At 65.1% G+C, this 40,852-nt stretch carries 42 protein-coding genes (1 of these 42 running past the window's edge); 22 read left to right on the top strand and 20 right to left on the bottom strand.

From position 1 onward, the window contains the following. From CH294_RS23265 to CH294_RS23255, 3 genes are all read left to right on the top strand, one after another. The coding region (locus CH294_RS23265; RefSeq protein WP_094739153.1) for an MBL fold metallo-hydrolase at nt 1-619 on the top strand (619 nt) is incomplete at its 5' end. Between the two features lie 111 nt (nt 620-730). Next, nucleotides 731-1,438, top strand: a complete 708-nt coding sequence (locus CH294_RS23260; RefSeq protein ID WP_094739152.1) for a DUF5642 family protein — start codon at nt 731-733, stop codon at nt 1,436-1,438. Nucleotides 1,439-1,587: 149 nt separating this feature from the next. After that, nucleotides 1,588-2,697: a DUF4192 domain-containing protein gene (locus tag CH294_RS23255; protein ID WP_094739151.1), complete on the top strand. Its 1,110-nt coding sequence runs from the start codon at nt 1,588-1,590 to the stop codon at nt 2,695-2,697. Between the two features lie 16 nt (nt 2,698-2,713). On the opposite strand, the gene galE is transcribed toward CH294_RS23255, so the two are convergent. Then, the gene (galE, locus tag CH294_RS23250; RefSeq protein WP_032403287.1) at nt 2,714-3,694 is read right to left on the bottom strand and encodes a UDP-glucose 4-epimerase GalE; all 981 of its coding nucleotides are present in this window, start codon (nt 3,692-3,694) and stop codon (nt 2,714-2,716) included. Between the two features lie 45 nt (nt 3,695-3,739). Next, nucleotides 3,740-4,426 carry a metal-dependent transcriptional regulator gene (locus CH294_RS23245; protein ID WP_032403288.1) on the bottom strand — a complete coding sequence of 229 codons (687 nt, stop codon included), beginning with the start codon at nt 4,424-4,426 and terminating at the stop codon, nt 3,740-3,742. A gap of 185 nt (nt 4,427-4,611) precedes the next feature. Between CH294_RS23245 and CH294_RS23240 the strand changes: the two genes are divergently transcribed. Together CH294_RS23240 and CH294_RS23235 are read left to right on the top strand one after the other, a co-directional pair. Then, a complete protein-coding gene (locus CH294_RS23240; RefSeq protein ID WP_052058623.1) occupies nt 4,612-5,880 on the top strand; it encodes an acetoin utilization protein AcuC in 1,269 nt (422 codons plus the stop codon). 67 nt (nt 5,881-5,947) lie between these two features. Continuing rightward, a complete protein-coding gene (locus CH294_RS23235; RefSeq protein ID WP_094739199.1) occupies nt 5,948-8,605 on the top strand; it encodes a bifunctional GNAT family N-acetyltransferase/acetate--CoA ligase family protein in 2,658 nt (885 codons plus the stop codon). A 127-nt stretch (nt 8,606-8,732) separates the two neighbouring features. On the opposite strand, the gene CH294_RS23230 is transcribed toward CH294_RS23235, so the two are convergent. From CH294_RS23230 to CH294_RS23220, 3 genes are all read right to left on the bottom strand, one after another. Then, on the bottom strand, nt 8,733-9,704 hold the full coding sequence (locus CH294_RS23230) for a sigma-70 family RNA polymerase sigma factor (protein ID WP_032377730.1): 972 nt from the start codon (nt 9,702-9,704) through the stop codon (nt 8,733-8,735). A gap of 180 nt (nt 9,705-9,884) precedes the next feature. Then, nucleotides 9,885-11,378, bottom strand: a complete 1,494-nt coding sequence (locus tag CH294_RS23225; protein WP_094739150.1) for a methyltransferase — start codon at nt 11,376-11,378, stop codon at nt 9,885-9,887. A gap of 34 nt (nt 11,379-11,412) precedes the next feature. Further along, on the bottom strand, nt 11,413-11,781 hold the full coding sequence (locus tag CH294_RS23220; protein WP_032377732.1) for a DUF3099 domain-containing protein: 369 nt from the start codon (nt 11,779-11,781) through the stop codon (nt 11,413-11,415). Between the two features lie 93 nt (nt 11,782-11,874). Here CH294_RS23220 and CH294_RS23215 point away from each other — a divergent pair, with 93 nt between their 5' ends. After that, entirely contained in the window at nt 11,875-12,111 is a 237-nt protein-coding gene (locus tag CH294_RS23215) for a DUF3039 domain-containing protein (protein WP_032378432.1), read from the top strand. Nucleotides 12,112-12,115: 4 nt separating this feature from the next. Here CH294_RS23215 and CH294_RS23210 read toward each other — a convergent pair whose 3' ends face one another. Continuing rightward, entirely contained in the window at nt 12,116-13,183 is a 1,068-nt protein-coding gene (locus CH294_RS23210; protein ID WP_052058624.1) for a YihY/virulence factor BrkB family protein, read from the bottom strand. Between the two features lie 189 nt (nt 13,184-13,372). Between CH294_RS23210 and CH294_RS23205 the strand changes: the two genes are divergently transcribed. After that, nucleotides 13,373-15,109, top strand: a complete 1,737-nt coding sequence (locus tag CH294_RS23205; RefSeq protein WP_032403290.1) for a DEAD/DEAH box helicase — start codon at nt 13,373-13,375, stop codon at nt 15,107-15,109. 94 nt (nt 15,110-15,203) lie between these two features. Here the strand turns inward: CH294_RS23205 and CH294_RS23200 are convergent, their stop codons facing one another. Continuing rightward, a complete protein-coding gene (locus CH294_RS23200) occupies nt 15,204-15,398 on the bottom strand; it encodes a hypothetical protein (protein WP_032377734.1) in 195 nt (64 codons plus the stop codon). A 233-nt stretch (nt 15,399-15,631) separates the two neighbouring features. Between CH294_RS23200 and CH294_RS23195 the strand changes: the two genes are divergently transcribed. Both CH294_RS23195 and CH294_RS23190 read left to right on the top strand, forming a co-directional pair. Continuing rightward, entirely contained in the window at nt 15,632-16,561 is a 930-nt protein-coding gene (locus CH294_RS23195) for an EamA family transporter (RefSeq protein WP_052058625.1), read from the top strand. 28 nt (nt 16,562-16,589) lie between these two features. Then, nucleotides 16,590-16,949, top strand: coding sequence for a DUF952 domain-containing protein (locus tag CH294_RS23190; protein ID WP_094739149.1), 360 nt, complete (start codon nt 16,590-16,592; stop codon nt 16,947-16,949). A gap of 73 nt (nt 16,950-17,022) precedes the next feature. On the opposite strand, the gene CH294_RS23185 is transcribed toward CH294_RS23190, so the two are convergent. Further along, nucleotides 17,023-18,354, bottom strand: a complete 1,332-nt coding sequence (locus tag CH294_RS23185) for an RNA polymerase sigma factor (RefSeq protein WP_032403291.1) — start codon at nt 18,352-18,354, stop codon at nt 17,023-17,025. Nucleotides 18,355-18,515: 161 nt separating this feature from the next. Then, the gene (ppgK, locus tag CH294_RS23180; protein ID WP_032403292.1) at nt 18,516-19,337 is read right to left on the bottom strand and encodes a polyphosphate--glucose phosphotransferase; all 822 of its coding nucleotides are present in this window, start codon (nt 19,335-19,337) and stop codon (nt 18,516-18,518) included. A 257-nt stretch (nt 19,338-19,594) separates the two neighbouring features. On the opposite strand from ppgK, the gene CH294_RS23175 reads away from it, so the two are divergent. Further along, complete coding sequence (locus tag CH294_RS23175) at nt 19,595-20,437, top strand: inositol monophosphatase family protein (protein ID WP_080737277.1); 843 nt, start codon at nt 19,595-19,597, stop codon at nt 20,435-20,437. 15 nt (nt 20,438-20,452) lie between these two features. Here CH294_RS23175 and cei read toward each other — a convergent pair whose 3' ends face one another. Beyond that, the gene (gene cei, locus CH294_RS23170; RefSeq protein ID WP_032403293.1) at nt 20,453-21,133 is read right to left on the bottom strand and encodes an envelope integrity protein Cei; all 681 of its coding nucleotides are present in this window, start codon (nt 21,131-21,133) and stop codon (nt 20,453-20,455) included. A 545-nt stretch (nt 21,134-21,678) separates the two neighbouring features. On the opposite strand from cei, the gene CH294_RS23165 reads away from it, so the two are divergent. After that, nucleotides 21,679-21,981: a DUF4193 domain-containing protein gene (locus CH294_RS23165; protein WP_027496891.1), complete on the top strand. Its 303-nt coding sequence runs from the start codon at nt 21,679-21,681 to the stop codon at nt 21,979-21,981. Between the two features lie 72 nt (nt 21,982-22,053). Here the strand turns inward: CH294_RS23165 and CH294_RS23160 are convergent, their stop codons facing one another. Next, the gene (locus tag CH294_RS23160; RefSeq protein ID WP_037153252.1) at nt 22,054-22,524 is read right to left on the bottom strand and encodes a DUF3093 domain-containing protein; all 471 of its coding nucleotides are present in this window, start codon (nt 22,522-22,524) and stop codon (nt 22,054-22,056) included. Between the two features lie 163 nt (nt 22,525-22,687). Here CH294_RS23160 and dut point away from each other — a divergent pair, with 163 nt between their 5' ends. Then, complete coding sequence (gene dut, locus CH294_RS23155) at nt 22,688-23,191, top strand: dUTP diphosphatase (protein ID WP_094705284.1); 504 nt, start codon at nt 22,688-22,690, stop codon at nt 23,189-23,191. Between the two features lie 64 nt (nt 23,192-23,255). Then, a complete protein-coding gene (locus CH294_RS23150) occupies nt 23,256-24,083 on the top strand; it encodes a DUF3710 domain-containing protein (RefSeq protein ID WP_094739148.1) in 828 nt (275 codons plus the stop codon). On the opposite strand, the gene CH294_RS23145 is transcribed toward CH294_RS23150, so the two are convergent. After that, entirely contained in the window at nt 24,065-24,787 is a 723-nt protein-coding gene (locus CH294_RS23145) for an alpha/beta fold hydrolase (RefSeq protein ID WP_249305459.1), read from the bottom strand. The two genes, CH294_RS23150 and CH294_RS23145, sit on opposite strands and share 19 nt — an antisense overlap. A 167-nt stretch (nt 24,788-24,954) precedes the next feature. Between CH294_RS23145 and CH294_RS23140 the strand changes: the two genes are divergently transcribed. Together CH294_RS23140 and CH294_RS23135 are read left to right on the top strand one after the other, a co-directional pair. Beyond that, nucleotides 24,955-25,332, top strand: a complete 378-nt coding sequence (locus CH294_RS23140) for an OB-fold nucleic acid binding domain-containing protein (RefSeq protein ID WP_032378440.1) — start codon at nt 24,955-24,957, stop codon at nt 25,330-25,332. 112 nt (nt 25,333-25,444) lie between these two features. Continuing rightward, a complete protein-coding gene (locus tag CH294_RS23135; RefSeq protein WP_052058637.1) occupies nt 25,445-26,098 on the top strand; it encodes a DUF3159 domain-containing protein in 654 nt (217 codons plus the stop codon). Here CH294_RS23135 and CH294_RS23130 read toward each other — a convergent pair. After that, nucleotides 26,072-26,731, bottom strand: coding sequence for a TrkA family potassium uptake protein (locus CH294_RS23130; protein WP_032377739.1), 660 nt, complete (start codon nt 26,729-26,731; stop codon nt 26,072-26,074). The genes CH294_RS23135 and CH294_RS23130 overlap by 27 nt on opposite strands. Before the next feature lie 49 nt (nt 26,732-26,780). Further along, on the bottom strand, nt 26,781-27,446 hold the full coding sequence (locus CH294_RS23125; protein ID WP_032403642.1) for a TrkA family potassium uptake protein: 666 nt from the start codon (nt 27,444-27,446) through the stop codon (nt 26,781-26,783). A 176-nt stretch (nt 27,447-27,622) separates the two neighbouring features. On the opposite strand from CH294_RS23125, the gene CH294_RS23120 reads away from it, so the two are divergent. From CH294_RS23120 to CH294_RS23110, 3 genes are read left to right on the top strand one after another with little or no spacing between them, the layout of a single operon-like run. Then, on the top strand, nt 27,623-29,620 hold the full coding sequence (locus tag CH294_RS23120; protein ID WP_032403643.1) for an APC family permease: 1,998 nt from the start codon (nt 27,623-27,625) through the stop codon (nt 29,618-29,620). Then, nucleotides 29,617-30,888 carry a TRAM domain-containing protein gene (locus tag CH294_RS23115; RefSeq protein WP_094610473.1) on the top strand — a complete coding sequence of 424 codons (1,272 nt, stop codon included), beginning with the start codon at nt 29,617-29,619 and terminating at the stop codon, nt 30,886-30,888. The genes CH294_RS23120 and CH294_RS23115 overlap by 4 nt, the downstream gene beginning before the upstream one ends. A 44-nt stretch (nt 30,889-30,932) precedes the next feature. Further along, a complete protein-coding gene (locus CH294_RS23110) occupies nt 30,933-31,928 on the top strand; it encodes an iron-siderophore ABC transporter substrate-binding protein (protein ID WP_037153129.1) in 996 nt (331 codons plus the stop codon). A gap of 4 nt (nt 31,929-31,932) precedes the next feature. Here CH294_RS23110 and CH294_RS27585 read toward each other — a convergent pair whose 3' ends face one another. After that, nucleotides 31,933-32,085 (bottom strand): hypothetical protein, encoded by a 153-nt coding sequence (locus tag CH294_RS27585; protein ID WP_165430216.1) that lies wholly within the window; start codon nt 32,083-32,085, stop codon nt 31,933-31,935. A 25-nt stretch (nt 32,086-32,110) separates the two neighbouring features. Here CH294_RS27585 and CH294_RS23105 point away from each other — a divergent pair, with 25 nt between their 5' ends. Next, complete coding sequence (locus tag CH294_RS23105; RefSeq protein WP_037153131.1) at nt 32,111-32,632, top strand: CGNR zinc finger domain-containing protein; 522 nt, start codon at nt 32,111-32,113, stop codon at nt 32,630-32,632. A 56-nt stretch (nt 32,633-32,688) separates the two neighbouring features. Here CH294_RS23105 and CH294_RS23100 read toward each other — a convergent pair whose 3' ends face one another. Together CH294_RS23100 and CH294_RS23095 are read right to left on the bottom strand one after the other, a co-directional pair. Beyond that, entirely contained in the window at nt 32,689-33,528 is an 840-nt protein-coding gene (locus CH294_RS23100) for an ABC transporter permease (protein ID WP_037153133.1), read from the bottom strand. Next, complete coding sequence (locus tag CH294_RS23095) at nt 33,525-34,514, bottom strand: daunorubicin resistance protein DrrA family ABC transporter ATP-binding protein (RefSeq protein WP_032403644.1); 990 nt, start codon at nt 34,512-34,514, stop codon at nt 33,525-33,527. The genes CH294_RS23100 and CH294_RS23095 overlap by 4 nt, the downstream gene beginning before the upstream one ends. Nucleotides 34,515-34,696: 182 nt before the next feature. Between CH294_RS23095 and CH294_RS23090 the strand changes: the two genes are divergently transcribed. After that, nucleotides 34,697-35,440, top strand: a complete 744-nt coding sequence (locus CH294_RS23090) for a sigma-70 family RNA polymerase sigma factor (protein WP_032403299.1) — start codon at nt 34,697-34,699, stop codon at nt 35,438-35,440. Continuing rightward, nucleotides 35,437-36,195: an anti-sigma factor gene (locus tag CH294_RS23085; protein ID WP_094704964.1), complete on the top strand. Its 759-nt coding sequence runs from the start codon at nt 35,437-35,439 to the stop codon at nt 36,193-36,195. Before CH294_RS23090 ends, CH294_RS23085 begins: the two co-directional genes overlap by 4 nt. Before the next feature lie 38 nt (nt 36,196-36,233). Here CH294_RS23085 and glsA read toward each other — a convergent pair whose 3' ends face one another. Further along, a complete protein-coding gene (gene glsA / locus CH294_RS23080; RefSeq protein WP_094739147.1) occupies nt 36,234-38,060 on the bottom strand; it encodes a glutaminase A in 1,827 nt (608 codons plus the stop codon). Nucleotides 38,061-38,239: 179 nt separating this feature from the next. Between glsA and dxs the strand changes: the two genes are divergently transcribed. After that, the gene (gene dxs, locus CH294_RS23075; RefSeq protein ID WP_094739197.1) at nt 38,240-40,120 is read left to right on the top strand and encodes a 1-deoxy-D-xylulose-5-phosphate synthase; all 1,881 of its coding nucleotides are present in this window, start codon (nt 38,240-38,242) and stop codon (nt 40,118-40,120) included. 14 nt (nt 40,121-40,134) lie between these two features. On the opposite strand, the gene CH294_RS23070 is transcribed toward dxs, so the two are convergent. Next, nucleotides 40,135-40,404 carry a YciI family protein gene (locus CH294_RS23070; RefSeq protein WP_032377748.1) on the bottom strand — a complete coding sequence of 90 codons (270 nt, stop codon included), beginning with the start codon at nt 40,402-40,404 and terminating at the stop codon, nt 40,135-40,137. A 1-nt stretch (nt 40,405) separates the two neighbouring features. Continuing rightward, nucleotides 40,406-40,852, bottom strand: the 3' portion of a protein-coding gene (locus CH294_RS23065) for a sugar porter family MFS transporter (protein ID WP_037153145.1). The gene runs 951 nt beyond the window's last position; only the last 447 of its 1,398 coding nucleotides appear in the window; the start codon falls outside the window, past its right edge; the stop codon is at nt 40,406-40,408.

The raw sequence follows: 40,852 nt of genomic DNA, 5'->3' as shown, positions 1-40,852 counted from the left end.
TCGTGTCCAGAACGTCGTCACGTCAGGAACGTTCAGCCTCGACGGCGGCACCTGGGATGTCGAGAACAACATCTGGCTGATCGGCGACGACGACGAGGTCGTCATCGTCGACGCCGCCCACACCGCAGCCCCGATCATCGACGCCGTCGCCGGCCGCACGGTCAAAGCCGTCATCTGCACGCACGGACACAACGACCACGTCACCGTCGCCCCCGAGCTCGCCGACTCCCTGGATGCGCCGATTCTGCTGCATCCCGCCGACGACATGCTGTGGGAGCAGACCCACCCGGGTGTCGGTCACTCGACCCTCGAGGACGGTCAGCGCATCACCGTCGCCGGAACCGACATCCTGGCGCTGCACACCCCGGGGCATTCACCCGGATCGACGTGCCTGTATCTGCCCGAAGCGGGGGAATTGTTCACCGGCGACACCCTGTTCTCCGGCGGTCCGGGAGCCACCGGACGCTCGTACTCGGATTTCCCGACCATCATCGGGTCGATCCGCGACCGACTCTTCGCCCTCCCCGCCGACACCCGAGTCAACACCGGACACGGAGACGGAACCCGCATCGGCGACGAAGCACCACACCTCGAGGAATGGATCGCCCGCGGCAGCTGAATTCCGACACCGCGTTAGGCCGCCTGCCGCATTCGAGGTGGTCGGAATGAGACAGTGGTGGGACGCCGGAGCGTGTGCTGCGGCGTCCCATCGACCCGAAGAGGACGTCTTGTGAGCCCCGCCGCACGCAGAACCCGCCTGTCCATCGCCGCGACCTCGGCAGCGATCGCAGCTCTTGTGCTGGTCGGTTGCAGCTCCACCGTCACGGGAACCCCCGAACCCAGCGCCGGCGTTACCACGTCGTCGCAGCCGGGAACGGATCTGAACACGCTGCTCATCGACCCGTCGAGTTTTCCGGCACCGTACGACGCCCTGGTGTTGCCTCAGCAGGCCATCTCGCAGGCGGCCCCCGACCTCAGCGGAATACCGGCCGGAGCCGAGGTCAGCCCGGCCGGATGCAAGCCGGCCGATCAGGATTTCGGCCCCACCGGCACGGCCATGATCGTCGGCACCGACAACGACAGCCGGTCGACCATCTCCATCGAATTGACAGCAGTCGACGAGCCGCTCTCGACCCGAATGGAGCAGCTCGAACAGTGCGGCGAGGTGACGGCCACCAAATCGGGCGCAACCTCGACGGTGACGTCCACGTTGACCCCTGCACCTCCGATCGATGCGGACGACACCTTGGCCGTCCGGCAGACGGTGGCGTCGGGAGCCGGTGGCGACGCGGTCACTCAGTCGATGCTGACGCTGATGGCACAGATCGACAACGTGCGGGTGTCGGCCACCTTCATGTCGTTCGGTTCCGAGACGCCCGACGCGATGACGCTGGACGAGCTCTTCACCGCGGCGGTGCAGAAGGTCAAGCAGGGGTGACGCGCGCCTAGCAGGAGGGGCCGACAGAATAGGCCCACAACTGCGCGTGCGGGACGGTTCGTCCACAGAAGGCTCGTTCTCCACAGGGCAGTACGGAAGCCCAGCTCACGCTGCGTTCCCCGACGAGAGCGCCGCGAGAATTTCGGGTCATGTACACACCGACGAATTCTCACGACAACTTCCACTCTCGCCGCGTGCGACTCGGCGATGCCAGCGATCTGATGGCAGCGGTACCTGCGATGCTCGGCTTCCATCCACACCGTTCCATCGTGCTCATCGCGGTGAAGGACGGCGGCGCGACCGTCGGTCCCACGATGCGTCACGACCTGGTGCTGGCAGGTGAGCACATCGATCGACGCGCCGGCAGCGGCACCCGGGCGACACCGGAGATGCTCGACGTCATCGGCTATCTGGCCGGCTACTGCGCCTCGGAGAACGTCCCCGCCGTCATTGCGGTGTTCGTCGACGACCGACTCGACCGGACCGTCAGAGGTGCGCACCTGCTCGACGTCGAGGCTGTGGTGGGGGAGCTGGTCACCACCCTTGCGGCGTTCGGGATAGAGCTCAGTGCGGCCCTTGCGACGGCGGAGATCGCCGATTCCGCTGTGTGGTGGTCGGTGTCCGGGCCGCAGCGGCACGGCCGAATATCCGATCCGTCGACGTCGCCGCTGACCGTCGCCCGCGTTCTCGACGGATACTCGGTACGACGGTCGAGGCGCGAGTTGGCCGAGACCATCGCGCCGGGCCCCGAGGGCACGGTACGGGCCGTGGCCGCCGAAATCGCGCGCCTCGGTCGCCGCGGACGTTCTGGCACCGACGAGTTGACGACCGTCCTGTCGTACGTCGCGCGGGCCCCGTACGACACAGAACTGGACCCGGTCGACATTGCTCGGATCGCGGTCGCGATCCGCGCGGTTCAGGTTCGCGACGCGTTGCTTGCCTTGACTCTCGGCGACGATGCGGGGTTTGTCGAGGAATTCTGGGCGATGATCTCCCGTGTACTTCCACGGCGCGAGAGAGCCATCGCTGCAACGCTTCTGGCGTTCAGTGCGTACGTTCGCGGCGACGGACCGATGGCCCGTATCGCGATCGATGCGGCCCTGGAAGCGGACGAGAAATACAGCCTGGCGCGATTGCTGGACAGATCGCTCAGTGCCGGTGCCGGCCCGGAACTGGTTCGCGAAGTCGCCGAGAGTGGATTCGCGTGCGCGCGTGCATGCGGCGTTCGGTTACCCGGCGATCCGTTCGGTCGACGCTGACGGCGCTGTGAGCGCGTCAGTGTGCGGCGTGGGAACGATCGCCGAGCTGTTGCAGAAAGGCCCAGGCGTCGGCGACGATTCGATCGAGATCGGTCAGCTCCGGCGACCACTTCAGCTCCTCCATCGCTCGTGCACTGGAGGCGATGAGAACGGCAGGATCGCCCGCGCGTCGGGGAGCGTGTTCGACGGTGATGGGCAGGCCGGTGACCCTCTCGCAGGACGAGATGACCTCGTGTACGGAGAATCCGGTACCGCTACCGAGGTTGTAGATGGTGTGCTCACCCGGCTGCGCCGCGTCGACCGCAAGGATGTGCGCCTCGGCGAGGTCCGCGACGTGGATGTAGTCCCGGACTGCGGTGCCGTCGGGGGTGGGCCAGTCGGTGCCGAACACCGAGATTTTCTCGCGTTGCCCGAGCGCAACCTGCAGCACGAGCGGAATCAGATGGGTCTCGACAACGCGATTCTCACCGAAGCCGTTGTAGGCACCGGCGACGTTGAAGTAACGGAGGCTGGTGGCGGCGAGACCGTACGCCGACGCATAGGACGTGATCGCGTGGTCGATCGCGAGCTTGGTGGCACCGTAGGGATTGGTCGGCCGGGTAGGAGCGTCCTCGGTGATCGGTGTCTTCTCGGGTTCGCCGTAAGTGGCAGCGGTCGAGGAGAACACCAGTTTCGGAGTTCCGGAAGCCCGCATCGCGTCGAGCAGGGCCAGCGTGGTGACCACGTTGCCGCTCCAGTACTTGTCGGGTGCGACCACCGACTCGCCCACGAGCGACTGCGCGGCGAAGTGCAGTACGGCGTCGAACCCGCCGCCGTTCAGCACCTCCGCGGCAACGTCTCTGACGTCACCCTCTACGAACGTGGCACCACCGGGCACAGCGTCCCGGTTCCCGGTGGACAGGTTGTCCACGACGACGACGTCGTGGCCGCGCTCGAGGAGCACGGCTGCACAGACACTGCCGACGTATCCCGCACCACCGGTAACCAGAAGCTTCACTGTTGCTCTCCCTCACACGCTTGCGGCACCGCCGGCAGTGTGAGGTCAGACCCTCTTCACCTGGACGGCGTGTGCCATTTCATCGGATATGTCGACACCGCTGTGCCCTGGCACGGTGATCGTGACGGACCCGGGCTTGGCTTCGACTGTAACCCGAGCGTCGGGAACAACGCCCGCTTCACGAAGCTGTGCGATCACCTCGGGGTCGGACTGAACATGCTCGGCCAGACGGCGTACGACCACTGCGGTCGGCTGGCCGACCGGCACATCGGTGAGACGGATGAGAGCCTCGGGAGCAAGGGTCGACTGACCGAGACCGAGCTCGGCCAATCCCGGGATGGGGTTTCCGTACGGCGATGTGGTCGGGTTGTTCAGCACGGTGACCAGACGACGTTCGACTTCCTCGCTCATCACGTGCTCCCAACGGCACGCCTCGGCGTGTACGTCTTCCCAGCGCAGACCGATGATGTCCACCAGCAGTCGCTCCGCCAAGCGGTGCTTGCGCATGACGGCGACCGCCAGACTGCGACCCTTCTCGGTCAGCTCCAGGTGCCGGTCTCCCGCGACGGACAACAAGCCGTCGCGCTCCATCCGCGCGACAGTTTGGCTGACGGTGGGACCACTTTGTTCGAGCCGCTCGGCGATTCGCGCGCGGAGCGGAATCACACCCTCTTCTTCCAAATCGTAGATCGTCCGGAGGTACATCTCCGTGGTGTCGACCAGATCCTTCACACTCAACCCCTTCGTCGGGCTCGATCCTACCGTCAGCGCCCCGAAATCGGCGCTGCACCCAACCGGCACGGGCGCGGCGCACCACAACGGCGCTCATCGATTCCCGTGGCTTCTCACAGGGGGACATACGGCACAACACCGGAACCGTGCCACACCATTCCACCCGACAACGTAGTTTTGTCCGTATGTCTGACAAGGCGACACGCGCCGCCGAGTACATCCCGAACCGCCCCGAGGACATCGTCGTGTGGAGCGAGGACTACCTCGGCTACCGGTGGAGCGACGACCACCCGATGAACCCCACTCGACTCGATCTGACCATGGCACTCGCCACCGACATCGGAGTGCTCGCGGGAGTCGAACTCGTCGAGCCCGCTGCCGCCCCGGATTCCGAGCTGCTGCGATTTCACACCAGCGCCTACATCGAGGCGGTCAAACAGGCACCGTCGCAGGGCCCGGCTCTGCGTGACCCCGACGACGTCGTCCACGGGCTCGGTTCCGACGACAACCCGGTGTTTCCGCAGATGCACGAGGCGAGCGCCATGCTGGCCGGCGGTTCGTTGGCCGCAGCCCGCGAGATCGCGTCGGGTCGTGCCCGCCGCGCGGTGAGTATCGGTGGCGGCATGCACCATGCCATGGCCGACTGGGCCTCGGGCTTCTGCGTCTACAACGATGCCGCGATCGCCATCTCGTGGTTGCTGGACAACGGATTCGACAGAATTGCCTACATCGACGTCGACGCCCATCACGGTGACGGCGTCCAGGCAGCATTTCTCGGCGACCCCCGCGTGCTCACCGTCTCCCTGCACCAACATCCAGCGACGTTGTGGCCGAACACCGGTTGGTCGACCGAGGTGGGAACCGAACGCGGCGAAGGAACCTCGATCAACGTCCCGTTGCTGCCGGGCACCGCGGATCGGTTGTGGTTGCGCGCGTTCCATGCGATCGTGCCCGGTGCCGTCGGGGCGTTCCGGCCCCAGATCATCGTCAGCCAATGCGGTGTGGACAGCCACCGCGAGGATCCCCTCGCGGATCTCGCCCTGACCGTCGACGGCCAGAATGCTGCGTTCCTGGCCATGCGCGATCTCGCCGACAAGCACTGCGAGGGCAGATGGTTGGCCGTCGGCGGCGGCGGATACGGCCTCGTACGTGTGGTTCCGCGGGCGTGGACGTACCTCATCGCCGCCGCGCTCGGCCGCGAGATCGATCCGACATCAGCGCTGCCGGACACCTGGCGTGACCGAGTGCGGACGATGGCTCCGAGTGTCGATCTCCCGCAGACCATGGGTGACGGGGGAGACGTGGACTATCCCGCCTGGGACGGACCCGGTGGGTCTCTCGCCGGAACCGACGGCACCGACCGGGCGCTCGAACGCGTCGACTCGGCGATCACAGCCACCCGCCGGGCAGTGTTTCCGCTGCTCGGCCTCGATCCGGAGGACCCGCGTGACTGATCGGACCGGCACCTCGTCGTCGAACTCCTCGTCCGACGAACCTGCCGCGGAGCCCAGCGCGCAGGACCTGGCACGAGAGCGCGCGGAAACGTCGTTCCCGCGCCACTGGGTTGCCGACGTACTGACCTCCGACGGTGGCGTCGTGCATCTTCGTCCCATCGTCCCGTCGGACTCCGAGCGGATCGTCGCCTTCCACGGTCGACTGTCCGAACGGACGAGGTACCTCCGATATTTCGGTCCGTACCCCACAATGCCTCAGCGGGACGTGCTCAACTTCACCACCGTCGATCACCACGACCGCGTTGCGTTCGTGGCCGTACTCGGCGACGACATCATTGCGGTCGGCCGATACGAACGTCTGCCCGAGGGCGACGGCAACTCGGCCGAAGTGGCCTTCGTCGTTGCCGACGCACACCAAGGCCGCGGACTCGGACCGATCCTGCTCGAGCATCTCGCCGGAGCCGCCGCCGAGAACGGGGTCAACATGTTCGTCGCCGAGGTGCTCGCCGAGAACCGGAACATGGTCACGGTCTTCCGGGAAGCGGGCTACCAGGTCAGCAGGTCCTTCGAGGGTGGGGTGCTGCGGCTGGAATTTGCCATCGATCCGAGCGAGGCACTGCTCTCGGTGCGCAATTCACGTGAGCGCGCCGCCGAGGCCCGCAGCGTACGCAACGTGCTCAGCCCCCGGTCGGTGGCCGTCATCGGAGCGTCGACGGACAGCTCGAAGGTGGGCAACGCGGTGCTCGCCAATCTCCTGGCCGGCAACTTCACCGGACCGGTCTATCCGGTCAATGCAGACCACCGGTCGGTCCGCGGCGTTCGTGCGTACGCCACGGTGCACGACATTCCCGACCCGGTCGACCTCGCGATCGCAGCGGTTCCGGCCGACGCCATCGACGCGGTACTCGACGACTGTCTGGACAAAGGTGTGAAAGCACTGCTGGTGGTGTCGGGTGGATTCGGCGAGACGGGGCCTGCGGGGCAGGAGAGCGAGCGCAGATTGGTACTCGCAGCGAGGGCGCACGGGATGCGATTGATCGGGCCCAATGCGCTGGGAGTGGCGAACACCGACCCCGAGTTCGGGTTGAACGCCACTCTCGCTCCGCATCTACCGACGCCCGGCAACGTCGGTTTCTTCTGCCAGTCCGGCGCTCTCGGCATCGCGATCCTGGACGAGGCCGCCAACCGCAGGCTCGGTCTCTCGACATTCGTCTCGGCAGGCAACCGAGCCGACGTGTCCGGCAACGATCTGCTGCAGTACTGGGACTCGGACCCGGCAACCGAGGTGATTCTGCTGTACCTCGAGAGCTTCGGTAACCCGAGAAAGTTCACCAGAATCGCCCGCCGGGTGGCGCGCAGCAAACCCATCATCGCTGTAAAGAGCGGACGCGGAGCCGTTCCGCCAGCACATGCGATCGGCGCCGATATCGACGATTCGATCGTGCGCGCTCTGTTCGCACAGGCAGGTGTCATCCAGGTCGATACCATCTCGGAATTGTTCGACTGCGCAGTCCTGTTCGGTAATCAGCCTCTGCCGGTCGGACCGAGGGTCGCAGTCGTCGGCAACTCGACGGCGCTCGGTGTGCTGGCGGTCGATGCTGCGCGGGCCAAGGGGTTGCATGCGAGCACCCCGATCGACGTCGGCCCACAAGCCGGTCCCGAGAATTTCGCCGAGGCCGTCTCGGCGGCATTGGCTGCGTCGGACATCGATGCCGTCATCGTCGTGTTCGTACCTCCGGTTGCCGTCGAGGTCGAACCGTTCGCGACAACTCTGGGAAACGCCGTTCGTGGATCCGACAAGCCCGTGCTGTCGACGTTTCTCGCCACCGAGGGGATTCCCGACGTACTGGCCGTGCGGGGACCGAGCGGTCATCCGATTCGTGGTTCGGTTCCCTCGTATTCGAGCCCGGAACGGGCGGTTGCTGCTCTGGCCGCGGCCTGGCGCTACTCCGCGTGGCGTTCGCGACCGGTGTCGAACCTGGTTCGGCCCAAGAGCATCGATTCCGAGGGTGCCAAGAACCTGGTCGAGCGATGGCGTTCGGCCGGCAACCGGGGCCGCTGGCTGTCGGATTTCGAGACCGCAGAACTGCTTGCCTGCTACGGGCTCGAGGTCGTGCCGTTCCGCGTCGTGACCGACGAGGACGAGGCCGTGGCGGCAGCCGACGAACTGGGCTACCCGGTGGCGGTCAAGGCGACGGGGGAACGGTGGCGGCATCGACCCGATCTCGGGGGAGTTCGTCTGGACATGGCCGACGCTTCCGCAGTGCGGGTGGCGTACCGCAATCTGGCGGCCGATTCGGGCGATCCGCTGCTGCACGTGCAGCGGATGGCAGTAAAAGGAATCGGCTGCGTCGTACGGGTCCAGGACGACCCCTCGTTCGGATCGCTCATCTCGTTCGGTCTGGCCGGAGTCATCTCGGACCTGTTGGGCGACCGGGCGTTTCGGGTACTTCCACTGACCGAGGACGAAGCTGCCCAACTGATCGACGCGCCGAAGGCCGCACCGCTACTGTCCGGTTATCGCAATGCGGTGCCTGTCGACAAGAAGGCCCTGATCGATCTGGTTCAGCGCATATCCGCACTCGCAGAGGACATCCCGGATATTCGGGAGATTTCGTGCGAGCCGGTGCTGGCCTCCGCCGACGGCGCGCAGATCACCGATGCGCGCGTGCGTATCGGGCCCGAACCGACCAAGGCGGATCTCGGCCCACGTCGGCTGCGCTGAACGAGACAGTCTTCGAAAAGACGGAAGCCGAGTCGACGTCCCGGGGGGAGGGAACGTCGGCCCGGCTACCGCGTCAGGTGGCGCGAACGGGGATGGTCACCGCTGCTCCACCGGTCGGTGGCTGCGATCAGCTGGCGTAGGACCGCAACTTCTCGGCGCGGTCGCCCTGCCGGAGCTTGACCATCACCTCGCGCTCGATCTGACGAACACGCTCACGGGAGAGACCGAACAGCTTGCCGATCTGATCGAGAGTGCGGGGCTGCCCGTCGTCCAGGCCGTAGCGGAGTCGAATGACCTGCTGCTCACGCTCGTCGAGTGTGCCGAGCACGACTCGAACGTCGCTGTGCAGCAAGCCGGCGATGACGGCATTCTCGGCCGACGTCGCCTCCGAATCCTCGATGAAGTCTCCCAGGGGTGCTTCCTCGTCGCTGCCGACCGGCATGTCCAGGCTGACCGGGTCGCGGCTGTGATCGAGCAGATCGGCGATCTTCTCCACCGCGATGCCGGATTCGCTCGACAACTCCTCGTCGGTCGCCTCACGGCCGAGCTGCTGATGGAGCTCGCGCTTGATTCTGGCCAGCTTGTTCACCTGTTCCACCAAGTGGACGGGCAGCCGGATCGTGCGGCTCTGATCTGCCATGCCGCGGGTGATGGCCTGCCGGATCCACCACGTCGCGTACGTGGAGAACTTGAAGCCCTTGGCGTAGTCGAACTTCTCCATCGCGCGAATCAGACCCAGGTTGCCTTCCTGGATCAGGTCGAGCAGGGGCATACCGCGACCGGTGTAGCGCTTGGCAAGAGAGACGACCAGGCGAAGATTCGCTTCGAGCAGGTGGCTCCGCGCGGCGCTACCGTCGCGAACGATGATGGCGAGGTTGCGCTTCTTGACCGCGCTCAGACGCTTGGTGTTCTCGAGAACCTGCTTGGCGTACAGACCAGCCTCGATCCTCTTTGCGAGATCGACTTCTTCGGCAGCCGTCAGCAGCGCCGTACGACCGATCCCGTTGAGGTAAACGCGAACGAGATCGGCTGCCGGGCTCTGGGCGTCCAGATCGGCATCGGTGGGCCGTGGACGAATCGTGGTGCTGGGGCTGGTCATGACTTGCCTCCTGGTCGGTGGTGTCTCACAAGGTTCAACGCTCGGGAGACTCCGATAAGTTCCCACGCCGATCCTTCTGATACCCGTGTGACCAGGGATTACGTCATGGTCGTCCTGAGAAGTTGCTGAGAACTGAGACCGGTGGGAACAGCGCCTCGCGCGAGGCACTCCGCGGCGGTCTCATCGGGCCGGCCGAACCAGCCCGTGCCGGACGAGCCCCTGCATCATCGTCACGGCGTGCGCAGCCAGATCTTCGGGGTCTTCGTCGTGCGCGGCAGCGAGCAACTCGACCAGTTCACCGACCGGCAGACCATCGGGTCGGAGCCCGGCGAGCAATGCCGCACCGAGTTCGTCGACGTCGTGCTGCCATTGCGGGCCGTTGCCGCGATGAACCCGCACCGCCACCGGAGCCCAACCCTCGTCGCCGGGTAGGTAGACGCGTTCGAGTGCAGTGTTCGGGTCCAGAGTGAGTACCGAATCGAGAATGTCGTGCTTGCGCAGCCAGTCCAACCGCGCGAAGTACTCGATCGATTCGTTACCGAGAGGGTCCGAGAAGCCATGGGTGAGTTCCTCGGCGAGAAGATCGGTCGGTGTATCGGTACGGCGGAGATAGACGAAGCCGAAACCGATTCCCTCCACGTCGGCGGCAGCGAAGTGGTCGAGCCAGGACTGCGCAACTGCGGCCGCGTCGGGATCGCGGGGGTCGAGGCCACCGTCGCGCATCCAGGTACCGACGTAGAGAGCCGGATCGGCGACGTCGCGTTCGACCACCCAGGCGTCGACCCCGTGTGCAGGCAGCCACGACGCCACCCGCGCGCGCCAGTCCTCACCTCTGACATGGACCCAGGAGGCCAGGATGGCAGCCGTGCCGCCCGGGGCCAGGTGCTCCGGGGCCTGCCCGATCATCAGTGCGCTTGCACCGTCGAGATCGAGGCCGGAATCACGATAGGAATGCTGCACTTCGGCGCGTCCGACGACGAACGGTGGGTTGGCCACGATGCGATCGAACCGGCGCCCTGCCACCGGCTCGAACCACGATCCGTGCAGCAGCTCGACCTCGAGGCCGTTGAGCGCCATCGTCGCGGCCGCGAGATCCATGGATCTCGGGCTGATGTCGGTTGCGGTCACCTGCTCGGCGTAGCCGCACGCATGGACGGCCTGGACGCCGCAGCCGGTGCCGACGTCCAGAACGGTCGAGACCGGGGACGTGGGCGTCCCCCGGAGCAGTGACAGCGATGCCTGGCCGACGCCCAAGACGTGGTCGGCCGCGGTCTCTGCCACCCGCATGCTGCCGTCCGGATCCGAGACGATCCACCGAGTGCCGTGTCCGGCATCGAGCGGTCGAATGTCGAGCAACGTCCGCACTGCTGATCCGGAGCGGTGGAGAATGCCGGCCGCCACGGCGTCGGCGACGCTCAAGGGTGCGATGGCGTCGGCGACGTCGGACTCGGGGCAGTCGTCGACGAGAAGGAAGAGGCGCACCAGAACGCCCAATGGGCCGGAATTTCGGCTGGCGTTGCGGACCGGAACCGGCTCACTGCGTCCGAGTGCCGCGTGAGCGTCGTCGCCGAGCATCGTCAGGACGCCGTCCGCGTCGTACCCGGTTCGCTCGAAGGCCTCCCGGAGTTGCGAGCATGCGGCGATCAGCGGGGGTGTGGAAGTCGGTGCAGTCACAACGCAAGTGTCGCATCGGCACTCTGGGCAGGCGTCAGTCGTCGCCCGGTTCGATCACTCGGTGGTTGCTCGATTCCAGCTGTGGCTTGTCCACGGTTCGGTAGTCGTACCGGCTCATTTCGTCCTTCGTGCGGGGCGGTCGATCGTTGGCGATCAACACCGCCATCCACGGCAGCGGAATGGACACTCCGACGATCGCCATGGAGATCCACGGATTCATCCACATTCCGTAGGCGAGGGCAGCCAACACCAACGCCGGGATTCGAAAGGACATGATGAACATGTACTTGCGTACACGCTTCTTGTGCTGCTCTTCGACCGACTGCTGTGCCTCGGTGATCAGTACAGGCCCATCCGGCGAGTCGCTGTACGCGCTGCCGTCGAACCCTGGGGTTCTCGTCATACCTCCACTGTGGCACTACCGCTCACAGAATGCATACGACGAGCTGTGGAACCGGTTACCCCTTGCTGTGGATCCACGGATTAATCTGTGTCCATGAGCACTCAGACGAAGGACCGTCCCGACATTGCGCCGGACGAGACCACCGAGGACGACCGGCCGAAGTTCTTCCACTACGTGAAGAAGAACAAGATCGCCGAGAGCGCCGTGATGGGTACACACGTGGTCGCCCTGTGCGGTGAGGTGTTTCCTGTCACCAAGTCCGCGAAGCCCGGATCTCCCGTGTGCCCCGACTGCAAGAAGATCTACGAGGGCCTGAAGAAAGGCGAGTGACGACCTACTCGGCGGTGGGCTCGCGGCGATCCGGCCGGCCACGATCTCCGGCCAGCTTGATCGGTCCCGTGGCGAGCCGTCGAGCAACGGCCGTCACCGGTCCCGACGGCTTGTCGTCGGTCGCTGCCTGCGCCGCGATCCACTCGCGCATCTGGTCCATTCGAGTTGCCCGGGCCGGCCAGAACTCCTGAATAGTGGCGTTGAACTCGGCTCCGAGAACGACGGCGAAGCCGAGGAAGAACGTGAACAGCAAGAATGCGATCGGCGTGGCCAGCGCGCCGTAGGTGTACCCCGTGCTCGTCACCCAGGTGAGGTATCGGCGGAGCACCGCGCTGGCGATCATGAAGAACACGCCTGCGAGCAGAGCCCCACCGAGCAGTCGGTGCCACGGCAGCGAGGTGTGCAGGGCGAGCTTGTACAGCGTGGTCAGACCGATGATCAGCAGCAGACCGACGGCCGGGTAGTAGAAGAAGTCGATCAGTTCGCTGCCGAACGTGATCCACGAATCGGGCAAAATCTGCTGGACGTACACCGGTCCGAGCGCGACGAGTGGGAGCACGAACACCGCGATGACGAGAAAGCCGACGTAGAGAAGCAGGGCGAAGAACCTTTGCCAGACGGGATTTCGCGCGTCGGCCTGTCCGTGCGCTTCGACGATGGAGTCCACGAACGTCGAGATCGCCGACGAGCCGGCCCACAGCGAGAGCAAAAAACCCACCGAGACGATCTCGCCGCTTCCCTGCGCGAGGACGTCTCGAACGGTCGGAGCGATGATCTGATCGACAACGCTGCTGCTGAAGAGCGTGTTGCTGAAGGTGATGATCTTGGACTCGATGATGTCGACGGTGTTGGGGCCGAACCATCCACCGACGAATCCCAGGCTGCCCAGCACACCGAGAAGGAGCGGCGGCAGCGAGAGGGTCTGCCAGAACGCTGCCGTGGCGGCCTTGCTGAAGATCGAGTCGTCCCACGCTTTGCTCAGGGTGCGCAGAGTCACTTTCCACACCGCACGTATCGGCTTTCTCGCCGACAACCGCTCCGGTGTCGGCGTTGTGCCTGTTGACTCACTCATGGTCTCTCCAGCATTCCTGACGAAAGGCGTCTTCGCCTAACGACCGACCCGCCGTGTCGCGTCCGGTTCACCCCAGCGATGCGGGATCGGTCGGTGTGGAGCGATAGGCTCCACGGCGGACACTGCAGGGCTACCGAGAGCGCGAGGAAGTACATCGATGCCAGGAACCGGCGGCCAGTGAGCGCTGACATGTTCGATCCCACACCACAATCCGAGCAGGCAGCTGCCCCCGTGAGCGGGGGAGCGCCGCTGCGCGCGTGGCAGCGGCGTGCGCTGACGAAGTACCTGGTGGCCTCACCGAAGGACTTTCTGGCCGTCGCGACACCGGGCGCGGGTAAGACGACGTTCGCTCTGCGCGTGGCTGCGGAGTTGCTGGCCCATCGCACGGTCGATCAGGTGACCGTCGTGGCACCGACCGAGCACCTCAAGCATCAGTGGGCGGAGTCGGCGGCGAGGGTGGGGATCGCTCTGGACTCACGCTTCTCGAACTCGACCGGTCAGACGTCCAGCGACTATCACGGCGTGGTCGTGACGTACGCACAGATCGCCTCGCATCCGTTCAAGCATCGGGTGCGCACCGAAGCGCGCAAGACCCTCGTGATCCTCGACGAGATTCACCACGGCGGCGATGCGAAGAGCTGGGGAGAAGGCATTCGCGAGGCCTTCGGCGACGCGACGCGACGTCTCGCTCTGACCGGTACGCCGTTCCGTAGCGACGACAGTCCCATTCCGTTCGTCAACTACGAACCGGACCAGGACGGGTTGATGCGGTCCAAGGCGGACCACGCGTACGGATATTCCGACGCGTTGGCCGACGGCGTCGTTCGACCGGTGGTGTTTCTTGCGTATTCCGGCGAGGCGCGTTGGCGAGACAGCGCGGGTGAGGAATACACCGCCCGACTGGGTGAACCGCTCAGTGCCGAGCAGACCGCGCGGGCATGGCGGACGGCACTCGACCCGCAGGGCGACTGGATGCCCGCAGTGTTGTTGGCTGCCAACACACGGTTGGCTCAGCTGCGCGCGGGCGGAATGCCCGACGCGGGCGGGCTCGTGATCGCCACCGATCAGACGGTGGCGCGGGCATACGCGAAGCTCATCGAGGTGATCACGGGGGAGACGCCGGCCATCGTCCTCTCGGACGATCCCACGTCCTCGGCTCGGATCGCCGAGTTCGGCAAGAGTGACCAGCGGTGGATGGTTGCCGTTCGCATGGTGTCCGAGGGCGTCGACGTTCCGCGTCTGGCCGTCGGCGTGTACGCGACCAGTGCGTCGACTCCGCTGTACTTCGCGCAGGCGATCGGTCGATTCGTGCGTTCGCGGCGTAAGGGGGAGACGGCGAGTGTCTTCCTGCCGTCGGTACCGGTGCTGTTGGATCTGGCATCTCAGCTCGAGGCGCAGCGTGACCACATTCTCGGCAAGCCGCACCGCGAGAAGGACGGATTCGACGACGAGCTCCTGGCCGATGCGAACAAGCAGAAGGACGAACTCGGCGAGGAGGAGAAGGCGTACACCTCCCTGGGCGCGGACGCCGAACTCGACCAGGTCATCTACGACGGATCCTCGTTCGGAACCGCGACGTTCTCGGGCAGCGACGAGGAAGCGGATTACCTCGGGCTGCCCGGTCTGCTCGACGCCACGCAGATGCGGGACCTGCTGCGTCAGCGTCAGCAGGAACAGATCGACAAGCCCGCGGCGGGCCCGGCCGTTCCGGCCCCTCCCGTCGTCAACGACAGGGCCGCCAGTGCGGGCCAGCTGGCCGGCCTGAGGCGTGAACTGAACAGTTTGGTTGCGGTGTACCACCATCGCACCGGAAAGCCGCACGGCGTGATTCACGGCGATCTGCGACGCATCTGCGGCGGCCCGCCGACGGCGATGGCGTCGGCCGATCAATTGGGCGAGCGGATCGCCCAGTTGCGAAAGATGTAGAGCGAGCGCACGAAAAAGCGGACGGTCCGAAGACCGTCCGCTTTTCCGTGAGATTCGATCGTGGCGAACCTGTTTCCCCCGACGTCTCGGTGGATTACACCGTGGAGTCCGATTCGGTCATCACCGTTGCGTTCACTTCACGCAGACGGGCTTCGTGCTCGGCGGCGTGGTGACCGCAGAAGAGAAGTTCTCCACCGGTCGAGAGCACGACACGCGCGCGAGCCCCTGCACCGCACCGGTCGCACCGGTCCGCTGCTGTCAATTGTGGGCTGGTCAATGTTCCGGGCATGACTCCTCCGTACTGGCTTGCGGGTTGTCCCGTTCGCCTGGGGCCGGTCCGCCGCGTCGGTATGGCGCGGTTCGTTCACTCTGTCAGACGTATGGCGGTCATGCGTTGTTCCCGAGCGCGTTTCTTTGTGTTGTCACTAACACGAAACATGCCTCACGAGCTGGAACGCCGTGAAATCTGTTCGCTGAGAGCAGACACGGCTCGCAGCGAGCCGCGGCAGTAGGGTCGCCGTTGTGGCTTCGACTTCTCATTCGCTGTCCGGCGCATCGAAGCTGGGTATTCCGTCGCTGTTCGTGATCGGTGCGGTGTGCATGTACGTCGGTGCGGCGATCGGTGTGTTCTTGTTCGACACCGTCGATCCGGCCGCGGTGGCGTGGCTGCGTGGTTTCGGTGCGGCGCTGGTGTTGGTGATCTGGCGGCGGCCCTGGCGGCACCGCGCCGGTGCGGGCGGCACGTGGTCCGTGCGGCGACTGTGTACGGCAGCTGCATTCGGCGGTGCGACGATCGGCATGAACGCGATGTTCTACGAGGCCATCGCCCGGCTACCGCTGGGCGCGGCGGTAGCCATCGAGTTTCTCGGGCCCATCGCGGTTGCAGCAGCCGGGTCGAGGAAGCCGGCCGACGTGTGTGCGCTACTCCTGGTCGTCGCCGGCGTCGGTGCCATCGCCTCCGCGCAGTTCGAGGGCGGCGAAGTGGGCCTCGTGGGAATTGCATTCGCGCTGGGCTCGGCGGCGTTGTGGGCCGCCTACATCGTCCTGGGTAAGTCCGTTGCCGATGCAGGTCAGGGTCTCGACGACATGGCGGCCGGGTTCGGCATCGCGTCGGTGATTCTGGCCGTGCCGTTGTTCGGGCCGTTTGCGCTGGCTCATGCCGATGCTCTGGGGGACTGGCGGATCTGGGTTCTTGGGTTGGGCGTGGGTCTGCTGTCGAGCGTGGTTCCGTACGTTCTCGATCAGTACGTCCTGGTGCGAGTCGGAAGGGCCCGATTCGCTCTGCTGCTGGCGCTTCTCCCGGCGACGGCCACGGTGGTCGGTGCGGTGGTGCTGACTCAGATTCCCACGACCCTGGAGGCTGTCGGAATCGTGGCTGTCATCGCGGCAGTGGTCGTCGGTGGGCTCCCATCCGGCAGAGATCGCGGTGTTGTCGACGTTCCGCCGCCCTGACGGGGGCTCCACCCGGCAGAATGAAACGGTGACCAGTAAGCAGGACGACCTCGTTCACATCTGCACCGCAGGGGAGTGGTTGTCGATGCGGGGGCAGGCCCAATACGTACCGGACTCGTACGGCGAGGTGGGCTTCGTTCACCTGTCGACGCCGCAGCAAGTGCATCTACCTGCAAATCGACTGTTCCCGGGGCGTGAGGATCTGGTTCTGCTCCGTCTGGATCCGGCTCGACTGAATGCACCCGTTCGATGGGAACCCGGCGTGCCGTCCGATCCGGAGTCGATGCGCTTTCCACATCTGTACGGACCGCTACCGATCGCGGCCGTCACGGCAGTGCTCGACTATCGGCCCGGGCCGGACGGAACCTTCGTAGCACCGCCTATGTGACGACCACCGTGCCCAGACGACGAAGACCGCCGATCGCGAGGATCGACGGTCGTCGTTCGGTGAATCGGGTCACTCAGTCCAGGTAGTCGCGCAAGACCTGTGAACGGGACGGGTGACGCAGCTTGGACATCGTCTTCGATTCGATCTGGCGGATTCGCTCACGGGTGACCCCGTACACCTGTCCGATCTCGTCGAGGGTGCGCGGCTGGCCGTCGGTGAGGCCGAAGCGCAGACGAACCACGCCGGCTTCACGCTCGGACAGGGTCTCGAGTACCGACTGGAGCTGGTCCTGCAGCAGCGTGAACGACACTGCGTCGACGGCAACGACGGCCTCGGAGTCCTCGATGAAATCACCGAGCTGGCTGTCGCCCTCGTCACCGATGGTCTGGTCGAGGGAGATCGGCTCCCGCGCGTACTGCTGGATCTCCAGCACCTTCTCGGGCGTGATGTCCATTTCCTTGGCGAGCTCTTCGGGAGTGGGCTCGCGGCCCAGATCCTGAAGCAATTCGCGTTGGATGCGGCCGAGCTTGTTGATGACCTCGACCATGTGAACCGGGATACGGATCGTGCGGGCCTGATCGGCCATGGCCCGAGTGATGGCCTGTCGGATCCACCAGGTGGCGTATGTGGAGAACTTGTAGCCCTTGGTGTAGTCGAACTTCTCGACCGCGCGAATGAGACCGAGGTTGCCCTCCTGAATCAGGTCGAGGAAGGCCATGCCGCGACCGGTGTAGCGCTTGGCCAGCGAGACGACGAGTCGAAGGTTGGCTTCGAGCAGATGGTTCTTGGCGCGATTGCCGTCACGGCAGATCCACGTCATGTCTCGACGCTGCGCGACGGGGAGCTTCTCGCCCTTCTCCGCGGACTCGCGCATCTTCTCGACTGCGAACAGGCCTGCCTCGATGCGCTTGGCCAGTTCGACTTCTTCCTCCGCGTTGAGGAGGGCGACCTTGCCGATCTGCTTGAGGTATGCGCGGACGGAGTCTGCCGACGCGGTGAGCTCGGCATCCTTACGGGCCTGGCGCAGCGCCTCGGATTCCTCCTCGTCCCACACGAAGTCGCCCGACGCCTTGTCCTCGGCGGTCGGCTCGCTGGTGGCGTCCTCTTCGGTGTCGTCACCGGCAGCGACGACCTCGACGACATCGTTGGCGGCAGCAGCCAGGTCGCCTTCGGAGATGTCGATGTCCTCGATTCCGGGTGCGCTCTCATCGGCGTCGTCCCCGGTAGCGGGAGTTGCTGCTGTCTTCTTCGCTGCGGCTTTCTTCGCCGGTGCCTTCTTGGCTGCGGCGCGCTTTGCCGGAGCCTTCTTTGCCGGTGCCTTCGCAGCGGGTGCCTTGACAGCAGGTGCAGGTGCCGCAGACTCGGTCTCGGAATCTACGGTCTGACGGATATCGGTGGCTGCCACGTACGCCCTTTCGTGACGAAGTCGTGCGGCGTCACGCCAGAGTTGTTTCCGGCGGAGAGGTCTTCGGATTCTGGCCGGCTGCGTACCGGCACACACCATTGTAACGACCTCTCAGGAGTTTGTTACCGACCCTCGTCCTACGCGGGTGGCGACGCCGCGTGTCAGTGGGCCGATCCAGCGGATGTGCCGGTTTCTGCGGACGGAACTGCGCTGTCCGCAGCGAGTGCGGCACCGACGATCCCGGCAGTGTTCAGCAGGGTTGCCGGCACCACGGGAGTGCGGTTCGTCAGGTGCGGAATCCACTTCTCGCTCTTACGACTGATCCCGCCCCCGGCAATGAACAGATCCGGCCACAGCAGCGCCTCGAACGTCTGCAGAACCTTCGAGACCTCCTTGGCCCACTCCTTGTACGACAACCCCTGATTCTCCTTCACCGACGACGCTGCACGGTGCTCGGCTTCCTTGCCGTCGATCTCCATGTGGCCGAATTCGGTGTTGGGCAGCAGCACCCCGTTGTGCAGCACTGCCGAGCCGATCCCGGTGCCGAACGTCAGTAGCACGACGACCCCGTCCTTGCCTTTGCCACCGCCGTACTTGTCCTCGGCGATTCCGGCCGCATCGGCGTCGTTGAGGACGGTGATGTTCTCGGTTCCGATGGCCTTGGCAAACAGTGCTCGGGCGTCGGTGTCGATCCAGGACTTGTCGATGTTGGCCGCCGAACGAGCCACGCCGTTCGTCACCACGGCGGGAAGTGTGACGCCTACCGGACCGGTCCACTCGAAGTGCGCGACGATCTCCGCGACCGTTCGCGCGACGGCATCCGGGGTGGACGGCTGAGGAGTCTCGATCTTGTAGCGGTCGCCTACGAGGTCCCCGGTGCCGAGGTCGACGATTCCGCCCTTGATGCCGCTGCCGCCGACGTCGACGCCGAATCCGTGGCGCGCTGCCCCGCCGGGGGTGTTGTCCGAACCTGCCTGTGTCATGTGGATGCCGCTCCTGGCCTGATCGAATCCGTGTGGTGCCGTCGCTTCCGAACAATAGTGCCGTTTCGGTGTTCGTGGAACGCCGAGTCGGCCCCGACCTGTTCGGTGAGTCGCTGCGGTGGTGCTCGGCCGTCGGTGTGTGTTGCGATGTACGTGTGCCGAAATCAGACGGATCGCAGAACGACACCGCCAGTACACAATTGCCCGGAACGCCGGTGCCGGCGGGAGGGTCGGACACCGAACCGAATACACGAGACGTGGACGTGCTGCGCGAGGTTGCCGAACGCGTCGCGACGCGTGCCGCCGAGCACGTGCGACTGCGGCGACCGCAGGTGTTCGGCGGCGGTTCGAGTGTCGATGACGACGCGGTGCAGTCCAAGAGCACGCCGACCGATCCGGTGACCGTCGTGGACACCGAAACCGAGCGCGTTCTGCGCGAGATGTTGGCGCAGCTGCGACCGTCGGATTCCATTCTCGGGGAAGAGGAAGGGAGCGAGAACGAGTCGCTCGACGGTGTGCGGTGGGTACTGGACCCGATCGACGGGACCGTGAATTTCATGTACGGAATCCCGGCCTACGCGGTGTCGGTTGCCGTTCAGATCGACGGTGTCAGTGTGGCGGGGGCTGTGGTCGACGTTGCTCGCGATCTCGTCTACTCCGCTGCGAAGGGCCGCGGTGCCACCGTACGAGGGGCCGACGGCATCGAGGAGCAACTGCGGTGCTCGGACGTCACCGAATTGTCGATGACGTTGCTGGCCACCGGATTCGGCTACGGGTCGGGTCGTCGAGCGGTACAGGGCGCGATCATCTCCGAATTGCTGCCTCAGGTACGAGACATCCGCCGGATCGGATCGGCAGCGCTCGACCTCTGCATGGTCGCGTCGGGAGCGGTCGACGCGCACTTCGAGCACGGGCTCAGTCCGTGGGACTGGGCCGCGGGTGCGCTCATCGCTACCGAGGCCGGAGCTGTGGTGCGGCTGCCTGCTGCGAACTCGACGAGTGCGCACGGCTCTGCGACCGTGGCTATGGCCCCCGGGATCTCGAACGCCTTCCTGGCCGCGTTGCGCAGCGCAGGCGCTCTCGATCCGATTCCTGGCTGACGAGTCGAGTCGACGTCAGCAACGCGATTCGCGCGCTGCGGCGAGTAGGTCGGCATCGAGCGGCTGCGGCGCAGCATCCGGCGCCGTACCGGCGAGCGTGCGCAGCACTTCTTCTGCGTCGTCGTTCGGCTGGATCGCGCTGAAGTAGGTACCGAGAGCGAGATCGACCGAGTCGTCGGAGCGGGAATCTTCGATGAGCTCGGCGCAGGGCGCGACGAGCCATACCGCGCTCGCCGCAGCGACCCCGGCTGCACCGAAGCGAATCTGGCCCTGGCACTGCATGTTCTGATCGACGTAGACCGGATCGTTGCCGACCTGGACGTCCGGTGCGCTTGCGAAACCGTAATCGATGAGCTGAGCCGCCACCAGAGCCGCCTGGCCGCGCTCACCGTTGGCGTTGAAGACACGCACCTTCGATGCGGACAGTGCCGCAGGCTCGACATCGAGCAGCGTGTCGGGGTCGACCTCGTCACCCAGCGGCACGGGCTGCGTGCCGTCGGTGGCGGCCGTGGTGGTCGGCGTGTTGCATTCGGCGGTTGCGGAGGTGGCCTCGGATGTGGTGAACACCTTGACCCAGACGACCACGCCGAGCAGCGCCAGCACCGTGAACACGGCGAGAATGGGAAATGCCCGGCGACGGCGGAACGGACGACCTCGATCGTCGGCCGAACGGCCTTCGGTGATCAGAGAAACCACAGTTGATCTTCGCCTTTCCTTCGGCTGGCGCCGAGACCGGTCACAGGGTCGGTTCACACCGACGCGGTGCCTACTGTAGATGCCCGCGGCGCCCGGCGGCGGCACACTCGGGCCCGACCCTTCTCGGATGGGGGCGCACCTCCCGTTTCGGAGCCGAAAACCCGCGCTGTGACGCCTTCGGTGGATCGTGGAATGAAGACGGCCGCCTCGGTGTTGTTGCGGCGTGCATGCAGGTAATGGACTCACCGGCGATTCGGTTTCGAGATTGTGACCGGCTTCGGCTATTGTCTGGCGGCCGCGGTGCTTCGAGAATCGGACGCCGGTGCACCATCGATCAGGTGAGCGAGGTCTCGATCGGGTTTCAACCGGCGAGTTTTGGGAACTACCCGGTGTAGTTTCGGGCACCGCGCGACGACGAACGATTCGAACAGGTACGAACAATCGGTGGGAGTGAGCAAGCGCCCTCTTCACAGCCGACGGCCACAAGCCGACCACAACGGCAGCTCCCACCACACACACGCACGAAGATGAGGGGTACGAGAACAATGGCAACCGACTACGACGCACCGAGAAGAACAGAATCCGACGACGTATCCGAGGATTCGCTCGAAGAATTGAAAGCTCGGCGCAACGAGGCCCAGTCCGCAGTGGTGGACGTGGACGAATCCGACACCGCGGAGTCGTTCGAGCTCCCGGGTGCAGACCTGTCCGGTGAGGAGCTCTCGGTTCGAGTGGTTCCCAAGCAGGCGGACGAGTTCACATGCTCGAGCTGCTTCCTGGTTCATCACCGGAGCCGACTGGCCAGCGACGCCAACGGCGTACTGATGTGCCGCGACTGCGCGGCGTGATCTTCTCCGCACAGACCTGATCATCGGCTCGGGTCTGTGCGTCGGTTCCCCGACCGTCGGTCGGGTGCGAGGTCAGCGTGCCTCGACGCCGTGAGCGGACAGTACTGCCAGTAACGCGTCGGGACGTTTGGTGCTGATCAGCCAATACGGTGTTGGATCGTCGGGGTCGTCGAGAACCACGATCACCATCTGCTTCACCCAGGTGCGGTGCTGTACGAAAGCCAGCGGATCGAGCTGTCTGCCCAGCGCCGCACTTTTTGCTGTTCCGGGGACGATCGCTGCCTTGGCTGCCACAGCGAGCGGTAGGTGTGCTTTGCCCACGCGCAACTCGACGTCGGTCGAACCGGTTTCGGCCACTACCTCGACGCGCAGTCTGCTGAAGGCGAACAGTGCCCAAGCGACAAGCGGCAGCAACACGACGTAGGGCAACCATGCCCGGATGCCCGGTGCGCCCATGTGAATCTCCGCCGCCAGCAACACCGCTACTGCGGCCCCCGCTGCCCACCACCAGAGCGGCACCCAGATTCGCTCCGAGTAGAGCACCGAGTCGGTGGACCCGGTGCTGGGAGTGGAGTTGCCGGACTCCGAGTTCGCGGGTTCGGTCTGTCGATCTGCAGTCACGAGCACCAGGGTAGTCGCCACACCGAGGCACGAGCAGGCCAGCGTAGTCTCGTTCCACGTGAGCGACGAAGTCCCCGAGACCGGCATGGATCCGTCTGCCGACCGAACCCCGAACTCTGTGTGGCCTGCATCTCCGCTGACCGAGGTGCGCGTCCGCCGACTCGACCCCGAGCTACCGATTCCCACCCGTGCGCACGAGGGTGACGCAGGCGTGGATCTGCGGATCACGGCACCTGTCACGATCGCGCCGGGCGAACGTGTGCTGGTGGGAACCGGTATCGCGGTCGCTCTTCCTCTGGGAACCGTCGGGCTGATTCATCCGCGGTCGGGCCTGGCGGCGAAATCGGGGCTGTCGGTCGTCAACACCCCGGGCACGATCGATGCCGGATATCGCGGCGAGATCAAGGTTTGTCTGATCAACCACGACCTGAATTCCCCGATCGTGCTCGACCGGGGCGACCGTATTGCGCAACTGGTCGTACAGCGGGTCGAGCTGGTGACGTTCGTCGAGGTCGACGAGTTGGACGACACCGTTCGAGGGGCCGGTGGTCACGGGTCGACCGGCGGCCATGCGAGTCTGAAGCAGTGAGTTCCGCCACGGCGTCGGTCGGTGGCAGGGACCGTGGAAGCAACCGAGAAGAAGAGAGCTGAACATGTTCGGACGGCGTAAGAAGAACGACGCCGGCAGTGCCTCCGCACGCGATGCGGAGGCATTCGTCGATGGAGTCGAGGACGAGGAGCCCACGGGCACCGGCGCCGACGGACCCCACGATCTGGAGGACTTGGACGACGATCGCGAGACTGTAGCGAAGACGCGTCTGGACCTCGGCTCGGTATTGATTCCGCTCCCGGAAGGCGGCCAGCTCCAGGTCGAGATGTCCCAGGCGGGCAGCCCTCAGGCAGTGCACATCGTCACCCAGTTCGGGCGCATCACCATCGCTGCGTACGCTGCACCGAAATCGCCCGGTCAGTGGCGCGAAGTGGCGGCAGACCTGGCGACATCGCTTCGCAACGACAAGGCCGAGACCACGGTCGAGACGGGTCCGTGGGGGCGTGAGCTGCACGGCGTCACAGCCAACGCCGATCTCCGTTTCATCGGAGTCGACGGCTATCGGTGGATGGTCCGATGCGTGCTGGCCGGGCCGTCGGGTGCCGTGGGCGAGGGGCAGCCGCTCGTCCAACTCGCACACACGATTCTTCGGCAGACCGTGGTCGACCGGGGGACCGATCCGCATCCCGTACGAACGCCGCTGCCGGTGGTGTTGCCGCAGGTGTTCGCCGAGCAACTTGCTGCTGCCTCGCAACAGCAGGCGGCGGCGCAGCAATCGCCACAACCGCCGGCTCCGCAGGCTGAACCCGTTGCACCGCAACAGAATTCGGCATCTGAGCAGAATTCGGCACCGCAGTCGACTGCGGCCGAGCGCGATCGAGCGCCGCGACGCGGGGCATCGGGATCGGCAATTCAGCAACTGGGCGGTTGAGGCGACCCCAGGTCGAGACCGTCGACAACCGCACGGCCCAGACATCCTGCGTCGTTGCCGATCATGTCGAGCGTCACCGTTCTGAGTACGCAGTTCGGTAGCGCGCGCGCCCAGTTCCGCGCCACCTCGATCGGATGCACCGCGTCGTCCACCGCGCCGACGACGACGGTCGGCAGCTCGATCCGTGCGAGCTCGTCGAGCTCGAGACTCCGGTGTCGCGCTGCCTCGTCCAAGGCATCGGGAAGAGCCGGCCACTGAGAGGCCCAGGATCGACGCAAGGTGCGAGCGAGCCATTCGGGGCTCGACGACGACATGGCCGTAGTGACGTCATCGAGCCCCACCTCGCGCAGCGATCGAGCGGTGAACTGGGCGCTGAGGGCCGCGGGAGTGCCCGTCGGGTCACCGGTCCATGCCGGTAGAGCGAGCGCCAACGCTGCAGTGCTCGACGCGTTGTCGGCGGCCCATCGTGCTGCGACCGCGGCACCGAGGGAGATTCCTGCCACGACGATTCGGCCGTGCCTGCGCGTTGCGGTGTTCAGCGCGCCGACGTAGCTCTCGACGACGCCGGTCGGATCGGGTTCGACTGCGATGGTGGTCAATCCCACACCGGCGAACGCTGCCGAGAATGCGTCTTCGGCAAACCGGGCGTCCGATCCCGTGCCAGGTAGAACGACCGCGGTGAGGGTGTCGAATCGGCTGTGCACGACACGATTGTGCACGGCTTCGGTTCCGGGCGGGGCGGTGGTTGGTCAGTGTGACACTTCGGGTCTACAGTGGCGAAGTACCCGCCCTGACGAGGCAAACCCCCACGTCGCCGCAGTTGCTTCCGAGAATGAAGCCTGCGGAACGACTCATACCGCTGGAGCGCACAATGGCACCCGCTGCCGCAGGATACTTTCGCCGGTTGACGCGAAAGTTGACCGAGGACATCGATCAGCTCGACGCCGAGGAGATGGCCGAATCTTCCGAAGCGTCCGGTGCCCGACGCGCATGCGATTGCTCGCGCGGCGAGGAGGTCACGATGTTGGGTCGGTTGCGCAGCGTGGAAGCGTGTTCGAAGGCTGCCAACGCGAACATCGAAGCAGAGTTCTTCGACGGCACCGACACGGTGACGCTCGTGTGGATCGGTCGGCGGAAGATCGCCGGTATCGAGCCGGGCAAGACCGTTCTCGTTCGTGGACGCGTCGGCGAACGCGACGGACGCAAGATCGTCTACAACCCCTACTACGAACTGCGCGACGACAGCTGACCGTCGCGGGTATGGCACTCTCGTTGTCGTGACCAACAGCGACGATGCCGTGCCGCCCCCCACGACGCCGGAACCTGCGACCGATGCGCCCACACCGGACAGTGTCGAGAAGGTGGCTCCCACCGTTCTCGAACAGCTCGGTGGTCTGAGCGGGCTCGTCTATTCCACGTTGCCGGTCATCGTTTTCGTTCCGGCCAACAGTTTTTTCGGCCTGGCCGTCGCCCTGTGGTCCGCACTCGGCGTGGCCGCTGCGGTTCTGGTGTGGCGTCTGGTTCAGCGCAGTCCCATTCAGCCTGCGATTTCGGGATTCTTCGGTGTCGGTATCTGCGCGTTCATCGCGTACCGCACCGGGGATGCCAAAGGCTACTTCCTGTTCGGCATCTACACCTCGCTGGTCTACGGCGGAGCGTTCGTGTTGTCGGTACTCGCGCGCTGGCCGCTGGTCGGAGTCATCTGGGGTTACCTCAACGGCAAGGGAACGGCGTGGCGTCACAACCGATCGGCCGTGCGCTTCTACGACGTGGCGACGATCGCATGGGCGGCAGTGTTCGCCGCCAGGTACGTCGTCCAGTCGCAGCTCTACGACTCGGATCAGACCGGCTGGCTGGCCGTTGCACGAATCGGCATGGGTTGGCCGCTCACCGGCGTGGCGCTACTGGTCACGCTCTGGGCCGTGCGTCGGGCCGATCACACGCTGGAGGTCGCGTCGAGTGCGGATCGGACCGACGGAGCATTGCCGTCAGATCAGGCCGACCGCAGCTCGTAGTTCGTTCTCTACTTCTTTCGCCGCGACGAACAGTAGTTCGTCGCCGCCCTCGAGCGGATCGTCGTGCTGCGGCACGATCACTCGGCCGCCGCGCAGAATCGTCACCAGGGCGGCGTCCCTGGGCAATTGAAGCTTTCGGACCGGCTTTCCCGCGAGTGGAGTGTTCTCGGGCAGCGTGATCTCGACGAGGTTGGCCTGGCCTTTGCGGAACGTCATCAGATGGACGAGGTCCCCGACCGAGACCGCCTCTTCTACCAACGACGCGAGCATGCGCGGCGTCGATACCGCGACGTCGACACCCCACGCGGAGTCGAACAGCCACTCGTTACGTGGGTCGTTGACTCGGGCCACCACACGATCGACACCGAATTCGGTTTTGGCCAGGAGACTGAGCACCAGGTTGGCCTTGTCGTCGCCGGTGGCTGCGATCACCACGTCGTAGTTTTCGAGATGAGCAGCTTCGAGCAGGCTGAGCTCGCATGCGTCGGCCAGCACCCATTCGGCTTCCGGCACCGCGGCCTGATCGACGTGGTCGAGCTTGCGTTCGAGGAGCATCACGTCGTGTTCGCTGCGGATCAGCTCACGTGCGATGGATCTGCCGACTGCGCCGGCACCGGCGATGGCGACTTTCATGGCTTCCCGTTCGGGTCGATGGGGGAGGTGGGGAACGTGCGGTCGTGCATCAGTCGTCCGACGGCGGGGGGTTGCCCGCCAGCGCGATGGCTTCGGCGACGGTGCCCGAGACGGCGGCGACGTACACCTCGTCGCCGGCCTGGATCACGGTGCGCTTGTCCGGTAGCAACCCGACGCCGAATCGGATGACGAAGGCCGCCCGCGAACGTGTCGCCTCTTCGAGGACCGAAAGCTTCTTGCCGATCCAGGCATCGTTGAAGTCGAGCAGGACGACGGCCACGCTGCCGGACGGATCGCGCCATTTGGTGGTCGGATCGTCACGTAGCAGGTTGTGCAGAAATCGGTCGGTCGCCCAGGGGACCGTGGCCACGGTCGGGATACCGAGGCGTTCGTAGACGGCGGCGCGTTTGGCGTCGTAGATTCTCGCCACCACTTTGTCGACTCCGAAGGTCTCGCGTGCGACGCGGGCAGAGATGATGTTGGAGTTGTCGCCGGAGGAGACGGCGGCGAATGCCTCGGCCTTCTCGATTCCCGCACTCACCAACACATCTCGGTCGAATCCCATGCCGACGACACGGTGTCCGCCGAAGTCGGGATCGAGGCGCAGAAAGGCTGCCTCGTCGCGATCGATGATCGCTACCTCGTGGCCGATGCGTTCGAGCGCACCGGCCAGCGATGCGCCGACGCGGCCACATCCCATCACAACTACGTACAACGCCCAGCTCCGTCCCGATCTCGATTGTCGACCACTGCCGACCGACACTGCCACTACGGGCAGGCGTGCACCAACGTATCGGGGATTCGTCTCCGGGATCGACCGAGGGTGGGCTCCGACGCAGTTTCAGGCGCGTGGTTGAGACGTCCGCAGGCGGACGGCCTACGCTTCTGTCCGTGTCCAAGGTCTCGACTGCCGCCAAGCGGCTAGTGCTCGGTAAGCCGTTCCGTAGCGACAAGCTCGGTCATACATTGCTTCCCAAGCGAATCGCGTTGCCGGTGTTCGCCTCGGACGCCATGTCGTCGGTGGCCTATGCCCCCGAGGAGATCTTCCTGGTGCTGTCGGTGGCGGGTATTTCGGCGCTCACGTTCACTCCGTGGATCGGGCTCGCCGTGTGCGTGGTGATGGCCGTGGTGGTGGCCAGCTACCGGCAGAACGTGCACGCCTACCCGTCCGGCGGCGGTGACTACGAGGTGGCGACCACCAATCTCGGGCCGGCCGCCGGTCTGACGGTCGGCAGCGCGCTGCTGGTCGACTACGTCCTGACCGTGGCGGTGTCGATCTCGGCGGCCGCGTCGAACATCGGGTCGGCGGTGCCCTTCGTAGCCCAACACAAAGTGCTCTTCGCCGTGGTGGCCATCGTCTTCATCACCTCGATCAACCTGCGTGGCATCCGGGAGTCCGGGGCTGCGTTCGCGATCCCGACCTACGCCTTCATGGGTGGCATGTTCCTGATGTTGGCGTACGGCCTGTTCCGGGTCTACGTGCTCGGCGACGACATTCATGCAGAATCGGCAACCTTCGATCTGAAGGCAGAGGATTCGCACCTGTACGGAATTGCCTTCGCGTTCCTCATCGCGCGCGCCTTCTCGTCCGGTTGTGCGGCGCTGACCGGGGTGGAGGCCATCAGCAACGGTGTGCCCGCATTCGAGAAGCCGAAGTCGCGTAACGCTGCGACCACACTGTTGCTGCTCGGTGCCATCGGCATCACATTGCTGATGGGCATCATCGTGCTCGCACAGAAGATCGGCATCAAGTACGCCATGGATCCCGATATTCAGCTGATCGGTGCGCCGGAGGGGTACCAGCAGAAGACGTTGATCGCGCAGCTCGCGGAGGCGGTGTTCAGTGGGTTCCCCGTCGGCTTCTTCTTCATCACGACCGTCACGGCCCTCATCCTGGTACTTGCGGCCAACACTGCGTTCAACGGTTTTCCCGTTCTCGGTTCGGTTCTGGCCCAGGACCGGTACCTACCGAGGCAGCTGCACACTCGCGGTGACCGTCTTGCCTTCAGCAACGGCATCCTCTTTCTCTCCGGCGCTGCGATCGTCTTCGTCGTCGTGTTCGGTGCCGAGGTCACCAAGCTCATTCAGCTCTACATCGTCGGGGTGTTCGTCTCCTTCACGCTGAGCCAGACCGGCATGATCCGACACTGGACCCGGTTGCTCCGATCCGAGACCGACGGCGAGCAGCGCCGCAAGATGCAGCGTTCGCGAGTGGTCAACAGTGTCGGTCTTGCGATGACGGCCACGGTGCTCGTGATCGTGTTGATCACCAAGTTCGCCGCAGGCGCTTGGATCGCGATCGTCGCCATGGTGGCGATCTTCATCCTGATGCGGATGATCAGGAAGCACTACGACACCGTGGCGCGCGAGCTCGAGAACGAGGAATGGGACGGAGTGCTGCCCAGCCGAACGCACTCCATCGTGTTGGTGTCGAAACTGCACATGCCGACGCTGCGCGCGTTGGCATATGCGCGGGCGACCAGGCCCGACACCCTCGAAGCAGTGACCGTCAACGTCGACGAGGCCGACACCCGCGCGCTGGTGCGCGAATGGGAAGCCAGCGACGTGTCGGTGCCGCTCAAGGTCGTCGAGTCGCCCTATCGAGAGGTGACCAAGCCGGTTCTGGACTACGTCAAGCGTGTTCGACGCGACTCACCGCGTGACGTCGTCACCGTGTTCATCCCCGAATACGTCGTGGGCCACTGGTGGGAGCAAGTTCTGCACAACCAGAGCGCGTTACGACTGAAGTCCCGACTGCTGTTTCAACCGGGAGTGATGGTCACCAGCGTGCCCTGGCAGTTGCGGTCGTCCGAGAAGGCCAAGCGCGAGGTGCTCGGCAACGCACCGGGTGCGTCGCGTCGCGGCTACGAGCCCCCGGCGGGCAAGTGACCGAGAGCTGGTTCGGCCTTCTGCTCGAGGTCGAACTCGGTGCGCCGGGACACGGTGGCTTCTGTGTGGCGCGCCACGAAGGACGAGTCGTGTTCGTGCGTCACGGGCTGCCCGGCGAGCGGGTGGTGGCCCGGGTGACAGAGGACCGAGGCGGATCGTTCTGCCGAGCCGATGCCGTGGAGATCCTGTCGGCGTCCGTGGACCGGGTGGACACGCGGTGTCCCATCGCCGGGCCGGGCGGCTCCGGATGCTGCGATTACTCCCACACGACCGCTGATGCAGGTCGTCGATTGAAGTCGTTCGTCGTCGCCGAGCAACTTCGACGCGTCGCTGGAGTCGAGCGTGAGGTGCGCGTCGAGGAATTACCGGGAACCGGCGACGGCACCGGGTGGCGAACCCGCGTTCGACTCGCCGTCGATTCCAGCGGGCGTCCCGGCTACCACCGCTATCGCAGTAGCTCGATCGTCAACGAATTATCCTGTCCGCAAATGGATTCCGTAGCGTTCGAGGGATTGTCGGACCAGCAGTGGCGGCCGGGTGCCGAACTGCAAGTGGTGCTCGACGGAGCCGGTACGCGGCACGTCGTGGAGATCGCTCCGGCTCAGCTGTCGACTACCGGGCGCAGATCTCCGGGTCGACGCGGGGCATCGGCCCGTCGGGCAGCGTCGTCTCGGGCGCGGGCGGAGAAGGCCGTGATCGGGTCGGGTCGGGTGACGGAATACGTCTCGGGCAGGGCCTGGACCCTCGACGCCACCGGCTTCTGGCAAGCCCATCGAGGTGCTGCCCAGGTCTACACCGACGTGGTGACGGAATGGGCGGACGCGTCCCCGGGTGACGGCGCGTGGGATCTGTACGGCGGTGTCGGGGTGTTCGCGGCATCTCTCGCCGCCGGGGTAGGGCCGGAAGGACACGTGACCAGCGTCGAGTTCTCCCGCCGCGCGGCCGAGGACGGGCGTTCGGCGCTGGCCGACCTCGCTCAGGTCTCATTCGTGCCGGGACGCGTCGAGCGTTCGATGGATGCGTTGGCCGAGCCGGTGGCGGTAGTGGTGCTCGATCCACCTCGCGCAGGAGCCGGACGCGACGTGATCGACGCCCTCGCCGCCCGAGGTCCTCGTTCGGTGGTGCATGTCGGCTGTGATCCCGCGTCGTTCGCGCGAGATGTGAGTCTTTACCAGGCCGCGGGATACGAGCTCACCGACATGCGCGCCTTCGACGCGTTTCCTCTGACCAGTCACGTGGAGTGCATCGGACGCCTCGTCAGAAAGTAGGGTTGGCTTACCAAAGGGATCGCGGGTGTCGTAGCGTCTCCGGTGTGAGAATTCGCAGCTCGATCGTCGCAGGCCTCGTCCTGGTCTTGTCCGTGACGGCAGTCGTGTCGTGTAGCTCGGGCTCGGGCGAGACACCCGACCCGTCAGGCGAGTCGGGTGGGTCCGGAGCGGCGTTCCCCGCCACGGTCGAGACGAAGTTCGGCGCGGTGACAATCGACAGTGCACCGCAGCGCGTCGTGGCGCTCGGGTGGGGCGACGCCGAAACTGCGTTGGCGCTGGGAGTCTCACCGGTCGGTGCGAGCGATTGGTTGGCGTTCGGCGGTGACGGCGTCGGCCCCTGGGCCACTGGTCTCTACGACGCACCGCCGCAGATCATCGGAACCCAGGAGCCGTCCTACGAACAGGTCGCGGCACTGGCACCGGATCTGATTCTGGATACGAAGAGCTCAGGTGACCCCGAACGATATGCGACGTTGTCGGCCATCGCGCCTACCGTCGGTGTGCCCGAGGGGTCGGACAACTATCTGACCTCGCTCGAGCAGCAGGTCACCATGGTGGCGGCCGCTCTCGGTCGGCATGCGGACGGCGAGGCTCTGCTGGTCGGGATCTCCGATCGTTTTCGAGCCGCTGCAGCTGCCCATCCCGAGTTCGTCGACAAGACGGTCGTCGTGGGTGCTTACAGCGGTACCGGGTTCGGAGCGTACATCTCGTCCAACAGTCGTCTCGAGTTCATGAAGAAGCTCGGGTTCGTGACCAGCCCGACGATCGATGCGCTGGTGCCGAAAGGGTTTTCGGTTCCGGTGTCGGGGGAGGAACTCGATCTCCTCGATGCCGATCTGCTCGTGGTGTTTCCGATCGAGAAGTCGCCGTCGGAGGTGACCGACAATCCCTTGTTCCAACGGATTCCGGCGGTGGCGGATGGACGGTCGATCGTGTTCGACGACCCAGTTGTCGCGAAGTCCTACTCGACCAACTCGGCACTGTCGATCGGTTATGCCCTGGACACCGTGGTGCCCGAGGTGGCTCGCACCCTGCAGTGATCGGTCAGGCGCGACGAGCAACCTCGGCGAGTGGGGCGAAGGTCTCGGTGGGTACCGACACGATGCGTTGGGCTCCGCAGGGGCAGCCCTGGTATCCGACGAGCCCCTCGCTCGTGTGGTGGGTGGAATGAGTTGTCCAGGTGTGTTCGGTGTGCATACACCCACTGTGATGTAATGGTCTTGTGCATATCAACCCTTACGGTGAATACGCGGTGAAACTCGGCATCGATCTGCTCAATACGCCGCCCACCTCGGCGACCGAACTGAGCGAGCGCTGCATCGATGCCGGCCTGGTTCCCGATTGGACGGCCACCGATGCCGATCTGACCGACACACTCGACTTCCTGGATCAGTGGGCGCGTGTCGTGGACGCCGACACCGAGAACGAGCGGGCCCAGGCGCTCAACATCCTGTTGGCTCGAGCGGCGGCGTACCCGAGGTTGACCGACCACGCGGGAGACGGGTGGCACATGCACTATCGCGATCCCGATATCGCCCTGGGCGGCGTCATCCGGGCTCTGGTGAGCGTCGGCACCGCGTTGCATCTGACGGGACGCGGCATGTCCCGCCTTGCTCGCTGCGCTGCGGCCGACTGCTCGCTCGCTTTTGCGGACACGTCGCGAACCGGCACGCAGCGATACTGCGGAACGGTGTGTTCCAATCGCGACGCGGTGCGCCGGCATCGAGCGCGCGCAGCGTCCTGATGGGCAGCGTCCCGATGAGCAGAGATATCGAACTGCCGTGGTATCGAACTGCGGCGCTAGGACTTTCGGTTGTACAGCCGCATCGTGATCGGTCCGAACACCGCCAGTAGAACAACACACAGCACCAGCGTCACTCCCAACTGGCCGGTGTCGACGTCGCCCTGCATCAGACCGCGGAGAGACGTCACCAAGAAGCTGACCGGGTTGACGTCGACGAAGGCACGCAGCCAACCGGGCATGGTGTTGGGATCGACGAAGATGTTGCTCGCGAATGTCAGCGGGAACAGGATGAACATCGACACACCCATCACTGCGGCCTCGGTGCGCACGATCATGGCGATCATCGTCCAGATCCAGGAAAGGCAGAACGAAAACACCAGCAGCAGAACTATCGAAGCCACGACGCCGACGAGGCCACCCTGCGGTCTGAACCCGAGGACCAAGCCCAGAATCAGCACGATCACCGACGCGAGCGTGTAGCGGACCACGTCTCCGAGCAGCGCGCCGACCAACGGCGACGGACGCCAGATGGGCAGCGACCGAAAACGATCGAACACCCCCTTCTCGATGTCCTTGTTCATCGTCACACCCGTGTACATCGTGATCATCACCACGGTCTGCACCAGAATGCCCGGAAGCAGAAACTGGATGTACGCGTCGGTCGACCCGGCCAGTGCGCCGCCGAACAAGTACGTGAACAGCAGCGTGAACATGATCGGGAAGGCCGTCACGTCGAACAGTTGCTCGGGCACGTGCTTGATCTTGAGCAGCGCCCGCCACCCGAAACTCAACGACGTGGAGAGCGACGAGGGCCGCGGGGGACGAGGTCCGGCAGCGCCGAGCACATCGATGATGGTCGAGGCCTGCGGCGTCGACTGTTGGGCTTCGGCAGTCATGACGCCACCTCTCGGTCGGATGCGGACAAGTCGGTCGTTCCTGCAGGCTCCACTCCCGCCTCATGCCCTGTCAGCGCCAGGAACACCTCGTCCAAGCTCGGCTGGCCGAGGGTGAAGGACGCAATCGAGATTCCCGCTGTCTCGAGTGCGGGCAGCACGGGCGCGGCCTGTGCCGGGTTGTCGAGACGCGCCGTGACGGTCGACGGATCCGGATCCTCCGTGACAGTGCCGCCGAGCAGATCGTGCAGGATCCGCGCAGCCGCAGTTCGTTGCGCCGCGTCGAGAACCCGGAGGTGCAACGAGTTCGATCCCACCGAGGCTTTCAACTCGCCCGTCGTACCTTCCGCGATGACTTTGCCGTGGTCGATGACCGCGACACGCCCGGCCAACTGATCGGCTTCGTCGAGATACTGGGTTGTCAGAAGCACTGTCGTCCCGCCCGCCACCAAGGCACGGATGATCTCCCACACATGGTTTCGGCTGCGCGGATCGAGTCCGGTGGTGGGTTCGTCCAGAAAGATCAGCTCGGGAGTGACGATGATGCTGGCGGCGATGTCGATACGTCGGCGCATTCCGCCGGAGTAAGTCTTGACCTGCCTCGGCCCGGCGTCGGCGATGTCGAACGCGGCGAGCAACTGCTCGGACCGCGACCGGGCAGCGGGCCGTGAGTAGCCGAGCAATCGGGCAAGCAGAACCAGATTTTCCGTACCGGTCAGATCCTCGTCCAACGAGGCGAATTGGCCTGTCAGAGCGACCTTCTGCCGGACGGCCTCGGGTTCGCTCGCCACATCGTGCCCCAACACGCGTGCGCTACCCCCGTCGATCGGTAGCAGGGTGGCCAGCATTCTGATGGTTGTGGTCTTGCCTGCACCGTTGGGCCCGAGGACGCCGTAGACCCCACCGGACGGGATGGACAGATCGACGCCGTCGACAGCGATGTTCGCCCCGAATCGTTTGACCAGACCGTGTGTCTCGATGGCCGCCATGTGTCTCGACTCCTCTAGTGGGCCGATCGCCCGATTACCCACGATTGTCCGATTCTCCACCAAGGATGAATCCTGGTCCAGCTCGGTGCAAACGAATTTGCGAACCCGAACCATCCTCCGGCCGGTTTGTTCCGAATATGTACCGCGGCGGGAAAACGCGGAGGTTTCGATATGAGAGCACTATGACCACTAGTGTCGTGTTCGATGAACTCGATCATGAACCCGTCTGTTGGGACGACCTTTCGATGAGCGCGCCGTTGTCCGGACCGTCGGATGCCGGCCGTGACCAGGCGCCCGACGCTGCCGAGGGCTACACGGACGACAGCGCGGTCTGCGCTGTCCCCAGCCCACAGTTGAAGAATTTGCGAGCAGAAGAGACCGACCGTCTTCGGCGGCTCATGGCATCGGTTGCACAGGGCGATCGGGCGGCATTCGCAGAGCTGTACGACGCCACGTCGGCTCGCGTCTACGGCATGGTGCTGCGAGTGCTTCGCGACCCGGGATACAGCGAGGAGACTGCGCAGGAGGTGTTCCTCCAGATCTGGCGCGCTGCACCGAACTACGACCCGAATCAGGGGAGCCCGCTCGCCTGGATCATGACGCTGGCTCACCGCCGCGCCGTCGATCGTGTTCGCAGCGAGCAGTCGGGTACCGATCGTGAGGCGGCGTACGGCGCAGTGAGCCACACGCCCGAGCACGACGAAGTGCTCGAGACGGTGACTCAGAGGCTCGAATCGGAGGCCGTGGTGGCTTGTCTCGAAACCTTGACCGATACGCAGAGCGAGTCGGTACGAATGGCTTACTACAGCGGTTACACCTATCGCGAAGTTGCGGAGCGGCTCGGGGTCGCCGTTCCTACCATCAAATCGCGCATACGAGACGGATTGATCAAATTGAAGACATGCCTGGGGGTGATCCCGCAATGAGCGAATCGTCACGGCAACGTCTGCTCGACGACGCCGAGGTCTACGCCCTTCACGCGACGACCGAATCCGAACGACGCGACATAGAGACCGAACGGCTACGCGTGGACGACACCGCGCGGGCTCAGTTCGACGTCCTCGTGACCGAGATTCAGGAGACTCTGGCGTTGGCCGCAGCGGTCGACGCGACACCTGCTCCCGACCGACTGCGCGGGGCGGTACTCGATCGGGTCGCCTCGAGCGACCAGGAGCCAACGGTTCGGAAGCTACCTCCGAATGTGACTCCGCTGCACCGGCATCGGCGTGAGCGCTCGAAATCCTGGCGCTACTCGATGCTGTCGGCCGCTGCAGCGGTGATCGTCGCCGTCGGTGGCGTGGTGGTCGTCACGCAGACGATGGGCAACGATCCCCAGCCGTCGCAGGCGGACCAGATCGTCGCTGCACCGGATGCTCGGCAGACCTCGGCCGAGTTCCCCGGTGGGGGTTCGGCAACGGTCGCTTACTCACTGTCGCAGAACGCTGTCGTGGTTTCTCTCGACGGGGTTCCGCAGCCGCCGCCAGGCCGCGTCTATCAGATGTGGTTCGTCGAGGGTTCGCCTCGATCGGCCGGCGTCGTGAGCGAGGATCAGCTCACGTCGGAATCGGGCACGGTGGTCGACGGCCTCGGCGCATCGACGAACTTCGCGTTCTCCCTCGAGCCCGCTGGTGGGTCGCCGCAGCCCACCGAGGTGCTCACGATGCTGACGTTGGGTGCCTGACAGATTCACGTTCGCCTCGGGCGGTTCGGCCATCGGTGTCAGATGCCGATGTCGAACCGCCCGAGCGTTCTGATCACCGCGGCCATCTGGCCGTACGCGCCGGTCGCCAGATTCTCCAAAAGGGCAAGCTTGACCTCGGGTGCGTCCCGAGTCAGCGCCTCGAAGTGCGGTACCGACACCACCACGAGGTCGACCGGTGTGTCCGCCACCATGTCGAGCAGAAACGGCACTGCCATCAACAGCGGCATCTCGCCGAAGCTCATCCCGGGCGACAGAGTCGTGATCCGATGCGTACCGCCGTCGGCCGACACGGTCGTCGACGTCACCTCGCCGCGCAGCACGAGAAACAGGCCTGCGGCCGCGTCGCCGTGATGCACGATGATGTCTCCGCGCGCGTAATGCCGCTTCTCGAGATAGGGGCTCACCGCCTCGTACTGGGCGGCCGACAGTCCTGCGAGCAACGGGTGCTCGGCTGCTGTGATCTCGGTGGGCTGTCGCAGACCTGCACAATGTCGATCGAGCAGAAGATTCTCGGCCCACTGGATGGCCGACCCCAGGCTCGAATAGACACGACCCGCCGGATCGGCCGGGTCGAGACTCGAGGTGGTGTGTCCCATGATCGCCCTGGGGTCCACCAGGCACACCACACAGCCGTGTTCGGCCAGATCCCGGCGAAGATCCTCGAACATGCTGCGAGCGATGGCACTGACCTCGTCGACGCCGCGGACGTCGATGACGAGTGCGTCCAGCTCTCGATCCAGATTTCCGATCTCACGGACTGCGGTCTCGGCACCGGAGAACAGCAGGTCACCGTGCAATTCGTACACTCGCGCGCGATCTCCCACCGCGGCCAGGGTGGCCTGTTCGACGTCGGAGCGCCTTTTGCGTGACGGTGCCTCGGTGAGCACGTATCGACGCCGGATCGAGGACTTCGCCGCTCGTGTGACGTGTAGGAAGTGCAGTTCGAGCCGGCTCGACAGTTCTCGGCATGCGGCGACCCCGCGCACGCTGTTTCCATGGGAATCGAGCCGCGGCGAGTAGACGGCGATCCCCATCTGGCCGGGCAGTACCGCGAGAATCCCGCCACCGACTCCGCTCTTGGCCGGCATTCCCACCTGTGCCACCCAATCGCCTGCGCCGTCGTACATCCCGCACGTGGTCATCACCGACAACACTCGTTCGACCAGAGCAGGTGCCAGCGCGCGTTCTCTGGTGCGCGGATTGACACCGTTGTTGGCCATGGTTGCCGCCATCATCGCGAGGTCCGCCGCGGTGACATCTATCGAGCACTGACGAAAGTACAGATCGACGGCGCCGTCCGGGTCCTGCTCGATGATGTCGAACGAACGGAGCATGTATCCGATCGCGCGGTTCCGGTTACCGGTGCGCGCCTCCGAACGGTAGACGGCATCGTTGAAGGTCAGAGACCTGCCTGCATATCGTGAGTAGGAGGCCCGTATTCGCTCGAATCGATCCTGCGGAGTACGGCCGGCGATGAGAGATGCCGATGTGATCGCACCGGCGTTGATCATCGGGTTGCGTGGCCGCTCGGTGACCGGGTCGAGGCTGATCTCGTTGAACGGCTCACCGGACGGCTCGATATCGATCTTGTTCGCGACGGCATCGAGTCCGCGATCGGCCAGAGCCAGCGCGTAGGTGAAGGGCTTGGAGATCGATTGGATCGTGAAAGGTAGTCGGGTGTCGCCGACCTCGTAGACGTAACCGTCGGTAGTTGTGAGTGCTATTCCGAAGCCGTCCGGCGTGACAGCGGCAAGCTCTGGAATGTAGTCGGCCACCTGCCCGGTCGTGTCGTCTCGGCACAGTTCGTGAACGCGGCACAGGATGGCATCGACGACGTTGCTCATGGGCGTCACTGTATGTGTGTGTCCGATTCGCCCACCGTCGAGGTTAGGGGCGGCTGATCCAGGGCACATCGATGGGCGACGGTAGTGTCACCGACACCACGCTGGGCGGAGCAGCGCGAGCACAGCGACTCCGTAGACTGAATTGTCCAGTGTTTTTCCGGCCGGAGGGAGCGATCTCGTTGGGTGTCCTAGCGCGAATTCAGACGCCCGAGGACTTGCGCGACCTCGGTAGCGCGGAGCTGGCCGAATTGGCTCGCGAGATCCGTGCGTTTCTCGTCGAGAAGGTATCGGCCACCGGGGGCCACCTCGGTCCCAACCTCGGGGTGGTGGAGCTGACTCTGGCGATCCACCGCATCTTCGATTCACCACGTGACCCCGTCATCTTCGACACGGGCCACCAGGCCTACGTGCACAAGATGCTGACCGGTCGTACCGGCTTGTTCGACACGCTGCGCAAGCAGGGCGGCCTGTCGGGCTATCCGTCCCGGGTCGAGAGCGAACACGATTGGGTTGAGTCCTCGCACGCGTCGGCCTCGCTGTCCTACGCCGACGGCTTGGCGAAGGCGTTCGCGCTCAAGGGCGAGACCGATCGGCACGTCGTTGCCGTCGTCGGCGATGGTGCGCTCACCGGCGGCATGTGCTGGGAAGCCCTCAACAACATCGCGGCCGGCCGCGACCGATCCTTGATCATCGTGGTCAACGACAACGGACGCTCGTACGCCCCGACCATCGGCGGCCTGGCCGATCATCTGGCGGCGCTGCGCCTCCAGCCCGAGTACGAGAAGATCCTCGACAACGGGCGCCGCATCGTCCGCAAGATCCCCGTCGTCGGGCCCACGGCCTACCGGATGCTCCACGGCATGAAGGCCGGCGTGAAGGACGCCATCAGTCCGCAGGTGATGTTCACCGATCTCGGCATCAAATATCTGGGACCGGTCGACGGCCACGATCAGCATGCGATGGAATCGGCACTGCGCCGGGCCAAGGCTTACGGCGGACCGGTCATCGTGCACGCAGTGACGCGCAAGGGCATGGGCTACGTCCACGCCGAGAACGACGTCGCAGACCAGATGCATGCCACCGGTGTCATCGATCCGGCAACCGGACTCGCTCGGTCGAAGTCGGCACCGGACTGGACCTCGGTGTTCTCGGCGGCATTGATCGAGCAGGGCGAACAGAACGACGACGTCGTCGCGATCACCGCTGCGATGGCCGCGCCCACTGGTCTCGCGGCGTTCGGGGTTCGCTTTCCCGATCGGCTTTTCGATGTCGGTATCGCCGAGCAGCATGCGATGACGTCGGCGGCCGGTTTGGCTCTCGGGGGCATGCATCCGGTGGTCGCCATCTACTCGACCTTCCTCAACCGCGCGTTCGATCAGTTGCTGATGGACGTGGCGTTGCTCGGGCTGCCGGTCACGGTGGTTCTGGATCGTGCGGGCGTCACCGGTGCGGACGGTGCCAGTCACAACGGCATGTGGGACATGTCGCTGCTCGGCATCGTCCCGGGGATGAAGGTGGCGGCACCTCGCGATGCCGACACTCTGCGGGAGGAGTTGGCCGAGGCAATTGCAACGTCCGACGGGCCTACTGCGCTGCGCTTCCCGAAGGGAGCGGTGACCGAGACCGTATCGGCGGTGCGCCGACTGGACGGAATCGTCGACGTGCTCGCCGAGCCGGCCGATGCAACCGGCGATGTGCTGATCGTCGCGGTCGGTGTGTTCGGCTCACTTGCCCTCGACGCAGCGAAGAAACTTCGACACGACGGCATCTCGGTGGCCGTCGTGGATCCGCGATGGGTACTCCCGATTCCCGAGTCCTTGCTGAAATTGGCCGAGGACTACCGGTTGGTGGTGACCATCGAGGACAGCGGTGTTCACGGCGGAATCGGCTCGACTCTGTCGGCCGCGTTGCGCGCTGCAGGCGTCGATACACCATGTCGCGATCTCGGTGTGCCACAACGATTCCTGGATCACGCGTCGCGTGAGCAGCTGCACCACGAACTCGGCCTCACCTGCGAGGACGTCGTGCAGCGGGTCTCGGGCTGGGCCAAGAGCCTCTGATCGCCGGCGACGGGCTATGCGCCCGTCGCCCACTCGCTGACCCGAACTCGGTCGATCAGATGGGCCGTTGCGAACGGATCATGCGCGAACATACGTTCCACACTTTCCTTGTCCACGCCTTCGACGATCATCGTTGCGCCGCTGTGATCGGCGAGCGGGCTCGACGACCTGAGGATCTTGCGACGCTCCAATTCCCGCAACCACGCGCGATGATCGGTCCGGTGATCGTCACGGCCGGAGGATGTTTCGGGTGAGTACGCGTACTCGACGACGAACATCGGCATGTCAGATCACCATGTCCTCGAGCTCCATACCCTTGGTCTCCTTGATCTTGTACTTGACGAAGAAGAACGACAGGATCGCAAAGAACGCGAAGAACGAATAGATGAATCCCAGTCCGATGGTGTCGGACAGTGGCGGGAATGCAAGGGTGATGGCGAAATTCGCGACCCAGTTCGCCGCGGTACTGATGCCGAGTGCGACCGCACGCATTCGGTTGGGGAACATTTCTCCGAGCATCACCCACATGATCGGTCCCCAGGTAGCGGCAAAGAAGACGACGAACAGATTGGCACCCACCAGCGCGACGGGACCCCATGGCGACGGCAACTCCAGTTGGTCGCCGCTGCCCACTGCCTGAGTGAACGAGACGGCCGCGAGTACCAGGCCGACGAACATTCCGATCGAGCCGATCATGAGCAGATTTCGACGTCCGAATCGATCGACGAACAA

The sequence above is a fragment of the Rhodococcus sp. 14-2483-1-1 genome (assembly GCF_002259335.1).
Taxonomy (GTDB): domain Bacteria; phylum Actinomycetota; class Actinomycetes; order Mycobacteriales; family Mycobacteriaceae; genus Rhodococcoides.
Note: the sequence above shows the minus strand (reverse complement) of the source record. Positions and strands in the feature narration are given on the sequence as shown.

What these genes read in the sequence shown, in the direction of transcription:
- CH294_RS23085 (WP_094704964.1), top strand. Translation starts at nt 35,437, where the DNA reads ATGAGCGAATCGTCACGGCAACGTCTGCTCGACGACGCCGAGGTCTAC.
- CH294_RS23200 (WP_032377734.1), bottom strand. Translation starts at nt 15,398, where the DNA reads ATGCCCGGAACATTGACCAGCCCACAATTGACAGCAGCGGACCGGTGC.
- CH294_RS23230 (WP_032377730.1), bottom strand. Translation starts at nt 9,704, where the DNA reads ATGACCAGCCCCAGCACCACGATTCGTCCACGGCCCACCGATGCCGAT.
- CH294_RS23070 (WP_032377748.1), bottom strand. Translation starts at nt 40,404, where the DNA reads ATGCCGATGTTCGTCGTCGAGTACGCGTACTCACCCGAAACATCCTCC.
- CH294_RS23140 (WP_032378440.1), top strand. Translation starts at nt 24,955, where the DNA reads ATGGCACCCGCTGCCGCAGGATACTTTCGCCGGTTGACGCGAAAGTTG.
- CH294_RS23205 (WP_032403290.1), top strand. Translation starts at nt 13,373, where the DNA reads ATGTTCGATCCCACACCACAATCCGAGCAGGCAGCTGCCCCCGTGAGC.
- CH294_RS23215 (WP_032378432.1), top strand. Translation starts at nt 11,875, where the DNA reads ATGAGCACTCAGACGAAGGACCGTCCCGACATTGCGCCGGACGAGACC.
- CH294_RS27585 (WP_165430216.1), bottom strand. Translation starts at nt 32,085, where the DNA reads ATGCACACCGAACACACCTGGACAACTCATTCCACCCACCACACGAGC.
- CH294_RS23240 (WP_052058623.1), top strand. Translation starts at nt 4,612, where the DNA reads ATGTCTGACAAGGCGACACGCGCCGCCGAGTACATCCCGAACCGCCCC.
- CH294_RS23095 (WP_032403644.1), bottom strand. Translation starts at nt 34,514, where the DNA reads ATGGCGGCCATCGAGACACACGGTCTGGTCAAACGATTCGGGGCGAAC.
- CH294_RS23100 (WP_037153133.1), bottom strand. Translation starts at nt 33,528, where the DNA reads ATGACTGCCGAAGCCCAACAGTCGACGCCGCAGGCCTCGACCATCATC.
- CH294_RS23150 (WP_094739148.1), top strand. Translation starts at nt 23,256, where the DNA reads ATGTTCGGACGGCGTAAGAAGAACGACGCCGGCAGTGCCTCCGCACGC.
- ppgK (WP_032403292.1), bottom strand. Translation starts at nt 19,337, where the DNA reads ATGACACAGGCAGGTTCGGACAACACCCCCGGCGGGGCAGCGCGCCAC.
- dut (WP_094705284.1), top strand. Translation starts at nt 22,688, where the DNA reads ATGGATCCGTCTGCCGACCGAACCCCGAACTCTGTGTGGCCTGCATCT.
- CH294_RS23210 (WP_052058624.1), bottom strand. Translation starts at nt 13,183, where the DNA reads ATGAGTGAGTCAACAGGCACAACGCCGACACCGGAGCGGTTGTCGGCG.
- CH294_RS23130 (WP_032377739.1), bottom strand. Translation starts at nt 26,731, where the DNA reads ATGAAAGTCGCCATCGCCGGTGCCGGCGCAGTCGGCAGATCCATCGCA.
- CH294_RS23165 (WP_027496891.1), top strand. Translation starts at nt 21,679, where the DNA reads ATGGCAACCGACTACGACGCACCGAGAAGAACAGAATCCGACGACGTA.
- CH294_RS23090 (WP_032403299.1), top strand. Translation starts at nt 34,697, where the DNA reads ATGACCACTAGTGTCGTGTTCGATGAACTCGATCATGAACCCGTCTGT.
- CH294_RS23255 (WP_094739151.1), top strand. Translation starts at nt 1,588, where the DNA reads ATGTACACACCGACGAATTCTCACGACAACTTCCACTCTCGCCGCGTG.
- CH294_RS23220 (WP_032377732.1), bottom strand. Translation starts at nt 11,781, where the DNA reads ATGACGAGAACCCCAGGGTTCGACGGCAGCGCGTACAGCGACTCGCCG.
- glsA (WP_094739147.1), bottom strand. Translation starts at nt 38,060, where the DNA reads ATGAGCAACGTCGTCGATGCCATCCTGTGCCGCGTTCACGAACTGTGC.